This is a genomic window from Mesorhizobium sp. M0195 (genome assembly GCF_040322115.1).
GTDB lineage: Bacteria > Pseudomonadota > Alphaproteobacteria > Rhizobiales > Rhizobiaceae > Mesorhizobium.
This window is the reverse complement of record NZ_JAMYSV010000015.1, coordinates 1-56,457: the sequence shown is the minus strand read 5'-3', so window position 1 is coordinate 56,457 and position 56,457 is coordinate 1. Positions and strand designations below refer to the sequence as shown.

58 protein-coding genes, 1 tRNA gene and 1 pseudogene (1 of these 60 only partly in view) are annotated in these 56,457 nt (G+C 61.7%); 47 read left to right on the top strand and 13 right to left on the bottom strand.

What is annotated here, in order from left to right; all coding sequences use genetic code 11:
* The 14 genes from NKJ12_RS24180 to glpK form a co-directional block, all read left to right on the top strand.
* Positions 1–412, top strand: the 3' portion of a protein-coding gene (locus NKJ12_RS24180) for a circularly permuted type 2 ATP-grasp protein (RefSeq protein WP_352478961.1). It extends 1,001 nt beyond the left edge of the window; the window shows 412 of its 1,413 coding nt (coding positions 1,002–1,413); its start codon lies off the left edge, out of view; its stop codon occupies positions 410–412.
* Between the two features lie 157 nt (positions 413–569).
* Positions 570–1,511, top strand: a complete 942-nt coding sequence (locus NKJ12_RS24175; RefSeq protein WP_023674885.1) for an alpha-E domain-containing protein — start codon at positions 570–572, stop codon at positions 1,509–1,511.
* Between the two features lie 61 nt (positions 1,512–1,572).
* Complete coding sequence (locus NKJ12_RS24170) at positions 1,573–2,367, top strand: transglutaminase family protein (RefSeq protein ID WP_352705490.1); 795 nt, start codon at positions 1,573–1,575, stop codon at positions 2,365–2,367.
* Positions 2,368–2,398: 31 nt separating this feature from the next.
* Positions 2,399–3,130: a proteasome-type protease gene (locus NKJ12_RS24165; protein WP_254817354.1), complete on the top strand. Its 732-nt coding sequence runs from the start codon at positions 2,399–2,401 to the stop codon at positions 3,128–3,130.
* Positions 3,131–3,188: 58 nt separating this feature from the next.
* Positions 3,189–4,601 (top strand): pyridoxal phosphate-dependent decarboxylase family protein, encoded by a 1,413-nt coding sequence (locus tag NKJ12_RS24160; RefSeq protein WP_352705488.1) that lies wholly within the window; start codon positions 3,189–3,191, stop codon positions 4,599–4,601.
* Positions 4,602–4,711: 110 nt separating this feature from the next.
* Entirely contained in the window at positions 4,712–5,479 is a 768-nt protein-coding gene (locus NKJ12_RS24155) for a DeoR/GlpR family DNA-binding transcription regulator (RefSeq protein WP_352478957.1), read from the top strand.
* 125 nt (positions 5,480–5,604) lie between these two features.
* Positions 5,605–7,131, top strand: a complete 1,527-nt coding sequence (gene glpD, locus NKJ12_RS24150) for a glycerol-3-phosphate dehydrogenase (RefSeq protein WP_352645606.1) — start codon at positions 5,605–5,607, stop codon at positions 7,129–7,131.
* Positions 7,132–7,170: 39 nt separating this feature from the next.
* Positions 7,171–8,250: an ABC transporter ATP-binding protein gene (locus NKJ12_RS24145; protein ID WP_254817350.1), complete on the top strand. Its 1,080-nt coding sequence runs from the start codon at positions 7,171–7,173 to the stop codon at positions 8,248–8,250.
* Between the two features lie 9 nt (positions 8,251–8,259).
* The gene (locus tag NKJ12_RS24140) at positions 8,260–9,327 is read left to right on the top strand and encodes an ABC transporter ATP-binding protein (protein ID WP_352705486.1); all 1,068 of its coding nucleotides are present in this window, start codon (positions 8,260–8,262) and stop codon (positions 9,325–9,327) included.
* A 1-nt stretch (position 9,328) separates the two neighbouring features.
* Positions 9,329–10,195, top strand: a complete 867-nt coding sequence (locus tag NKJ12_RS24135) for a carbohydrate ABC transporter permease (RefSeq protein ID WP_023674893.1) — start codon at positions 9,329–9,331, stop codon at positions 10,193–10,195.
* A 1-nt stretch (position 10,196) separates the two neighbouring features.
* Entirely contained in the window at positions 10,197–11,111 is a 915-nt protein-coding gene (locus NKJ12_RS24130; protein ID WP_352478954.1) for a carbohydrate ABC transporter permease, read from the top strand.
* A 173-nt stretch (positions 11,112–11,284) separates the two neighbouring features.
* Positions 11,285–11,551 carry a DUF2160 domain-containing protein gene (locus NKJ12_RS24125; RefSeq protein ID WP_352705560.1) on the top strand — a complete coding sequence of 89 codons (267 nt, stop codon included), beginning with the start codon at positions 11,285–11,287 and terminating at the stop codon, positions 11,549–11,551.
* Positions 11,552–11,629: 78 nt separating this feature from the next.
* On the top strand, positions 11,630–13,357 hold the full coding sequence (locus NKJ12_RS24120) for an ABC transporter substrate-binding protein (protein ID WP_352705484.1): 1,728 nt from the start codon (positions 11,630–11,632) through the stop codon (positions 13,355–13,357).
* Positions 13,358–13,502: 145 nt separating this feature from the next.
* Complete coding sequence (gene glpK / locus NKJ12_RS24115) at positions 13,503–14,996, top strand: glycerol kinase GlpK (RefSeq protein ID WP_352705482.1); 1,494 nt, start codon at positions 13,503–13,505, stop codon at positions 14,994–14,996.
* A 75-nt stretch (positions 14,997–15,071) separates the two neighbouring features.
* Here the strand turns inward: glpK and NKJ12_RS24110 are convergent, their stop codons facing one another.
* Entirely contained in the window at positions 15,072–15,551 is a 480-nt protein-coding gene (locus NKJ12_RS24110) for a BA14K family protein (RefSeq protein WP_254817344.1), read from the bottom strand.
* A gap of 308 nt (positions 15,552–15,859) precedes the next feature.
* On the opposite strand from NKJ12_RS24110, the gene NKJ12_RS24105 reads away from it, so the two are divergent.
* A tRNA-Lys gene (locus tag NKJ12_RS24105) sits at positions 15,860–15,935 on the top strand.
* A gap of 88 nt (positions 15,936–16,023) precedes the next feature.
* Here NKJ12_RS24105 and NKJ12_RS24100 read toward each other — a convergent pair.
* From NKJ12_RS24100 to NKJ12_RS24080, 5 genes are read right to left on the bottom strand one after another with little or no spacing between them, the layout of a single operon-like run.
* Positions 16,024–16,419 carry a hypothetical protein gene (locus NKJ12_RS24100; RefSeq protein WP_352705559.1) on the bottom strand — a complete coding sequence of 132 codons (396 nt, stop codon included), beginning with the start codon at positions 16,417–16,419 and terminating at the stop codon, positions 16,024–16,026.
* Between the two features lie 46 nt (positions 16,420–16,465).
* Positions 16,466–17,590: a DNA-processing protein DprA gene (gene dprA, locus NKJ12_RS24095; protein WP_352705480.1), complete on the bottom strand. Its 1,125-nt coding sequence runs from the start codon at positions 17,588–17,590 to the stop codon at positions 16,466–16,468.
* Entirely contained in the window at positions 17,587–18,174 is a 588-nt protein-coding gene (plsY, locus tag NKJ12_RS24090; protein ID WP_254817341.1) for a glycerol-3-phosphate 1-O-acyltransferase PlsY, read from the bottom strand. Before plsY ends, dprA begins: the two co-directional genes overlap by 4 nt.
* Before the next feature lie 57 nt (positions 18,175–18,231).
* Entirely contained in the window at positions 18,232–19,518 is a 1,287-nt protein-coding gene (locus tag NKJ12_RS24085) for a dihydroorotase (RefSeq protein ID WP_352705478.1), read from the bottom strand.
* On the bottom strand, positions 19,515–20,480 hold the full coding sequence (locus tag NKJ12_RS24080; RefSeq protein ID WP_352705477.1) for an aspartate carbamoyltransferase catalytic subunit: 966 nt from the start codon (positions 20,478–20,480) through the stop codon (positions 19,515–19,517). The genes NKJ12_RS24085 and NKJ12_RS24080 overlap by 4 nt, the downstream gene beginning before the upstream one ends.
* Before the next feature lie 155 nt (positions 20,481–20,635).
* Here NKJ12_RS24080 and NKJ12_RS24075 point away from each other — a divergent pair, with 155 nt between their 5' ends.
* The 3 genes from NKJ12_RS24075 (at position 20,636) to NKJ12_RS24065 (ending at position 23,289) form a co-directional block, all read left to right on the top strand.
* Positions 20,636–22,264 (top strand): DNA alkylation response protein, encoded by a 1,629-nt coding sequence (locus NKJ12_RS24075; protein ID WP_352705476.1) that lies wholly within the window; start codon positions 20,636–20,638, stop codon positions 22,262–22,264.
* Positions 22,265–22,423: 159 nt separating this feature from the next.
* Complete coding sequence (locus tag NKJ12_RS24070) at positions 22,424–22,978, top strand: hypothetical protein (protein ID WP_352705474.1); 555 nt, start codon at positions 22,424–22,426, stop codon at positions 22,976–22,978.
* The gene (locus NKJ12_RS24065; RefSeq protein ID WP_352478942.1) at positions 22,978–23,289 is read left to right on the top strand and encodes a DUF6105 family protein; all 312 of its coding nucleotides are present in this window, start codon (positions 22,978–22,980) and stop codon (positions 23,287–23,289) included. The genes NKJ12_RS24070 and NKJ12_RS24065 overlap by 1 nt, the downstream gene beginning before the upstream one ends.
* Here NKJ12_RS24065 and ruvX read toward each other — a convergent pair.
* On the bottom strand, positions 23,256–23,741 hold the full coding sequence (gene ruvX / locus NKJ12_RS24060; RefSeq protein ID WP_352478941.1) for a Holliday junction resolvase RuvX: 486 nt from the start codon (positions 23,739–23,741) through the stop codon (positions 23,256–23,258). The genes NKJ12_RS24065 and ruvX overlap by 34 nt on opposite strands.
* 116 nt (positions 23,742–23,857) lie before the next feature.
* On the opposite strand from ruvX, the gene NKJ12_RS24055 reads away from it, so the two are divergent.
* The 6 genes from NKJ12_RS24055 (at position 23,858) to NKJ12_RS24030 (ending at position 28,223) form a co-directional block, all read left to right on the top strand.
* Positions 23,858–24,565 (top strand): metal-dependent hydrolase, encoded by a 708-nt coding sequence (locus NKJ12_RS24055; RefSeq protein WP_352705472.1) that lies wholly within the window; start codon positions 23,858–23,860, stop codon positions 24,563–24,565.
* 23 nt (positions 24,566–24,588) lie between these two features.
* Positions 24,589–25,005 (top strand): hypothetical protein, encoded by a 417-nt coding sequence (locus tag NKJ12_RS24050; RefSeq protein WP_352705470.1) that lies wholly within the window; start codon positions 24,589–24,591, stop codon positions 25,003–25,005.
* 76 nt (positions 25,006–25,081) lie between these two features.
* Positions 25,082–25,369, top strand: coding sequence for an Asp-tRNA(Asn)/Glu-tRNA(Gln) amidotransferase subunit GatC (gatC, locus tag NKJ12_RS24045; protein WP_023674910.1), 288 nt, complete (start codon positions 25,082–25,084; stop codon positions 25,367–25,369).
* A gap of 7 nt (positions 25,370–25,376) precedes the next feature.
* On the top strand, positions 25,377–25,835 hold the full coding sequence (locus NKJ12_RS24040) for a GNAT family N-acetyltransferase (RefSeq protein WP_352705468.1): 459 nt from the start codon (positions 25,377–25,379) through the stop codon (positions 25,833–25,835).
* On the top strand, positions 25,835–27,400 hold the full coding sequence (locus NKJ12_RS24035; protein WP_352705466.1) for an amidase: 1,566 nt from the start codon (positions 25,835–25,837) through the stop codon (positions 27,398–27,400). The genes NKJ12_RS24040 and NKJ12_RS24035 overlap by 1 nt, the downstream gene beginning before the upstream one ends.
* Positions 27,401–27,428: 28 nt before the next feature.
* Positions 27,429–28,223 (top strand): YdcF family protein, encoded by a 795-nt coding sequence (locus tag NKJ12_RS24030; protein WP_352705464.1) that lies wholly within the window; start codon positions 27,429–27,431, stop codon positions 28,221–28,223.
* On the opposite strand, the gene NKJ12_RS24025 is transcribed toward NKJ12_RS24030, so the two are convergent.
* Positions 28,172–28,915, bottom strand: coding sequence for a DUF599 domain-containing protein (locus tag NKJ12_RS24025; RefSeq protein WP_352705462.1), 744 nt, complete (start codon positions 28,913–28,915; stop codon positions 28,172–28,174). The genes NKJ12_RS24030 and NKJ12_RS24025 overlap by 52 nt on opposite strands.
* Positions 28,916–29,085: 170 nt before the next feature.
* Here NKJ12_RS24025 and NKJ12_RS24020 point away from each other — a divergent pair, with 170 nt between their 5' ends.
* The 4 genes from NKJ12_RS24020 (at position 29,086) to NKJ12_RS24005 (ending at position 32,565) form a co-directional block, all read left to right on the top strand.
* A complete protein-coding gene (locus NKJ12_RS24020) occupies positions 29,086–30,489 on the top strand; it encodes an L-serine ammonia-lyase (RefSeq protein WP_352705460.1) in 1,404 nt (467 codons plus the stop codon).
* Between the two features lie 85 nt (positions 30,490–30,574).
* The gene (locus NKJ12_RS24015) at positions 30,575–31,012 is read left to right on the top strand and encodes a DUF1489 family protein (RefSeq protein ID WP_352705458.1); all 438 of its coding nucleotides are present in this window, start codon (positions 30,575–30,577) and stop codon (positions 31,010–31,012) included.
* A 123-nt stretch (positions 31,013–31,135) separates the two neighbouring features.
* The gene (locus tag NKJ12_RS24010; protein ID WP_352705457.1) at positions 31,136–31,867 is read left to right on the top strand and encodes a vWA domain-containing protein; all 732 of its coding nucleotides are present in this window, start codon (positions 31,136–31,138) and stop codon (positions 31,865–31,867) included.
* On the top strand, positions 31,867–32,565 hold the full coding sequence (locus NKJ12_RS24005; protein WP_352705455.1) for a DnaJ domain-containing protein: 699 nt from the start codon (positions 31,867–31,869) through the stop codon (positions 32,563–32,565). The genes NKJ12_RS24010 and NKJ12_RS24005 overlap by 1 nt, the downstream gene beginning before the upstream one ends.
* 48 nt (positions 32,566–32,613) lie before the next feature.
* Here NKJ12_RS24005 and NKJ12_RS24000 read toward each other — a convergent pair whose 3' ends face one another.
* A complete protein-coding gene (locus NKJ12_RS24000; RefSeq protein WP_352705453.1) occupies positions 32,614–34,002 on the bottom strand; it encodes an SPOR domain-containing protein in 1,389 nt (462 codons plus the stop codon).
* Between the two features lie 300 nt (positions 34,003–34,302).
* Between NKJ12_RS24000 and NKJ12_RS23995 the strand changes: the two genes are divergently transcribed.
* The 3 genes from NKJ12_RS23995 to clpA all read left to right on the top strand — a co-directional run bounded on the left by NKJ12_RS23995 (position 34,303) and on the right by clpA (position 37,702).
* Positions 34,303–34,632 (top strand): phasin family protein, encoded by a 330-nt coding sequence (locus NKJ12_RS23995; RefSeq protein WP_023674920.1) that lies wholly within the window; start codon positions 34,303–34,305, stop codon positions 34,630–34,632.
* A gap of 274 nt (positions 34,633–34,906) precedes the next feature.
* Complete coding sequence (gene clpS, locus NKJ12_RS23990; protein WP_023717744.1) at positions 34,907–35,233, top strand: ATP-dependent Clp protease adapter ClpS; 327 nt, start codon at positions 34,907–34,909, stop codon at positions 35,231–35,233.
* 6 nt (positions 35,234–35,239) lie between these two features.
* Positions 35,240–37,702, top strand: a complete 2,463-nt coding sequence (gene clpA / locus NKJ12_RS23985) for an ATP-dependent Clp protease ATP-binding subunit ClpA (RefSeq protein ID WP_352705451.1) — start codon at positions 35,240–35,242, stop codon at positions 37,700–37,702.
* A gap of 94 nt (positions 37,703–37,796) precedes the next feature.
* On the opposite strand, the gene NKJ12_RS23980 is transcribed toward clpA, so the two are convergent.
* The 4 genes from NKJ12_RS23980 to NKJ12_RS23965 all read right to left on the bottom strand — a co-directional run bounded on the left by NKJ12_RS23980 (position 37,797) and on the right by NKJ12_RS23965 (position 40,810).
* Positions 37,797–38,228: an HIT family protein gene (locus NKJ12_RS23980; RefSeq protein ID WP_352705449.1), complete on the bottom strand. Its 432-nt coding sequence runs from the start codon at positions 38,226–38,228 to the stop codon at positions 37,797–37,799.
* Between the two features lie 119 nt (positions 38,229–38,347).
* On the bottom strand, positions 38,348–39,562 hold the full coding sequence (locus tag NKJ12_RS23975) for a GNAT family N-acetyltransferase (protein ID WP_352705447.1): 1,215 nt from the start codon (positions 39,560–39,562) through the stop codon (positions 38,348–38,350).
* Positions 39,563–39,602: 40 nt separating this feature from the next.
* The gene (locus NKJ12_RS23970; RefSeq protein ID WP_352508481.1) at positions 39,603–40,331 is read right to left on the bottom strand and encodes a glycerophosphodiester phosphodiesterase; all 729 of its coding nucleotides are present in this window, start codon (positions 40,329–40,331) and stop codon (positions 39,603–39,605) included.
* Positions 40,332–40,345: 14 nt separating this feature from the next.
* A complete protein-coding gene (locus NKJ12_RS23965) occupies positions 40,346–40,810 on the bottom strand; it encodes a RidA family protein (RefSeq protein WP_352508482.1) in 465 nt (154 codons plus the stop codon).
* A 138-nt stretch (positions 40,811–40,948) separates the two neighbouring features.
* Here NKJ12_RS23965 and NKJ12_RS23960 point away from each other — a divergent pair, with 138 nt between their 5' ends.
* The 16 genes and pseudogenes from NKJ12_RS23960 to NKJ12_RS23885 all read left to right on the top strand — a co-directional run.
* Positions 40,949–41,776: a cell envelope integrity EipB family protein gene (locus NKJ12_RS23960; protein WP_023674927.1), complete on the top strand. Its 828-nt coding sequence runs from the start codon at positions 40,949–40,951 to the stop codon at positions 41,774–41,776.
* A gap of 134 nt (positions 41,777–41,910) precedes the next feature.
* A complete protein-coding gene (locus NKJ12_RS23955) occupies positions 41,911–43,209 on the top strand; it encodes a lysophospholipid acyltransferase family protein (RefSeq protein ID WP_352688317.1) in 1,299 nt (432 codons plus the stop codon).
* Between the two features lie 43 nt (positions 43,210–43,252).
* A complete protein-coding gene (locus NKJ12_RS23950; protein ID WP_352508484.1) occupies positions 43,253–43,531 on the top strand; it encodes a DUF4031 domain-containing protein in 279 nt (92 codons plus the stop codon).
* A gap of 204 nt (positions 43,532–43,735) precedes the next feature.
* Positions 43,736–44,533: a 30S ribosomal protein S2 gene (gene rpsB / locus NKJ12_RS23945; protein WP_254817316.1), complete on the top strand. Its 798-nt coding sequence runs from the start codon at positions 43,736–43,738 to the stop codon at positions 44,531–44,533.
* A gap of 119 nt (positions 44,534–44,652) precedes the next feature.
* On the top strand, positions 44,653–45,576 hold the full coding sequence (tsf, locus tag NKJ12_RS23940; protein WP_352471655.1) for a translation elongation factor Ts: 924 nt from the start codon (positions 44,653–44,655) through the stop codon (positions 45,574–45,576).
* Positions 45,577–45,985: 409 nt separating this feature from the next.
* Complete coding sequence (pyrH, locus tag NKJ12_RS23935) at positions 45,986–46,708, top strand: UMP kinase (RefSeq protein ID WP_023674934.1); 723 nt, start codon at positions 45,986–45,988, stop codon at positions 46,706–46,708.
* 96 nt (positions 46,709–46,804) lie between these two features.
* Positions 46,805–47,359, top strand: coding sequence for a ribosome recycling factor (frr, locus tag NKJ12_RS23930; protein ID WP_352508485.1), 555 nt, complete (start codon positions 46,805–46,807; stop codon positions 47,357–47,359).
* 32 nt (positions 47,360–47,391) lie between these two features.
* A complete protein-coding gene (locus tag NKJ12_RS23925) occupies positions 47,392–48,114 on the top strand; it encodes an isoprenyl transferase (RefSeq protein WP_352508486.1) in 723 nt (240 codons plus the stop codon).
* Between the two features lie 3 nt (positions 48,115–48,117).
* Entirely contained in the window at positions 48,118–48,951 is an 834-nt protein-coding gene (locus NKJ12_RS23920) for a phosphatidate cytidylyltransferase (protein WP_352508488.1), read from the top strand.
* A 104-nt stretch (positions 48,952–49,055) separates the two neighbouring features.
* On the top strand, positions 49,056–50,198 hold the full coding sequence (gene rseP, locus NKJ12_RS23915; RefSeq protein ID WP_352705445.1) for an RIP metalloprotease RseP: 1,143 nt from the start codon (positions 49,056–49,058) through the stop codon (positions 50,196–50,198).
* 217 nt (positions 50,199–50,415) lie between these two features.
* On the top strand, positions 50,416–52,767 hold the full coding sequence (gene bamA, locus NKJ12_RS23910; protein WP_352508490.1) for an outer membrane protein assembly factor BamA: 2,352 nt from the start codon (positions 50,416–50,418) through the stop codon (positions 52,765–52,767).
* Between the two features lie 180 nt (positions 52,768–52,947).
* Positions 52,948–54,006, top strand: coding sequence for a UDP-3-O-(3-hydroxymyristoyl)glucosamine N-acyltransferase (gene lpxD, locus NKJ12_RS23905; RefSeq protein WP_352688320.1), 1,059 nt, complete (start codon positions 52,948–52,950; stop codon positions 54,004–54,006).
* A complete protein-coding gene (gene fabZ, locus NKJ12_RS23900; protein ID WP_023674942.1) occupies positions 53,999–54,463 on the top strand; it encodes a 3-hydroxyacyl-ACP dehydratase FabZ in 465 nt (154 codons plus the stop codon). The genes lpxD and fabZ overlap by 8 nt, the downstream gene beginning before the upstream one ends.
* A 13-nt stretch (positions 54,464–54,476) precedes the next feature.
* Complete coding sequence (gene lpxA / locus NKJ12_RS23895; protein WP_352478915.1) at positions 54,477–55,310, top strand: acyl-ACP--UDP-N-acetylglucosamine O-acyltransferase; 834 nt, start codon at positions 54,477–54,479, stop codon at positions 55,308–55,310.
* 6 nt (positions 55,311–55,316) lie between these two features.
* Positions 55,317–56,219 carry an LpxI family protein gene (locus NKJ12_RS23890; protein ID WP_502896085.1) on the top strand — a complete coding sequence of 301 codons (903 nt, stop codon included), beginning with the start codon at positions 55,317–55,319 and terminating at the stop codon, positions 56,217–56,219.
* Positions 56,209–56,457: pseudogene (locus tag NKJ12_RS23885) on the top strand (lipid-A-disaccharide synthase); the annotation flags it as partial. The gene NKJ12_RS23890 and the pseudogene NKJ12_RS23885, both read left to right, overlap by 11 nt.

Below are 56,457 nucleotides of genomic sequence, written 5' to 3'. Positions count from 1 at the left end.
GGCGATGCTCGGCAACATCCCGACCTGGCGCTGCTCGGAGCCGGACAGCCTGAAATACGTGCTCGAGCACATTGATGAACTGGTCATCAAGGAGGTCCACGGGTCCGGCGGTTACGGCATGCTGGTCGGTCCGGCGGCGACCAAGAAGGAATGCGAGGATTTTTCGAAAAAGCTCGCGGCAAAACCATCGAACTACATTGCTCAGCCGACGCTGGCGCTGTCGACCTGTCCGATCCTGACGGACAAGGGGCTGGCGCCGCGCCATGTCGATCTGCGCCCCTATGTGCTGGTTTCCGACCGTATCCAGATCGTGCCCGGCGGGCTGACCCGAGTAGCGCTCAAGGAAGGCTCGCTGGTCGTCAATTCCTCGCAAGGCGGGGGCACAAAGGATACGTGGGTGTTGGATGATTAGAGTGGAAGTAGTGAATAGTGAATAGTGAATAGATAAGGATATATGTTGTTGATGTTGGTGAAATGCCCTGAAGTGAAGCACGCGGCATCGTGGCCTAAAGTCTGGATAGTCACCATTCACCGTCCACCATCCACCATTCGCCACAGGACCGCCTGACATGCTTCTCGGTCGCACCGCCAACGGGCTCTATTGGATGAACCGCTATATCGAGCGGGCGGAAAACATGGCGCGGCTGGTGGACGCCGGCTTGCGCATGGCGCTAACCCGTACTCAGAACGCTTCGGAGGAGTGGAATTCGGTGCTGCTCAGCGCCGGTTCGGACGCCAGCTTCACGCAGAAATATTCCGACTACACCGCCGCCAATGTCGCCGACTATCTGCTGCGCGACACATCGAACCCGTCGAGCACGATGTCGTCTATCGAAACGGCCCGTAACAATGCTCGCATGGTGCGTACCGCGTTGACGCGTGAAACCTGGGAAAGCATCAACGAAGCCTGGATGTCGCTGAAGCGGATGCTAGCCAAGCCGATCGACGAGCGCGACCTGCCCAACGCGCTCGACGCAATCAAACGCGAGACGGCGCTGATCCGCGGCTCGTTCTACGGCACGATGCTGCGCAATGAGATTTTCGATTTTTCGCAGCTCGGCACTTATGTCGAACGCGCCGACAACACTGCCCGCATCCTGGACGTGAAGTACTACGTGCTGTTACCGTCGATTTCCTGGGTCGGCTCGACGCTCGACAACTACCAGTGGGAATCGATCCTCCGCTCGGTATCGGCGCACCGCTCCTACCGCTGGGTCTATGACGCCGATTACAAGCCGAGCAACATCGCCGACTATCTGATCCTCAATGTCCGCATGCCGCGCTCGCTGACCTTTTGCTACCGCTTCCTGACGGAGCATCTCAAATTCCTGGGTGACGACTATGGTGAGCGCCACGCCTGCCATGCGACGGCTGCCAAGACCCAGGCCATGCTTACGGCCGGCTCGATCAAGGATATTTTCGACGCTGGCCTGCATGAATTCCTGGCCAATTTCATCCGCGACAACACCAGACTCGGCGACGAGATCGCGCAGGATTACAGGTTCTATTGAGCATGACCCCAAAAAGCGGAGACCGGTTTTCGGAAAAGCTCATGCTCCAGGGACGAGTGCGATGCGGCTGAAGATCACCCACCGGACCGAATACCGCTACGATGCGCCGGTGCATTATTTGTTGCAGCGTTTGCGGCTGCTCCCGGTGAACGGGCGCACCCAGACGGTACTGTCCTGGGCGCTGAAGATCGAAGGCGCACGCGAGGAAGTGCGCTTCACCGACCATTTCGGCAATGATACCCGGCTGTTGAGCGTCGAGGGTGAGCGCGACTTCATCACCGTTGAAGCAGCCGGCGAAGTGGTGACGCGCGACACCGCCGGCGTCTGCGGGCCGCACCAGGGTTTCGTGCCGCTCTGGCTGTTCGGCCACGAAACGCCGCTGACGACGATCGGCAGCGGCATTCGCGAGCTTGCTGCCTCGGCCGGCAAGGGCACCGACATCGAAAGGCTGCACCGGTTGATGGCGATGATCGGCGAGCGCGTCGCTTATACGCCGGGCACCACCAACGCGACGACGCCGGCCGAAGAGGCCCTGGCGCTCAAGACCGGCGTTTGCCAGGACCACAGCCACATCTTCGTTGCGGCGGCGCGCGCCATGGATTTTCCCGCGCGCTATGTCAGTGGCTATCTGATGATGAATGCAGCGATCGAGCAGGCGGCAAGCCACGCCTGGGCCGAGGCGCATGTCTCGGGCCTCGGCTGGGTCGCCTTCGACGTCGCCAACGGCATTTCTCCCGACGAGCGTTATGTAAAGGTGGCGACTGGCCGCGATTATCGCGACGCCACACCGGTATCGGGAATTCGGCTGGGACAGGCGGAAGAACAGCTTGCCGTCACCGTCACCGTGGAGCAGTAATCTCCGCCAAGATTGTTGCCAAAGAGATTCGATGACCTATTGCGTCGGGCTGAAGATCGATCGCGGGCTCGTGTTCATGTCGGACACGCGCACCAACGCCGGCATGGATTCGATCTCGACCTTCAGGAAGATGCATGTCTGGGAAGAGCCGGGCGAGCGCGTCATCGTTTTGATGTCGGCCGGCAATCTGGCGACGACGCAGGCCGTAGTCAGCCTGCTCGACGAACGCACCAAGGCAGTGGCGGAGCGCCGTGCCACGCTGCTCGAAACGCCTTCCATGTACCAGACAGTGCGGCTGGTCGGAGACACCGTCAAGGAGGTCATCGCCAGTTCGTCGCCGGCGGGCGAAAAGGCGGATTCCTATTTCAACGCCTCCTTCATCCTCGGCGGTCAGATCAAGGGCAGCGCGCCGCGCCTGTTCATGATCTATCCGGAAGGCAATTTCATCGAATCCACCGACGACACGCCGTTCTTCCAGATAGGTGAGACCAAATACGGCAAGCCGATCATCATCCGCGCTTATGAAAGGACGATGAGTTTCGCCGAGACGGTGAAGTTGCTGCTTGTGTCGTTCGACTCGACGCTGAAGTCGAACCTGTCGGTCGGCCTGCCGCTCGACCTGCTGTTCTATGAAAAGGACACCTTCAAGGTTGGCCTCAAAAAGCGAATAACCCAGGATGATCAATATTATCGCACGATCTCGGATAGCTGGTCGAACGCGCTGAAGACTGCCTTTGCCAGCTTGCCTGATTTTCCCGAATGAAAACCTTCGTTTTTCGTGCTCTTTGATGGCGGCTCGACGAGGCGCTACGGAGGCGAAGATGAATAGCAACGAATTCCGCGAATGGTCGCTGCGAGCGGCCGAATGGGGCGCCGACTACAGAGACAGCCTTCGCGAAAGACCGGTGCGGCCGTTTGTCGAGCCGGGCGAAATCTTCAAAAGCATCGATGTTGCGCCGCCGGAAAACGGCGAAACGATGCAGGCAATCTTCGCCGATTTCGAGCAAAAGATTCTGCCGGGCATGACGCACTGGCAGCATCCGCGTTTCTTCGCCTATTTCCCGGCCAATGCGGCACCGGCCTCGGTCGTGGCCGAGTATCTGGTTTCCGCCATGGCCGCGCAATGCATGCTTTGGCAGACCTCGCCGGCGGCAACCGAACTCGAGACGCGTGTCGTCGACTGGATGCGGCAGGCGCTTGGTCTGCCGGAGGGATTTTCCGGCGTCATGCAGGATTCGGCTTCATCGGCGACGCTTGCCGCCGTGCTGACCATTCGCGAGCGCGCGCTCGACTGGCAAGGTAACAAGAACGGCTTGCAAGGCCAGCCGGTCGTGCGAGTCTATTCTTCCGGCCAAGTCCATACTTCCATCGACCGGGCGATCTGGGTGTCGGGCATCGGCGAGGCGAACCTCGTGCGCATTCCGGTCGCCGGACGCTTCCGCGCCATGCAGACGGCGGCTCTGGAAGCAGCGATCGTCACCGACCGCGAAAACGGCATGCTGCCGGCGGGGATCATCGCCAGCGTCGGTGGCACAAGTACCGGCGGCACCGACGATGTGGCGGCTGTTGCCGCGGTAGCTAAGCGGCACGGGCTCTACCTGCATGTCGATGCCGCATGGGCTGGCTCCGCCATGATCTGCCCCGAGTTCCGGCATTTCTGGGCAGGCGCCGAACATGCGGATTCCATTGTCTTCAACCCGCATAAATGGCTGGGCGCACAGTTCGATTGCTCGATGCAGTTCATCCGTCAGCCGGAAGACCTCGTGCGCACGCTGGCGATCAAGCCCGAATTCCTCAAGACGCATGGCCGCGACGGAGTCATCAACTACTCCGAATGGTCGGTGCCGCTTGGCCGGAGGTTCCGCGCGCTGAAACTTTGGTTCCTGCTGCGTGCACATGGCTTGGAAAATCTGCGGACCATGGTCCGCAACCATGTCGCCTGGAGCGAGAGCCTCGCCGCAAGGCTGGCAAAGGAACCGGATTTCGAGATCGTCACGGAGCCGATGCTGTCGCTGTTCTCGTTCCGGCATCTCGCGGCTGCGGGCGCCGACTCTGACGAGCACAATTTGCGGTTGGTCAGCGCGATCAACGATGACGGCCGCATCTATCTGACGCAAACCCGGGTGGACGGGAAGGTGGCGATCCGCTTTCAGGTCGGACAATTCGAAACGACTGCGGCGGATGTCGATACTGCTTTCGAGGTCATTACTGAAATTGCGCGTGGCCTGGGTTGACCGGCATCATCGAGGTTGCGCCGGGGCTCTTCTTGCAGTCACCTGATCTTCCTGTTCATGGCTTTCGTTTTCCGTTATAGACAAGTAAAACGAAAACGAGAGGTTGCTAGATGTATCTGTCGCCGCGTCATTCCGAAATCATCCAGATGGCCAAGGACCATGGCCGCGTACTGGTCGAGGAGTTGGCGACGCATTTCAACGTGACGCCGCAGACGATCCGCAAGGATCTCAACGATCTCTGCGACCAGCGGCTTTTGTCTCGCATTCATGGCGGGGCATTGTTCCCGTCCGGCATCGAGAACATGGAGTATGAGGCTCGGCGCAAGATCGCCGCCGAGGAGAAGGAGGCGATCGGCCGCGCAGCAGCCCGGCTGATCCCCGACAACGCGTCTCTTTTCATCAATATCGGGACAACGACGGAAGCTGTCAGCAAGTCGCTGCTCGATCACAGCGGCTTGATGGTCATCACCAATAACATCAATGTTGCCAATAGGATGCGCGTTTATCCTTCGATCGAGGTGGTGATCGCCGGCGGTGTCGTACGCGGTTCCGACGGCGGTGTGGTCGGCGAGGCAGCGGTCGATTTCATCCGGCAGTTCAAGGTCGATTTTGCGGTGATCGGCGCCTCGGCCATCGATCATGACGGCGCACTGCTCGACTTTGATTTTCGCGAGGTGAAGGTCGCTCAGGCGATCATCGCCAACGCGCGGCATGTGATCCTCGTGTCGGACCAGACCAAATTCGAGCGCACCGCGCCCGTCCGCATCGGCCATCTGTCGCAGGTAAACACCTTTATCACCGATCGTTGCGACATCCCATCGGTGCGTAGGATCTGCCAGGAGGCAGAAGTTCAGCTGATCGAAACGTCGCTCTCCTAGAGATGCCGTTGCGGCATCTGTCGCCAATGATATTTCGTTTGACATTCGTTATCATTTCGAAATAATCCCCGTACGGTTTCGCAAGAACCCAAAAATGCCGCAATGCGAAATCGAGGGAGGACTCTTTGGGCGCATCACCGATCCATGACATTTTCGTCATCGGTGGCGGCATCAATGGCTGCGGTATCGCCCGCGATGCCGTTGGGCGGGGGTTTTCGGTATTTCTTGCCGAGATGAACGATCTGGCCAGCGGAACCTCTTCCGGTTCGACCAAACTGATCCATGGCGGCTTGCGCTATCTCGAATTCTACGAGTTTCGCCTGGTGCGCGAAGCGCTGATGGAACGCGAGGTCCTGTGGAGGAACGCGCCGCATATCATCTGGCCGATGCGCTTCGTGCTGCCATACGCCAAGGGGCTGCGTCCGGCCTGGCTGATCCGGCTCGGGCTTTTCCTCTACGACCATATTGGCGGGCGCAAATTGCTTCCGCCGACGAAAACGCTGGACATGGCCAAGGATCCCGCCGGCAAACCGCTGAAGCCGCTGTTTCGAAAGGCGTTCGAATATTCGGACGGTTGGGTCAACGATGCCCGGCTGGTTGTGTTGAACGCCCGCGACGCTGCCGAGCGCGGCGCAACCATTCGAACCCGAACAAAGGTCGTCAGCGCACGCCGCGAAGGCAATCTCTGGACGGTCAGGCTTGAAAACGTGCGGACCGGCGATACCGAGGAGGTCAAGGCGCGGCTGCTGGTCAATGCCGCCGGCCCGTGGGTCGATCAGGTGCTGTCGGCCACCGTCGGCTTGAACGACGTGCACAATGTCCGCCTCGTGCAAGGCAGCCACATCGTCGTTGGCAAGAAATTCGACGACCCACGCGCCTATTTCTTTCAGAACAAGGACGGGCGCATCATTTTCGCCATCCCCTATGAAGACGAGTTCACGCTCATCGGCACCACCGACCGGGACTATCCCGGCGATCCGCACGACGTCAGGATCAGTGATGCCGAGATCGACTATCTCTGCGCTGCGGCAAGCGAATATTTCGCGCAGCCGGTCAAGCCGTCGGATATCGTTTGGACCTATTCCGCGGTGCGCCCGCTCTACGACGATGGCGCCTCAAAGGCGCAGGAAGCCACCCGCGACTATGTGCTGAAGGCCGATGGAGGCGAGGGTGCCGCCCCGATCGTCAATGCCTTTGGCGGCAAGATCACCACCTACCGCCGATTGTCGGAATCGATGCTGGAGAAGATCGAGGGTTTTCTCGGCAAGCGCGGTAAGCCATGGACGGCAAACGCGCCGCTGCCCGGCGGTGACTTTCCCGTCACCGGCTTCGATACCGAGGTGGCGAAACTGAAAACGGCGTACCCGTTCCTCGACGCCCGGCTGGCCCGCCGGTTGACCCGGCTCTACGGCACCCGCGCAAGGAAGCTGCTAGGCCTCGCCAAGTCGAACGTCGATCTTGGCCGCAACTTCGGCGCCGATCTGTACGAAGCCGAAGTGCGCTACCTCGCCGAAAACGAATGGGCGATGACTGCCGAGGATGTATTGTGGCGCCGGACCAAGCGCGGCCTGCGTCTCAGCCGTGAGCAGGCCGCAGTGCTCGACGAGTTCATGCGCGGAATAAGCCGGCAGCACGTGGCGGCTGCCGAATAGGGACGGCCGACTGATGCAGAAAGCCTGGGAGGAGGCATCATGCTTGAACTGAGAAACGTGACGAAGACGGTGGGTGCGGCGGAACATATCCGCGATGTCTCGCTGACGCTTCAGCACGGCTCGCTCAACGTCCTGCTCGGGCCGACGCTCTCCGGCAAGACCAGCCTGATGCGGTTGATGGCGGGCCTCGACGTACCGACCTCGGGCTCGGTCTGGTTCGATGGCAAGGATGTCACCGGCATGCCGGTGCAAAAGCGCAACGTCGCCATGGTCTACCAGCAATTCATCAATTATCCGGCGATGACGGTCTACGAAAACATCGCCTCACCGCTGCGGGTAGCTGGCACGGATCAGGCAACCATCGACAGGGAGGTGCGCAATGCCGCCGCCCTTCTCAAGCTCACGCCCTATCTCGACCGGACGCCTCTCAGTCTGTCGGGCGGCCAGCAGCAGCGCACCGCGCTGGCCCGCGCCATCGTCAAGAATGCCAGCCTCGTGCTGCTCGACGAGCCGCTCGCCAATCTCGACTACAAGCTGCGTGAAGAATTACGCGCGGAACTGCCGAAAGTCTTCGCGGCCGCCGGCACAATCTTTGTTTATGCCACGACCGAGCCGCACGAGGCCTTGCTGCTCGGCGGCAACACGGCAACGCTTTCCGAGGGCAGCATCACCCAGTTCGGGCCGACCATCGAAGTGTTCCGCAAACCGGTCGATCTGGTGACGGCGAGGACCTTCGCCGATCCGCCGCTCAACACCATTGTGCTTGCCAAGAAGGGCCTGGATTTCCTGCTCGAGGGCGGTGTGAAATTGCCAGTGCCGGCCGAACTCTTCGGCATTGCCGATGCGATCTATACGATCGGCTTCCAGCCGCATCATCTGTCCCTCGATCGGCCCAACGCCGCCGCAGTGCCGGTGCGCGCAAAGGTGACGATCACTGAGATCACCGGATCGGAAAGCTTCATCCATCTCGATTTTGCCGATGCGCGCTGGGTCATGCTGACCCACGGCATTCGCGACTTCGAGCCGGACGAGGAGGTCGAGGTGTTTATCGACCCGCGCCACATCATGGTCTTCGACGAGCACGGCCGCGCCGTGGCCGCGCCGAAGCTGGCGGCTTAGGAGGAAGCGATGGCGCGCATCGATGTCAATCATATCCGCCACTCCTATCTGCAGAACCCGCGCACGGATGCCGATTTCGCGTTGAAGGAAGTGCACCACACCTTCGAGGATGGCGGCGCTTATGCGCTGCTCGGCCCGTCCGGCTGCGGCAAGACTACGTTGCTCAACATCATTTCGGGATTGCTGCATCCCTCGCACGGCCAGTTGCTGTTCAACAGCAGGAACGTGACCAATCTGTCGACCCAAGAGCGCAACATCGCCCAGGTCTTCCAGTTCCCGGTGATCTACGACACGATGACGGTCTACGACAATCTGGCGTTCCCGCTGCGCAATCGCGGCGTGCCGGAAGCCGACGTCGACCGTAAGGTGCGCGAAACGCTGGAGATGATCGGGCTGGCCGATATGGCCAAACGAAAGGCGCGCGGACTGACCGCTGACCAGAAGCAGAAAATTTCGCTCGGACGCGGGCTGGTGCGCTCCGACGTAAATGCCATCCTGTTCGACGAGCCTTTGACCGTCATCGACCCGCATATGAAATGGATGCTGCGCTCCCAGTTGAAGCAGCTTCACCGCCGCTTCGGCTACACCATGGTCTATGTCACGCACGACCAGACCGAGGCCTTGACCTTCGCCGACAGGGTGGTCGTCATGTATGACGGCGAAATCGTGCAGATCGGCACACCGGCAGAACTGTTTGAGCGCCCGCGCCACACCTTTGTTGGCTATTTCATCGGCTCGCCCGGCATGAACGTCATGCCGGTGGCGATCGACGGCAAGACTGCGCGGCTGGGCTCGCAGCAGATCGAACTGCCGGGCGTGCCTAAGGCCGGTGGCGGCGCCATCGAGCTCGGCATCCGTCCCGAATATGTGCGCCTGGGCAGCCAGGGCATGGCCGTCCGGATCAGCAAGGTCGAGGACGTCGGCCGCCACAAGGTGGTCCGTGCCAATCTCGAAGGGCGCGAGATCGCCGCCGTCATCGGCGAGGACGAGACGGTTCCGGCTGATCCGAAGGTGCGGTTCGACCCAGCCGGTATCAACATCTATGCCGATTCCTGGCGCGTCGAGATGGGGGCCTGAAGTGGAAAAGACCTGGAACAATAGAGCCTGGTTCCTGGTGCTGCCGGTGCTGCTGCTGGTGGCGTTCTCGGCGGTCATACCACTGATGACGGTCGTCAATTATTCGGTGCAGGACACTTTCGGCAATAACGTCTTCTTCTGGGCCGGCACGGAATGGTTCGAGGAACTGCTTTCCTCGAGCCGCTTCTGGCAGGCGATGATCCGCAACCTTGTCTTCTCCTTTATCATCCTCGCGATCGAAGTGCCGCTCGGCATCTTCATTGCGCTCAATATGCCGAAGAAGGGTTGGGGCGTGCCTGTGTGCCTTGTTTTGATGGCGTTGCCGCTGCTGATCCCGTGGAACGTCGTCGGCACCATCTGGCAGGTGTTCGGGCGCAACGACATTGGCCTGCTCGGCTATTACGTCAACGCGCTCGGCATCGACTATAATTATGTGCAAGACCCATATGACGCCTGGGTCACGGTCATCATCATGGACGTCTGGCATTGGACAAGCCTCGTCGTCCTGCTCTGCTATGCCGGCCTGGTCTCGATCCCGGATGCCTTTTATCAGGCAGCCAAGATCGACGGTGCCTCGCGCTGGGCGGTGTTCCGCTACATCCAACTGCCGAAGATGAACCGCGTGCTGCTGATCGCCGTGCTGCTGCGCTTCATGGATAGCTTCATGATCTACACGGAGCCGTTCGTGGTCACCGGTGGCGGCCCCGGCAACTCGACGACCTTTCTTTCGATTGATCTCGTCAAGACCGCGCTCGGCCAGTTCGACCTCGGCCCGGCGGCGGCGATGTCGCTGGTCTACTTCCTTATCGTCCTGCTGTTGTCGTGGGTGTTCTACACCGTGATGACCAATTACGACGCGGAGCGTTGAGATGAGCCGCACCGAAGAGAGAGCCGATAGGGTGAGCGAGACGACAGCTTCGGAAGGGCTCGCCAGCACGCTGCGACAGGACGAGATCGCACGGCTGATGCGCCGTCGCGGCGAGGAGTCGCGCTGGTGGTGGATCGTGCCGACGCTCTACATCGTCGTTCTGCTTTTGCCGATCTACTGGCTCATCAATATGAGCTTCAAGACCAATGGCGAGATCGTCTCGTCGCTGACTCTCTACCCGCACGCGCCGACATTGGCGAATTACCGCACCATCTTCACCGACGCGTCCTGGTATTCGGGCTACATCAACTCGATCACCTATGTGGTTATGAACATGGTGATTTCGGTGGCTGCGGCACTGCCTGCTGCCTATGCTTTTTCGCGCTATCGCTTCCTCGGCGACAAGCATCTGTTCTTCTGGCTGCTGACCAACCGCATGGCGCCGCCGGCGGTGTTCGCGCTGCCATTCTTCCAGCTTTATTCGGCCTTCGGCCTTATCGACACCCATATCGCCGTGGCTCTGGCGCATTGCCTGTTCAACGTGCCGCTGGCGGTGTGGATCCTCGAAGGCTTCATGTCGGGCGTGCCCAAGGAGATCGACGAGACCGCCTATATCGACGGCTATTCGTTCCCGCGCTTCTTCATCAAGATCTTCATGCCGCTGATTGCGAGCGGCATCGGCGTGGCGTGCTTCTTCTGCTTCATGTTCTCGTGGGTGGAGCTCTTGATCGCCCGTACGCTGACGACCACGGATGCCAAGCCGATCGCCGCGACCATGACCCGCACCGTTTCGGCCGCCGGTATGGATTGGGGGCTGCTCGCCGCCGCCGGCGTGCTGACGCTGATTCCGGGCGCGCTCGTCATCTGGTTTGTGCGCAACTACATCGCCAAGGGCTTTGCCCTGGGGAGGGTATGATGGAGCAGGTCGACAGAAGCCCATGGTGGTGGGCCGTGCTGTTTCTTGCCCTGGTCGTCGTGGCCTGGGTGGCACTTCAAATCGATTTCGTGGCGATAACGGTGGGCTTCAGCGACCCGGCCAATATCCGCCTGTGGGGATTTAACCTCTCGTCCAACCTCGATTTTTCGTGGATGGCCTGGACGTGGCCGACCGCGGCCTTCTTTGGAACCATCTTTCTGCTGCTTTGCGGCATGGCGGTGTGGGAATACGTCTCGCGGGGCGGCAATCCGCGCGTCGGCGTGCTGCGCTTCGAAACGACGCGTGGCGACCGCCTGTTCCTGTCGCTGCTTGGCAGCGCCTTTATCCATCTCGCTTGGCTGGGTCTAGTCGGACCCAATCTGTGGTGGGCTCTCGCTCTCTCCGTGGTCTTCGCCGTCGGCGTGTTCCGCTACGTATAGAGGGGGAAACTGTTGGAACGGCGGCGTGCCGGCCGCCGATCCAGATCGCACTTTGAACTTTAACAGTGGAGGAAATACATGCGACGGCAATTCTTGACATCAACAACTGCGCTTGTCCTGTTGCTAGGGGCAAGCAATGCCTATGCCGGAATGGACGAGGCCAAGGCCTTCCTGGACAAGGAAATTGGCGACCTCTCGACGCTCGACCGCGCCGGCCAGGAAGCCGAAATGCAATGGTTCATCGATGCCGCGAAACCTTTCGCCGGCATGGATATCAAGGTGGTCTCCGAAACCATCGCCACGCATCAGTATGAATCGCAGGTGCTGGCGCCAGCCTTTACGGCCATCACCGGCATCAAGGTCACGCATGACGTCATCCAGGAAGGCGACGTCGTCGAGAAGATCCAGACCCAGATGCAGACCGGCCAGAACCTCTATGACGGCTGGGTCAACGATTCCGATCTGATCGGCACGCACTGGCGCTACCAGCAGGTGCGCAACCTGACCGACTGGATGGCAGGCGACGGCAAGGATGTCACCAACCCGAATCTCGACCTGAAGGATTTCATCGGCACCTCGTTCACCACCGCGCCCGACAAGAAGCTCTACCAGCTTCCCGACCAGCAGTTCGCGAACCTCTACTGGTTCCGTTACGACTGGTTCAATGACGAGAAGAACAAGGCGGACTTCAAGGCCAAATACGGCTACGACCTCGGCGTGCCGGTGAACTGGTCGGCCTATGAGGACATTGCAGCGTTCTTCACCGGGCGTGAGATCGACGGCAAGAAGGTCTACGGCCATATGGACTATGGCAAGAAGGACCCGTCGCTCGGCTGGCGGTTCACCGACGCATGGCTGTCGATGGCCGGCAATGGCGACAAGGGCATTCCGAACGGTCTGCCCGTCGACGAATGGGGCATCAAGGTCGACGAGAATTCGCGACCGGTCGGTTCCTGCACGGCGCGCGGCGGCGACACCAATGGTCCGGCTTCCGTCTATGCCATCCAGAAGTACCTCGATTGGCTGAAGGCCTATGCACCGGCGGAAGCCCAGGGCATGACCTTCTCCGAGTCAGGGCCGGTGCCGGCGCAGGGCGCGGTTGCCCAGCAGATCTTCTGGTATACCGCCTTCACCGCCAGCATGGTCGACGCCAGCGCCAAGGCGGTGCTGAACGACGACGGCACGCCGAAGTGGCGCATGGCGCCGTCGCCGCATGGCGTCTATTGGAAGGACGGTATGAAGCTCGGCTATCAGGACGTCGGTTCCTGGACGCTGATGAAGTCGACGCCGACCGACCGCGCCAAGGCCGCCTGGCTCTACGCGCAGTTCGTCACCTCGAAGACGGTCGACGTGAAGAAGAGCCATGTCGGCCTGACCTTCATCCGCGAGAGCACGATCCACGACAAGAGCTTCACCGAACGTGCGCCAAAGCTCGGCGGCTTGATCGAGTTCTACCGCTCGCCGGCACGCGTCCAGTGGTCCCCGACCGGCACCAACGTGCCGGATTATCCGAAGCTGGCACAGCTCTGGTGGCAGGCGATCGGCGATGCTTCGTCGGGCGCCAAGAGCGCGCAAGAAGCGATGGACTCGCTCTGTGCCGAGCAGGAAAAGGTGATGAGCCGCATCGAGAAGTCGGGCGTCCAGGGCGATATCGGCCCGAAGATGGCCGAAGAGCATGACCTCGCCTACTGGAACGCCGATGCGGTCAAGAAGGGCAATCTCGCTCCTCAGCTCAAGATCGAGAACGAGAAGGAAAAACCGGTCACCATCAACTATGACGAGCTGGTGAAGAGCTGGCAGCAATAGGGCTGTTTGATGCGGGCGTTCGCGCCCGCATCGCCATACTCAGGGGAGGCGGCATGTTGCCGTCTCCCCTGTTTGCGTGAACGGCTCCGCGCCATCGGGCGCCGAGACATCGCAGCATCTTGAATTCGCTTCGACGGGAGAGAGAATGACCGGATACATCCTTGCAATCGACCAGGGAACGACATCGAGCCGGGCGATCCTGTTCGACGACAAGATGAAGGTCGTCGGCAGCGGGCAAAAGGAATTCACCCAGTATTATCCGGCCTCCGGCTGGGTCGAGCATGATCCCGAGGAAATCTGGTCAAGCGTCGTGGAAACGGTGAGGGCCGCGCTGAAGACAGCCGGCCGCAACGCAGCGGACGTCGCCGCGATCGGTATCACCAACCAGCGCGAAACCGTCGTCATCTGGGACAAGGAGACCGGCGAGCCGATCCACAACGCGATTGTCTGGCAGGACCGCCGCACCGCGCCGTTATGCCAGAAACTGAAGAAGCTGGGGCTGGAGAAGAAATTCACGAAAAAGACCGGCCTGCTGCTCGATCCCTATTTCTCCGGCACCAAGATTGCTTGGATGCTGGACAAGGTGAAGGGCGCCAGAAAACGCGCCGAGAAGGGCGAACTGCTGGCCGGCACCATCGACAGTTTTCTGATTTGGCGCCTGACTGGCGGCAAGGTCCACGCCACTGACGCCACCAATGCCTCGCGCACGCTGGTCTACAACATCGAACAAAACGCCTGGGATGACGAGTTGCTGGCCATTCTTGGTATACCTGCAAGAATGATGCCGCAGGTGAAAGACTGTGCCGATGATTTTGGAATCACCGACAAAAGTCTGTTCGGCACAGAGATCAGAATCCTCGGTGTGGCCGGCGACCAGCATGCGGCGGCGATCGGCCAGGCCTGTTTCGAGCCAGGCATGATGAAATCGACCTACGGCACCGGTTGCTTCGCGCTGCTCAACACCGGCAGCGATCTGGTGCGTTCGAAGAACCGGCTTTTGACCACCATCGCCTACAGGCTGAGCGGCAAGACCACCTATGCACTGGAGGGCTCGATCTTTATCGCCGGCGCCGCCGTGCAGTGGCTGCGGGACGGCATCAAGGTGATCGGCAAGGCCGAGCAGAGCGGCAAATTGGCGGCGGAGGCCGATCCGACGCAGAACGTCTATCTGGTGCCGGCTTTCGTCGGGCTCGGCGCACCGCACTGGGATGCCGAGGCGCGGGGCGCCATCTTCGGGCTGACCCGCAATTCGGGGCCGGCGGAATTTGCCCGCGCGGCGCTGGAATCCGTTGCGTTCCAAACGCGCGATCTGCTCGACGCTATGCGCAAGGACTGGAAGGGCGCTTCGGCCAAGACTGTGCTCAGGGTCGATGGCGGCATGGTGGCGTCGGACTGGACCATGCAGCGGCTGGCCGACATTCTCGATGCGCCGGTCGACCGGCCGACAATTCTCGAGACGACCGCGCTTGGTGCGGCATGGCTGGCCGGCTCGAAGGCCGGTGTCTGGCCGAAGGCGCGGGAATTCGCCAGGAGTTGGGCGCTCGAGCGCCGGTTCAAGCCGGAGATGGATGCTTCGACACGTGCCGCCAAGCTGGCAGGTTGGCGCCACGCTGTGCGCAGGACGCTAAGCGTGCAATAAGCAGGGATGGCACCGGCTTCGCACCCATGAAACCCGCGCCGTTGCGGGCGCGGGCTTACAGTCTCTAATCACGACTCAGTAAGGCGACCGGCACTGCCGGCGCGGACCGTAATTGGGCTGGTAGGTGTTGTCAGAGGCACGATAGCTCCGATAATGGTCATAGCACCACTGCACATGGGCATCGCCGCGATAGACACGATTCTGGTTGTTGATGATAGCGCCGGTAATCAGCGCACCGGTGGCGAAAGCGGCCAGCGGGAACCAGTAGTCGCCATGGCGGCGATAGCCGCGACGATATTCGCGATAGCCGCGATGGCCACGCCAATACATGCCGTCGTCACGCGCAAAACTGCGCCGGGAGAAATCGCGACGCGAGAAATCGCGATTGAAATTCCGGTGCCTCCGCCACGGCTCGTACTGGACGGTCTGGACATTCGAGGTGAGCCCTTGGGCAGGGGGCGCATAGCTGGGCTGAGCGTTGACTGGCACGATCTCCGCGGCAGCGAATGAGATCGAAAGGGTGGTCGCCAGCAGGCCCGACATGATCCTATTCATGATCTTCTCCTTGAAACGCGTGTCCCTTGTCGCGGAAAAACGGGCAGGCTGCGCAAATTGTTCCGCTAAGAATCCCAAGTTGCTGATCTGCAAAGGTTCTCTCGATTCGCTGCTTGCGCTTGTCTCGCCAAGCGCGAGCTTCGGACTTGCGCGAGACGGAGGCAATTCCGTCAACGCCGAAGCGCACCGCACGGCATGATGACGCGGCAGGAAGGCACGGTCCGGGAGCCGTCTTTTTCCGGTTGACCGGCAGAGGCACTCTCCCTATGTTCCGCGCAATTTCGAGGGCGGCCTTTCTGAGCCCGCGGGAGCGCGTAGCTCAGCCGGTAGAGCAACTGACTTTTAATCAGTAGGTCATGGGTTCGAATCCCATCGCGCTCACCAAATCCAGAGTGGTACGGCCCGGAGACATGGGTAACAGTTTGTACCTACGACATGGGTGACAGCCTCGTGCCGAACGCATGCAGTGGCGTTAGCCGCCCGCGCCATCGTCCATCATCGTGCCGGTGAGCGCCTCATAGGCTCTGCTGCACACCTGAGAACCCGGACAATCCTTCACGATAAGTACTGGCGCCACGGTAAGAACCGCCGCGGCAAGGATTTGCAGGAAAAGACCGACGGCGCTTACCTTCCTGCCGAACGCGCCGGCCAGGAAAAAGTAGAGACCCTGGGCCATGCAGGCTGCCGTCAGAATGCCCAGAAGCGTGCTGGTCGCTCTTGCGAAGGGCGTTATGTAGCCGTCGGGAAAACCCGACATGCCGAGATCCATCGACCATTGCAGCGCCAGCATGACACTCAGCGCTGACCAGACAAGGGCCGTCATACGAGTGAACAGCATCTGCTTTGGTTTGTTGCTCGGATCGGCCATCGCGATCACGTCGGAATTGCTTGCCGGGACATGCGCAAGTTCTGGGTCAAATCAGTGAGACGTTGCCTCCGGCATGGCGTTCGAGCCGGGCGGCGAGGTCGAGCTCCAGCAGCACCATGAACACTTGGGCGGGATGCAGGCCGGTGTGGCGGATGATCTCGTCCACTGATACCGGCGTCGGGCCGAGCGCTTCGACGACGCGGTCGCGATCGTCTTCGCGCGGCGGCGGTGTTGCCGAAAAGTCGGGCGGCTCTTCAAGCGGCGATGTCCTTGGCGACCAGCCGCCGACCAGCGGCGCTATGGCACCGGTGATATCGGCGGCCTCGGTCACAAGGGTGGCGCCGTCCTTGAGCAGGCCATTGGCGCCGGCGGCGCGCGGATCGAGCGGTGAACCGGGAACGGCGAAAACCAGCCGCCCCATCTCGCCGGCGAGGCGGGCGCTGATCAGCGAGCCGGAGCGCTGTGCGGCCTCGACCACTACCAATCCCAATGCAGCACCGGCGACGAGCCGGTTGCGGCGCGGAAAGTCCTGTGCGCGCGGCTGCCAGCCGAACGGCATTTCGGAAATGATGGCGCCGCCACCCTCGGCGATCTCGTCGCACAGGCCGGCATTTTCGGGCGGGTAGGGCAAATCGAGGCCGCCGGCGAGCACGCCGATCGTGCCGGTCGAAAGGCTGCCCTGGTGAGCGGCCGTATCGATGCCGCGCGCCAGGCCGGAAACAATGCCATAGCCGTCGCGGCCGAGATCCGCCGCCAGCATCCGCGCCATCTTGATGCCTGCCAGCGATGCGTTGCGAGCGCCGACGATAGCGACCGCTGGCAAGCGGAACACCGCGCTGTTGCCCCTGACCGCGAGCAGCGGCGGCGGATGATCCATGCTTTTCATCAGCGGCGGATAATCCGCCTCGCCGATGCCGACGAAGCGGGCGCCGGCCCGCCGGGCCGTCTCCAGCTCCGCCTCGACCTCGGCAATGGACGGGATGCGGACGATTTTTTTGGCGCCACCCGAAATCATCAGCTCGGGCAGCATCGATAATGCTGCTTCGGCCGAACCGAACCGGTTGATCAGGTCGCGAAAGGAAGCCGGGCCGACATTCGGCGTGCGGATCAGACGAAGCCAGCTCAGCCGCTGCCGGTCGCTGAGGCGCGGCCCGGAGTCGGGCTCGCTCACTCCTTGGCCCCGATCTTACCCTCGGTGCCGGCAAGCAGCCGCGCAATGTTGGCGCGGTGCTTTACGATGACGATGAGGCTCATCGCCGCGAAAAGCCCGGCAATCTGCTGGGTGCTCAGGAAATACAGGGCAACGGGCACGACGACCGCTGCCGTCAGTGCCGCAAGCGAGGAGAAGCGGAACAGGAAGGCCACCGCCAGCCAGACGACGGCGAAGATCAGCGCCACTTGCCAGGCAAGGCCGATCAGCACGCCAAGGTAAGTGGCGACACCCTTGCCCCCCTTGAAGCCGAGCCAGACCGGAAAAAGATGACCTGAAAACGCGCCGAATCCGGCCCAAAGTCCGAGCTCGGGCGCAAAGCGGCCTGCGATCAACACCGCCGCGGTGCCCTTCAGCGCATCGAGCAGCAGCGTGGCCGCGGCCAAGCCCTTGTTGCCGGTGCGCAGCACATTGGTGGCGCCGATGTTGCCGGAGCCGATGTTGCGCACGTCGCCGAGGCCGGCGGCACGGGTGATCAGCAGGCCAAACGGGATCGAGCCGAGAAGATAGCCGAACACCAATGCCAAGACGGGACTGTAAACCATTGTTCCCCCGAACTTTCCTTGGCTGAGCGAATTTGAAGACGTGACACCCGCTTCGTCCTAGGCCGAAAACACTGTGCGACCCGCCACCATCGTTTGCAAGACCTTGCCTTGCAGTCGCGCGCCTTCGAAACAGGTGTTTTTCGAGCGTGAGCGGATGCCGCTCTCGCTAACGATCCATGGCTCGTCCAGATCGACGAGCGCAAGGTCGGCCAATGCCCCCGGTTTCAGCGTGCCGCCGGGCAGGCTGAACAATCTTGCCGGCGCGGTCGACAGCGTCTCGATCAGCCGCAGCAGCATCACGTCGCCATTGTGATAGAGCCGCAACGCTGCGCCCAGCAGCGTTTCCAGCCCGATGGCGCCGGCCGCAGCATCGGCAAAGGGCAGGCGCTTGGTGTCGACGTCCTGCGGGTCGTGCGAGGAGACGATGAGGTCGATGGTGCCGTCCTTGATCGCTTCGATCATCGCCAGCCGGTCTTCCTCGGCGCGCAGCGGCGGCGTCAGCCGGAAGAAGGTGCGGTACTCGCCGACATCGTTCTCGTTGAGCGACAGATTGTGGATCGACACGCCGGATGTGACATTGGCGCCTTCGGCCTTGGCTCGCGTCACAGCAGCCGCCGCCATCGCCGTCGAGATCTTGGCCGCGTGATAGGCGCCGCCGGTCAGCCGCGCCAGCGCCAGATCGCGCTCCAGCGGGATGGATTCGGCCTCGCGCGGAATACCGGCAAGGCCGAGCCAACTTGCATATAGGCCTTCATTCATCACGCCTGACGAGGCGAGATCGGCATCCTGGGTTTCGTGGGCGATCACGCCACCGAAATCGCGCGCATAGGTCAGCGCCCGGCGCATCACCAGCGCGCTGGATATGATGTGGCGACCGTCAGTGAAGGCGACCGCGCCGGCTTCGAGGAGCAGGCCGAACTCGGTCATCTCACGGCCTTCGAGACCCTTGGTGATCGCCGCTGCCGGAAAGATGTTGACGATGGCTGTATCCTTGGCGGTGCGCAGCACAAACTCGACCAATGCGACATTGTCGATCACCGGGTCGGTATCGGGCATCATCACAATCGAGGTGACGCCGCCGGCCGCTGCCGCCACGCTGGCCGAGGCGATGGTCTCCCGGTGTTCGCCGCCCGGTTCGCCGATGAAGACACGCGCATCGATCAGGCCGGGGATGATCGCCTTGCCGGCGCACTCGATGATCGTGGCGGCTTCGGGCGCGCCCTGGTTCAAGGCCGCCTTGCCAGCGGCAACAATTTTGCGCCCTTCGACGATGACGGTGCCGATCTCATCGATGCCGCGCGATGGGTCGACGATGCGGGCGCGGCTGAAGACCGTTATGCTCATCGGCCCCGACCCTCGTGGTTTCGACGCGGGTCGAGCAGCGCTTCCATCACCGCCATGCGTACGGCGACGCCCATCTCAACCTGTTCCTGGATGACGCTTTGCGGGCCGTCGGCGATCTCCGAGGCGATCTCTACGCCGCGGTTCATCGGGCCGGGATGCATAACCAGCGCACCGTCCTTGGCCGCCTTCAGCTTCTCGGCGTCGAGGCCGAAATAGCGGAAATATTCGCGCACCGACGGTACGAAAGCGCCTTCCATGCGTTCGCGCTGCAGGCGCAGCATCATTACCACGTCGGCGTCCTTCAGACCCTCGGCCATGGAACGGGTGACGATGACGCCCATCTTCGCGATGCCGGTGGGCAAAAGCGTCGAAGGGGCGACGACCCTGACCTGGGCACCAAGCGCGTTGAGCAGGATGATATTGGAGCGGGCCACGCGCGAATGCAGGATGTCGCCGCAGATCGCCACGATCAGCTTCGACAGCGGACCCTTGGCGCGGCGGATGGTCAGTGCGTCGAGCAGTGCCTGGGTAGGATGCTCATGGGCGCCGTCGCCGGCATTGACCACCGAGCAGCCGACTTTTTGGGCAAGAAGTGCTGCCGCGCCGGCCGATTGATGGCGGATGATCAATATGTCGGGACGCATGGCATTCAGCGTCATCGCAGTATCGATCAGCGTCTCGCCCTTTTTCACCGAAGAGCTCGCTACGGACATGTTCATGACGTCGGCGCCGAGCCGTTTGCCGGCCAGCTCGAACGACGATTGCGTACGGGTCGAGGCTTCGTAGAACAGATTGATCTGGGTGCGGCCGCGCAGCGTCGATGTCTTCTTGTCCGATTGCCGCGAGATGGCAACGGCCTGGTCCGCCCGGTCGAGCAGAAGCTCGATGTCGGCGGGGGAAAGATCGCGGATGCCCAGAAGATGGCGGTGGGGATAAAGTGGCAGGGACGATGCGTCGGTCATCTCAAGTCGCTGCTATAGGGGGGAGGCTCCGCGGCTGCAAGCATCGGCTTGGGATTGGATCGGTTCTCCCCGGTATTTTCGTCGCGCGCCGCTAGCCATAGGCTATAAACCGCCTTGGCTTTGGATTCGCAGCCTTCAGGTGATAAGGACGAAGCGTGACTGACGACGTGACCAACCAGCCGCCGCCGCTGGCCGGCGGCAACGCCTGGCGGGGCGATCCGTTGCTGATCCAGCTTGCCGAGCGCTTTTCCGATCCGGTGCGTAAGGACCTCGACGGGCTTGGCCGTTTCGTTCTGACACATGAGGCGCAGGAGCTGGCTCGTCTTGCCAATGTCGAGACGCCGAAGCTCAGGACCCATGATCGCCAGGGCCGGCGCATCGACCAGGTCGAGTTCCATCCCGCCTATCACGCGCTCATGCGCCGCTCTGTTGCCAACGGGCTGCATTCGTCGGTCTGGGAGAATGGCGACGCCGAGATCGGCCGTCGCCACCAGGTGCGCGCCGCGCGCTTTTATCTCACGGCTGAGCTCGAGACCGGGCATCTCTGCCCGATCACCATGACCAGCGCTTCGCTGGCAGCGCTGATGGCCAGCCCGAAGCTGTTTCGCGAATGGGCGCCGCGGGTGACGACGCGCAAGTACGATCAAAGCCAAAAGCCGCCGGTCGAAAAAGCAGGGCTGACACTCGGCATGGGCATGACCGAGAAGCAAGGCGGCACCGATGTCCGCTCCAACGTCACCAAGGCGGAGCGCGCCGGCAGCGGGTTTTATCGCCTGACCGGCCACAAATGGTTCATGTCGGCGCCGATGTCGGATGCCTTCCTGGTGCTCGGACAGGTGGCGGAGGGACTGTCGTGCTTTCTCGTGCCCCGCTTGCTCGGCGACGGATCCGGTAACGGCTTCCGTTTTCAACGGCTGAAGGACAAGCTCGGCAACCGCTCCAATGCCTCGTCGGAGGTGGAATTCGTCAATGCCATCGGCGAGATGGTCGGCGAGTCCGGCGCCGGCGTAAAGACGATCATGGATATGGTGACCCTGACGCGGCTCGACTGCGCCGTCGCCTCTTCGGCGATCATGCGGGCCGGACTGGCCGAGGCTGTCCACCACACGCGCCACCGCAAGGTGTTTGGAACAAATCTGATCGAGCAGCCGCTGATGCAGCGTGTGCTGGCCGATATGGCGCTCGACGTTGCCGCCGCTACCGCGCTGTCGTTCCGGCTGGCGCGCTCCTTCGACGAGGCGGCCGGCGACCGCGGCGAGGCGGCCTTCGCCCGCGCCATGACGCCTGTCGTCAAATACTGGGTCTGCAAGATTGCGCCGCCGCTGCTCTATGAAGCGATGGAGTGCCTCGGCGGCAATGGCTATGTCGAGGAGGGGCCGCTCGCCCGCTACTATCGCGAAGCTCCGGTCAACGCGATCTGGGAAGGTTCAGGCAACGTCATGGCGCTCGACGTGTTGCGCGTGCTCGGCCGCGCGCCAGGCCTGTTCGACGACGTGCTGGCCGGCATCGACCGTGATCTAGGCGCCGGCGGACGCGGCACCGTCGGCGTGCTCAAGGCGGCAATGCAGGTCGCTGCAACCGACGAGGGCTCGGCGCGGCTCTTGACCGAGCAATTGGCATTGTCGGCGGCGGCGGCAGAGCTTCGCAGGCTGGGGGCAGGGCGGATCGCCGACGCCTTCGTCGAAACGCGCCTCGCCGGCCAGTGGCGCAATACCTATGGCATGATCGATTCGCGCCATGATGCCCGCATGATCATCGATACGCTCTACCCGCCGATCAACTAGGTGCCGTTGCCAAATTCGCTGCCGCTCTCGCGCCCCTGTGGATGGCCGTTAACCTTAACGAATGGTTTCCATTGCGGCGGCCGGTGGCAAAGCCCAATGTTATGGTTAAGGCAAGGACTGTTCAGCTTGAGCGGCTTTGCCCTGCGAAGCGGGAGCGTCATGCGGCATATTCTGAGCTCTTTTCTGGCATTGCATTGGGCGGCCGTTTTCGCCCTGCTGGCGTTCATCTGCATCGACGGGAATCGAGGCGTGGCGACGGCCCTTGGCGTACTGGGCGTTCCCGTCCAGAACACTCGATTTGCCGATCTCGAAAACGCCGTCGTCGTGGCACCGCTCGCCGTGGCACTGCTTGTCGTCGCGGTGTTGTTCTGCTGGGCCTTTGTTGAAGCACTGACCAGCCACGCGACCAACCCGGAACCTGCCGACAGCGTCGTGCGGATCGCCTTCATCTCCGCCTTGGGCGTGCTGTCGCTGATAGTCATCGGCGGCGCCGCGCAAGGCATCAATGGGCTGTTCATGGTTGTCGCGGTGCAATTGGCGGCACTTCTGGCGTCCTATGTCGCGATGCTCGCCGAGAGGCGGTCGGCCGTTGCCGCGGCAGTTCCAGGGACCGGGGACATCCGAGCGGCCGCGCATGTCATGGCCAAGGCAGCGGCGCATAATTCCTCGCTTGCCCGCATTTCCGGCCGGCTGGATTCGAGGGACGACCGCTGATGCGCACCTTGTTCGCGCTTTGGGCGGCTCCGCTCCTCTTGTTTTGGGGCTGGTTCTTTCTGTCGCTCAACGACATCAATTTCGGCTACGTCATGCTGAGCCGTCAATTGCACGATCTCGTCTTCCAGCTCTATGGACAGATGCTCGGCGTCGATCCGGCACTCATTCCGGGCATGGTGGCGAAAGCTTGCGTGTTCGATGGGCTGCTGCTGACGGGGTTCTGGGCATTTCGCCGCCGCAAGGCGATTGGTGGCTGGATCACGGCGATGCGCAACCGTTATTTCGACCAGGCATCGACGCCGAGCACCTGAAGCCGGTCGAGAACGCCTTGGAGGATAAAAGCGGCCGCCGCAGAATCGATCTTGCCGGCGCGTTTCTTGCGGGAAAAATCCATCTCGATCAGCGTCCGCTCGGCCGCCACCGTCGACAGCCTTTCGTCCCAAAAGACGAAGGGCAGATCGGTCAATCCAGCCATATTGCGCACGAAAGCGCGAGATTTTTGGGCGCGCGCGCCTTCCGAGCCGTCCATATTGATGGGGAGGCCGATCACTACGGCGCCGGCATTTTCCTTCTGTAGCAGAGCGAGCAGCACTGCGGCATCGAGGGAGAATTTCCTGCGCATGATGACAGAGCGCGGGTGGGCGAAGGACAAGCCGCGATCGGAAACCGCCACGCCGATCGTCTTGTCGCCGAGGTCGAGACCGGCCAGGGTCTTGCCGCCGCCGAGCCGGGCCGGCAACTCCTCGATGGTGATGATGCCCAATGGCTTTTCCTTTGACCGCGACGCCGCACGTCCTATACGCGCAAAGCGTGCGCGGCACTTTAATTTCGCCGTCGGCGTTCTATCCTCTACCGAAGCAAAAATCGAGGAAAGCATTGATGAAACTGACCTGGTACGGACATTCGGCATTCCGAATCGACATCGAAGGCGCGAAAATCCTCATCGACCCCTATCTGGTCGGTAATCCGTCGTGGACGGGTGGGTGGGAAGGGCCGGCCGAAGGGGTCACGCACGTGTTGCTCACCCATGGCCACAGCGACCACATCAGCGGCGCCATCGAAGTGCTCAAGAAGAGCGGCGCGATGGTGGTCGCCAATTTCGAGATTTGCATGTACCTGGTCGGCAAGGGCGTCGGTAACAAGCAGATCAATCCCGGCAATATCGGCGGTACGGTCGATTGCGGCGGCTTCACCACCACCTTCGTTCAGGCTCTGCATTCATCGTCGTTTCCGGGCGAGGGCGGCGAGAATACCTATCTCGGCAATCCGGGCGGGCTTGTCCTGCACTTCCCCGAGGACAAGACCCTTTATCACATGGGCGACACCGACATCTTTTCCGACATGGCCCTGATCAACGAGTTGCATGAACCGAAGATCGGCATCGTGCCGATCGGCGATCGCTTCACCATGGGCGGCGCGGTGGCAGCCCTTGCCTGCCAGCGTTTCTTCAAGTTCGAGACGGTCGTTCCCGCTCATTTCGGCACATTTCCGATGATAGATCAGACCGCCGATAAGTTTGTGGCCGGGCTGGACGGATCGGGTGTGAAAGTGGCGTTGCCGAAGATCGGCGAGACGATTACGCTGTAGCGACAGCGAACCGGAATGACGACATGGATCTGAGAAATTCTCTTTGCATTTCCATGCTGGTTGCCGCGTCGCCGGCGCTGGCCGCCGGGGATTTCATCAACGGGGTCTATCTGCAATCGGAGGATCTCTGCGCGCAGACCAAAAAGGATACGCTGCAGACGGTGATCGAGGGCGGCAATATCGTGCTGTCGGCAAATGGGGTGGAAAGCATCGAATATAATTGTGAATTCCTGCAGATCACCAAAGCGACACGCTCACCAAGCTGGGCGGTGACCGCTATATGCCAGGAGCCGGGCTACGTCTTTCCCGATGTTCTCTCACTGACACAGATGAGCCCGAAGCAGATCGACCTGGTATCGGTTCGGCCTGCCGCCGACGAAGGCGAGCAGAGCGGTAACGGCGGCAGTTATTTCCTCTGCGACGGCGTCACGATGCCATAGGGCAGTTGTCGGCACGATGCATGTTGCGCGGCACGCGTTGCGCCGCTATAGCGCTGGTTTTCCCCGAGGCACAAACATGTCCGTTGATATAAAAACCGTGAAGCGCGTCGCGCACCTTGCCCGTATTGCGGTGAGCGAGGAGGATGCAGAGCGTATGACCGGCGAATTGAACGCCATTTTGGGCTTTGTCGAGCAGTTGAATGAGGTCGATGTTTCCGGCGTCGAGCCGATGACCTCGGTCACGCCGATGGCAATGAAAAAGCGCCAGGATGTCGTCACCGACGGCGGCAAGGCAGCTGACATCGTCGCCAACGCGCCAGCGACCGAAGAGAATTTCTTCCTTGTGCCGAAGGTCGTGGAGTAGCAGGCCGATGGCAATCGACATCGCCGCTGAGACGCCGCTGCAGGACGATGTGCGTGGGCTGGTCGAAGAGCTGAACGCCACATTGCTGGAGCTGACGCCGCCGGACCATTGCTATCATTTGACCGTCGAGCAGATGGCGGATCGCGGCACGACCGTTTTCATCGCCCGCGATAACGGCCTTGCCATCGCTTGCGGCGCACTGAAGCGCCACGATGCTGTGGTCGGCGAGGTCAAGCGGATGTATACGCGACCTTCGCATCGCGGCCGCAAGATCGGCGCGAAGATTGTCGAGCGTATCGAGGCGCTGGCGCGCCAAGAAGGGCTTAAGCGTCTGGTGCTGGAGACGGGCGACCGTCATCCCGCCGCCTGGACCGTCTACGAACGCGCCGGCTTTTCGCGCTGCGGCCCGGTACTGGATTATCCCGATTCCGAGTGGTCGGTGTTTTACGAAAAGAGCCTTGCCTGATGACCGACCTGACCCAGCTGACGATTTCGCAGGCCCGCACCAAACTGCGCTCCAGGGAGATCACTGCCACCGAAATCACCGAGGCCTATCTATCGGCGATCGAGCGAGCCAATCCGGCGCTCAATGCCTATGTCGTGGTCACCGACGACAAGGCGCGCGACATGGCCAAGGCCTCCGACGCGAAATTGGCCAAGGGCGAGGGCGGGTCGCTCGAGGGTATCCCGCTCGGCATCAAGGATTTGTTCGGCACCGAAGGCGTCCACACCCAGGCCTGCAGCCATGTGCTGGACGGCTTCAAGCCGCGCTACGAATCGACGGTCACCGCCAATCTGTGGGCGGATGGCGCCGTCATGCTCGGCAAGCTCAACATGGACGAGTTCGCCATGGGCTCGTCCAACGAGACCTCGTATTATGGGCCGGTCATCAATCCGTGGCGGCGTTCGCGCCTCGACACGGTGGTGATGCCGACGACACACCAGGGCGAGGGTGGCTTCGTTTCGGCGGGCGGCACCAGGACCGCGCGCACGTTGGACAATGCCCAACTGGTGCCGGGCGGTTCGTCCGGTGGATCGGCATCAGCTGTCTCGGCCTTCCTGTGCGCAGGCGCCACCGCCACCGACACCGGCGGTTCGATTCGCCAGCCCGCCGCCTTCACTGGCACAGTCGGCATCAAGCCGACCTATGGCCGCTGCTCGCGCTGGGGGATCGTAGCGTTCGCCTCGTCGCTCGACCAGGCCGGGCCGATCGCGCGCGACGTCCGCGATGCCGCGATCCTGTTGAAGTCGATGGCTTCGGTCGACCCGAAGGACACGACGTCCGTCGACCTGCCGGTGCCGGACTACGAGGCGGCGATCGGCCGCCCGATCAAGGGCATGAAGGTCGGCATCCCCAAGGAATATAGAGTCGACGGCATGCCCGCGGAGATCGAGGCGCTGTGGCAGAAAGGCATTGCCTGGCTGCGGGATGCCGGCGCCGAGATCGTCGATATCTCGCTGCCGCACACCAAATACGCGCTGCCGGCCTATTACATCGTGGCGCCGGCCGAAGCCTCGTCCAACCTCGCCCGTTACGACGGGGTCCGCTATGGGTTGCGCGTGCCCGGCAGGGACATTGTCGACATGTATGAAAAGACCCGCGCTGCCGGCTTCGGGCGCGAGGTCAAGCGCCGCATCATGATCGGCACCTATGTGCTTTCCGCCGGCTACTACGATGCCTACTATCTGCAGGCGCAGAAGGTTCGAACCCTGATCAAGCGCGACTTCGAAAATGTGTTTGCCGCAGGCGTCGACGTCATCCTGACGCCGGCAACGCCTTCCGCCGCGTTCGGCATCGCCGACGAGGACATGGCCGCCGACCCGGTCAAGATGTATCTCAACGACATTTTTACGGTGACAGTGAACATGGCCGGACTGCCCGGCATAGCGGTTCCGGCTGGGCTCGACGCCAAGGGGCTGCCGCTCGGCCTGCAGCTGATCGGCCGGCCCTTCGACGAGGAAACGCTGTTCCAGACCGCCCATGTCATCGAACAGGCGGCCGGCACATTTCAGCCGGAAAAATGGTGGTAGGATCGTTTCTCATCTGAGGGGGTGAGGGATGTTCTTCTATGTCTCCAAGATTCTCTGGTTCTTCGTTCAGCCGTTGAATCTCGCGATCTTCCTGCTGCTGGCGGGGCTGGTCGCGGCGATGTTCGGCCGGCGGCGATTGGCGGCCGTCGGCAGCACTCTTGCCTTCCTCATCCTTGTTGTTGCGACATGGAGCCCGCTCGGCCCCATGATGCTAAATCCGCTGGAGGAGCGCTTCCCCAGGCCGCCGCTGCCGGAAAAGGTTGACGGTATCATAGTGCTTGGCGGCAGTCTGGATGGCGCCGTCAATCTGGTGCGTGGCGGCTATGAAATGAACTCCAGTGGCGACCGGATGGTCGAGGCGGCCGTGCTGGCGCGGCGGTTTCCGACAGCGAAAGTCGTTATCTCCGGTGGCAGCATCGAAACCTTCCGCGGCGGCGAAGGCGATGCAGATACCGCACCCCGTCTTTTTGCCGCTTTCGGCGTGGCGGCCGATCGGCTGATCCTCGAGAACAAATCCCGCAGCACCTACGAGAACGCTGTCTTTACCAGGGAACTGGTGACGCCGAAACCGGGCGAAACCTGGTTGCTGGTGACCTCGGCCTTCCATATGCCACGCGCCAAGGCGCTGTTCGACAAAGCCGGCTTTTCGACCGTTCCGTGGCCGGTCGACTATCGCACTTCCGGCAAGGAAAGCATCGGCACCTTGCCTTATCCCGGCGACTGGCTGGAGGTCACCACTGTTGCGATCCGCGAATGGATAGGGCTCACCGCCTATTGGCTGTCGGGCCGCATCGATCGGCCTTTCCCCGGACCGGGCGGCTGACCGAGCACCGCCTGCCGCGCCGCCGAGAAAAACTGGCGGCGCACCAGCACCGCCAGGAGCAGCAGCGTCGACAGGACGAACACCGCGGGATCGACGAACCAGCCAAGATAGCCAATCGAGAAGAACACGCCGCGCAGGCCCGAATTGAAATGCTTTCCGGCCAACATGTTCATGCGCGCGGCACGCCACACCGCCGTTTCGGTGACCGGATTGCGCGACGCCTCGCCATGCGGAATCGGCACGGCGCCGATCAGGATCGAGCAATAGTTGAACAGCCGGTAAGCCCAGCCGAACTTGAAGAAGGAAAAGGCCAGGATCAGCACCAGCCCGAACACCTTCGTCTGGAAGGCCGCGCGTGAGGACGTGGCGCCAAACGGCAGGTCGCTGAGCACGGTCAGAACCTGATCGGAGGCGCCGAGCAGGGCAAAACAGCCGCCGATCGCAATCAGCGAACTGGAGGCAAAGAAGGCGGTCCCCTGTTGCAGCCCGCTCATGATAGCGGTGTCGACGATGCGGATCTCGCGTTCGGCCATGGTCCGCATCCAGGCCTCGCGCTGCGCGTTCATAGCCCTCGTCAGCGACATGCGGCTGACCAGCATTCCGTCGGCGGCGAGCGTATGCAGCACCCACGCGGCAAGGAAGAACCCCAGCGCCGCAAGGTCGGCCATCGATAGATGAAAGGAATCGCTCATGCGTTGCTTTTACCACAGGCGGAGGGGACGCTTCGATGGCCGAAGCTGGAATGTCGCTGCCGGAGCAAACAAGGTCGGCAGGCGCTGTGCCGCGATCTTCAAAACAGCGGAAAACATCACGAGAATTCCTATATGTAGACCTCAACAAGGTCCCAGGAGAAAACGCCCACGTGTTCCTTTCGGTTTTCGACCTGTTCAAGATCGGCATCGGCCCATCGAGTTCGCACACGATGGGGCCGATGACCGCTGCGCGGCGGTTTCTCGACGAGATTGCGGGAGACGACTGGCCGCGCCCGGCCGGCGCCAAGGTCGACCGGATCGCGGCCAGCCTGCATGGCTCGCTCGCCTATACCGGCATCGGCCATGGCTCCGATCGTGCCGTGGTGCTCGGCCTCGCCGGCCAGACGCCGCAGACGGTGGATCCCGACCAGGCGGACGGCATCGTCGCTCGCATCGCCGCCGAGAAGCGGATCTCGCCGCCCGGCCATCCGTCCTATCGTTTTGACCCGGCAATGGACCTGGTGCTGGATCGCAAGATGCCGCTGCCGGGTCACGCCAATGGCATGGCCTTCTCTGCCTATGATGCCGCCGACCGGTTGCTGCTGAGGCGCGTCTATTATTCGATCGGCGGCGGCTTCGTGATGTCCGAGGAGGAACTGCAGCGGATGAAAGCAAGGGGCTCGGCGACAACCGAAGGCAAGAAGGTTCCGTATCCGTTCAAGAACGCCGTCGAAATGCTGTCCATGGCAGCGAAAAGCGGGCTTTCCATTGCCGAGATGAAGCGCGTCAACGAGGAGACGCAGATGTCGCGCGACGAGCTCGACGCCGGCCTCGACGGCATCTGGAGCGCCATGAAGGGCTGCATCGAGCGCGGCCTGTCGCAAGACGGCATCATGCCGGGCGGACTCAAGGTGCGCCGCCGTGCCCGGATGCTGCACGACAAGCTGCAGGAGCAATGGCAGCAGAACCGGCCCAACCCGCTGCTCGCCAACGACTGGCTGTCGATCTATGCGATGGCGGTCAATGAGGAGAACGCCGCCGGCGGCCGTGTCGTCACCGCGCCAACCAATGGGGCGGCTGGCACTCTGCCCGCAGTGCTGCGCTACTGGTTGCATTTCCATCCAGAAGCCGACCAGCCCAGCATTCGCGATTTCCTGCTGACGGCGGCGGCCGTCGGCGGCATCATCAAAACCAATGCTTCGATCTCGGGGGCGGAAGTCGGCTGCCAGGGCGAGGTCGGTTCGGCTTCGGCAATGGCTGCGGCGGGATTATGCGCCGTCATGGGTGGCACGCCCGAGCAGGTCGAGAACGCTGCCGAGATCGCGTTGGAACATCATCTCGGCATGACCTGCGATCCAGTCGGCGGGCTGGTGCAGGTGCCGTGTATCGAACGCAACGCGCTTGGTGCCGTCAAGGCGGTGACCGCCGCTTCGCTGGCCATCAAGGGCGACGGCGTTCATTTCGTGCCGCTCGATGCCGCGATCGAGACGATGCGCCAGACCGGCCTCGACATGAACGAAAAGTACAAGGAAACCAGCCTTGGCGGATTGGCAGTCAATGTCGTGGAGTGCTGAGCGCCAATTTGGCGGCCTGGACCACCACTGTGGAGAAGTCGATCAGGCCGTTGACGCGTTCGCGTGCTGGACTAAACCTTAAACGATGTCTCTCAATCTCATAAAGCTTTGCGTCGGCTGTGACAGCGTCGAGGATCTGGAAGAGTGGATTGCCTTCCGTCTCGACGAGCGGCGCCGCGCCGGCGAACCGGCCGAGCACTACCACACCACCCGCATGGTGCCGACACGCGGCGTCGAGATTACCGACGGCGGCTCGCTCTACTGGGTGATCAAGGGCAATGTCCAATGCCGCCAGCTGATCACCGAAATCCGGCCCTTCACCGATGACGAGGGCATCGGCCGTTGCCATCTGATCCTCGATCCCGAGGTCGTGCGCACTGACTGGCAACCGCGCCGTGCATTCCAGGGATGGCGCTACCTAAAGCAGGCGGACGCGCCGGCCGATCTCGGCAAGGGCAAAGCCGGGCTGATCGAGATGCCGCCGAAGCTCAGGCGAGAGCTTGCCGATCTCGGCCTGCTCTGACGCCGGGAAACCGCAACGCCAAGACCACCAGCCGAAGTGCTTGTACGCAATTGCCATCATCGGTCCTCCAGGTTGTCTCATCCGGGCTTGCAAGCCGGGGAACAACGCCACATCTTGAATGTCATGAGCGACAAGAAGCAGCCCGTGCCTGCAAGGGCCAATCCTGCACCGGTCGAGTCTCAATCGAGCACCGGCGAGATCGACGCGTTTCTCCGTCAGGCAAGGACGCTCGCTGCATCCGCCACCGGTTCAGGCAGGCTGATCCTGTCCCTCGACGCGACGATGAGCCGCCAGCCGACCTGGGATCTCGCCTGTGCGTTGCAGGCCGAGATGTTCGACGCCGTCGGCAAGGCTGGGGCGCTCAAGGTTCAACTTGTCTATTTTCGCGGCCTTGGTGAGTGCCGCTCCTCCGCATTCGTTACCGATACCGAAGCTCTGAAACAGCTGATGACGCGCATCGACTGCCGCAGCGGCCATACCCAGATACGCAAGGTGCTAGCCCATGCGCTGAAACAGACGGCGGCGGCCAAGGTCAACGCGCTGGTCTACATCGGCGACGCGATGGAAGAAAACATAGATGATCTGGCCGAAAAAGCCGGCAGCCTCGGTCTGCACGGCGTTCCTGTCTTCGTCTTTCAGGAGGGCGATGATGCCGCCGCGGAAAAGGCGTTCAAGGAAATTGCGCGGCTGTCGAAAGGGGCCTGGTTCCGCTTCGATCGGCGGGCTGCCGCAACCTTGGCCGGCCTGCTTTCGTCTGTCGCCGTGTTTGCCACCGGCGGGCTGAAAGCACTGGAGGCTCGGGGCAGACCGGAAGACCAGCTGATGATCGAGCATATGCGGGGCGGCGGAAACTGATGGGCGCAATTATCGCTTTTGTAGCGCTGCTTCTAGTGCTTCTCGGCATGCTCACCATCTTCCTGCGTGCCGATGCGGCGAAGCTTGCAGGCGGCATGAGAACGCTTGGACCTGTACTGCTCGGGCTGGTCGGCGTCGCCGTGCTGCTGGTCGGGCGCGAGGGCATCGGCGGCTTGATCCTGTCGGTTGCGCTCGCCTGGTACGGCTCCATGCGCATGAATCGGCCGGCGGCAAAACTGGCACAAGGCAAGCGTTCGACAGTTCGTACCGCGGCGCTTGAGATGGAACTCGATCACGATACCGGCGGCCTCGAAGGCCTCGTGCTGGCCGGGCGCCATGAAGGCAAGATGCTTGGCTCGATGGGGCGTGCCGAATTGCAGCAACTCTATCGCGAACTCTCCGGCGATCCGGAGAGCCGTCAATTGCTAGAGACGTATCTTGACGGCAGATTTCCCATCTGGCGCAAAGACGCTGATGCGAATGACGGCGAAGGGCTGGGTGTTGCGCCAGGTTCTGGCGCCATGACTAAGGAGGAGGCCTACAAGATCCTTGGTCTTGAAGCGGGGGCTGCCGCGGCGGATGTCCGCAAGGCGCACCGCCGCCTGATGCAGCGCCTGCACCCCGATATCGGTGGCACGTCTTTCCTGGCGGCGCGGATCAATGAAGCCAAGGACGTCTTGCTCTCCAATCACAACTAGTCTCCTTCGACGCAGAACTTTCGGGAAAGATATCGTTTCGCGCGCCGCTTACTGCTGGACGGCGTAGCACTCGATCTTCTTCTTTTTCAAAGCGTTGCAGGCCTTCCAGGCAGCGGTCTTCGAACCGAAACCACCGAACCGGGCGCGGTAGTAGGTGACGCCGTCCTTGTCGAAGGCGACGGTGAAACCGGAGGCATCGGCCAGAACGGAGGGTGCCTGCTTCGTCGCCTTGTCGAGGAAAGCCTTCGCTTCGGCCTGTTTTGGCGACGAGGCGACCTGTATTGCCCAGCCGGATGGCACCGAGGCCGTGCTGACCGGATCGACCTCTGCCGCCGGTTCGGCATAGGCTGCGGCGACCCGGGCTGTCGCCACGTCGTCCACGGTCGCCGCGGCCGTCGTCTTGACCCTCTTGGCCTGAACGACCGGAGTGGTTTCTTCAACGACGGGCGCATTTTCCTCGACAAGGGAGGCAACGGCATCGTCGTTCGGCTTACTGTCCGGTGTCGGCGCGTCATGGTTCGGTAGAAATACCTTGGCCAAGGCTGAAATCGGATTGCCACCGCCAGCCTTGGCAATCAGCACGCCGCCGCCGCTCGACGAGGCCTTCGGCATGTAGGCAGTGATCAACCCGGCCATCTGGCTGTCGCGGCTGCCGCCGGATCTGCCGCCCATGACCACCGCTACGATCCGCCGATCGCCATCCGAGACCGAGGAGACCAGATTGTAACCGGAGGCGCGGGTGTAACCGGTCTTGATGCCGTCGACGCCCTTGATGCGTCCGAGCAGACGGTTATGGCCGTTGATGCGCTGCCGCCCATAAAGAAAGGAGCGCTGCGAGAAATAGCCGTAATATTGCGGAAAATGCTCTCTCAGGGCGATGCCGAGCATCGCCATGTCGCGCGCGGTTGTGAACTGGCCGGGATCAGGCAAGCCGTTGGCGTTGCGGAAAACGGTTCCCCTCATGCCCAGCGCCCGCGCCTTGGCGGTCATCATGCGGGCGAAATTGGCTTCATTGCCGCCGAGCATCTCGCCAAGCGCCGTTGCGGAATCGTTTGCCGATTTGGTCACCATCGACAGGATCGCGGTCTCGACCGTGACCGAGCTGCCGCGCTTGACGCCTAGCTTCGTCGGCGGCTCGGCAGCGGCATTGGCCGAGAACACGACCGGGGAATTCTTGTTGATCCTGCCCTTCGCCAATGCCTCGAACGTCAGATAAAGCGTCATCATCTTGGTAAGCGAGGCTGGATAGCGCCGGCCATCGGCATCCGACGAATAAAGCACCTTGCCGGTCTTGGCATCGATGACGATGGCCGCCGACTTGGCCGCCATGGATGAAGCCGCGTCCGCGACGACGAAGCTCAGCGCCATGGCGAGGATCATGATCGTTTTGAGGGGGGACGCGGATTTGGAAACGAAGCCCGACAACGCCTTACGCACTGATAGTTCCTTTGAATTTCCGTTGCCTTAGAGGCGGCAAAGGGGTCCTGCCTCACCTTCGGCCACGCTAACGCGGGCAGCGTTACCAATCCGTTTATGGTAACCGCCGCGTTCACCATTTTCTGCGGGATTGAGCTTCTCTTTATTCGAATCTTAGCGATTGCCGGCAGCTCACGATGCGCATTGCCGCGGGAATCTTGACTTTTTGTGCACTGCACAATATATTTACACGCATTGCACAACGCGGCCCGGACAAGGCGCGTCTATCGTCCAAGGCAACCGTTCAAGGGAAAGCGTGAAATGACCCAGACCTATGAAGATTTCAGCAAATACGGCAAGGAATTTGCGGACACCGGATTGAAGAGCTTCGCCTCGCTGTCCAAGGGTGCACAGGCTATCGCCGCCGAGGCGGGCGAGTACACCAAGAAAAGCTTCGAAGCCGGTAGCGCCGCTGTCGAGAAGCTCTTTTCCGCCAAGTCGCTGGACAAGGCGATCGAGATCCAGTCCGACTATGCCAAGCAGTCCTATGAGAGCTTCGTCACCGAGGCCACCAAGCTTGGCGATCTCTATGCCGAACTCGCCAAGGAAGCTTACAAGCCGTTCGAATCGATCGTCGCCAAGGCGAAGTAAATTCGACGAACATTCCGAGCCGGCCCCTGGGCTTGCAAAGACAAACCCGGTCGCGAACGCACGGCCGGGTTTTTTCATGCCAGCTCGAAATCGGGGGCCTACGGTCTTCACGATTTGAAAAATCGGGCAAGTTTGGCCACCTAGCCATATTGTCAGCTAAACAGAAGGGCTTAAAATCGTCCATCGAACACCTACATGTCGAGCATGCATGAGGATTCGAAAGAGGCAGGACTACGTGACTACAGGTTTGACTGCCACGAGCTACGTGGTGCGAATGCAGAACGGCAGCAACGGCAATGAGGCCGGTCGCGGCACGGCCGTCATCACGCGCACAAAAACCAAGACCAAGAAGCCCAGTCTGTATCGGGTCCTCATTCTTAACGACGACTACACACCCATGGAATTCGTGGTCCACGTGCTGGAGCGCTTTTTCCAGAAGGACCGCGAAGCCGCCACACGCATAATGCTTCATGTTCACAATCATGGGGTGGGCGAGTGCGGGGTCTATACATTCGAGGTGGCCGAGACCAAAGTGTCTCAGGTCATGGATTTCGCCCGACAGAATCAGCATCCGCTGCAATGCGTGATGGAGAAGAAGTGAGGTAACATGCCGGCTTTCTCCCAAGGCCTGGAAAAGGCGCTTCACCAAGCGCTGACGCTCGCCAATGAGCGGCACCATGAATATGCAACCCTTGAACATTTGCTGCTCGCTCTGATCGACGACACCGAGGCGGCGGCCGTCATGCGTGCCTGCAACGTCGATCTCGACGAGTTGAAGCATACGGTTCTCACCTATATCGACACCGAGCTCGACAATCTCGTCACCGGCTACGATGAAGATTCCAAGCCGACTGCCGGTTTCCAGCGCGTCATCCAGCGCGCGGTGATCCATGTGCAGTCGTCAGGCCGCGAAGAAGTGTCCGGCGCCAACGTGCTCGTCGCCATCTTCGCTGAGCGTGAGAGCCACGCCGCTTACTTCCTGCAGGAACAGCAGATGACCCGCTACGACGCGGTCAACTACATCTCGCATGGCATCGCCAAGCGGCCCGGCGCTTCCGAGACGCGTACCCCGCGCGGCGCCGACGACGAGCAAGGCAGCCAGAGCGGAGCCGAGCCGCAAGAGGAAGGCGGCAAGAAGAAGCAGCAGCAGGACGCGCTGACTGCCTATTGCGTCAACCTGAACAACAAGGCCAAGGCCGGCAAGATCGATCCATTGATCGGTCGCGAGAGCGAGATCAACCGGACCATCCAGGTGCTGTGCCGCCGCTCCAAGAACAACCCGCTCTATGTCGGTGATCCCGGCGTCGGCAAGACGGCTATCGCCGAAGGCCTCGCCAAGCGCATCGTCGAGGGCGACGTTCCCGAAGTGTTGCACAATGCCACCATCTTCGCGCTCGACATGGGCACGCTGCTGGCCGGCACCCGCTATCGCGGCGATTTCGAGGAGCGGCTGAAGCAGGTCGTCAAGGAGCTCGAGGATTATCCCGGCGCCGTGCTGTTCATCGATGAAATCCACACCGTGATCGGGGCAGGGGCCACCTCCGGCGGCGCCATGGATGCATCGAACCTGTTAAAACCCGCACTGTCGTCCGGCGCCATCCGCTGCATCGGCTCGACCACCTACAAGGAATTCCGCCAGTTCTTCGAGAAGGACCGCGCGCTGGTGCGGCGCTTCCAGAAGATCGACGTCAACGAGCCGACGGTCGAGGACGCCATCGAGATCATGAAGGGCCTCAAGCCTTATTTCGAAGAGTTCCACAAGGTCCGCTACACGAGCGAGGCGATCAAGGCTTCGGTCGAACTCTCGGCGCGTTACATCAACGACCGCAAGCTGCCGGACAAGGCGATCGACGTGATCGACGAGACAGGTGCCTCGCAAATGCTGGTGCCGGAAGCCAAGCGCAAGAAGACCATCGGCATCAAGGAGATCGAAGCGACGATCGCCACGATGGCGCGCATCCCGCCGAAGACGGTTTCCGCCGACGACGAGAAGGTGCTGCAAGGCCTCGATATCGAGTTGAAGCGTGTCGTTTACGGCCAGGACACCGCGATCACAGCGCTGACCTCGGCCATCAAGCTGGCGCGGGCCGGCCTGCGGGAACCGGAAAAGCCGATCGGCTCGTACCTGTTCTCGGGCCCGACCGGTGTCGGCAAGACGGAAGTGGCCAAGCAGCTCGCCGCCTCGCTCGGCGTGGAGCTGATCCGCTTCGACATGTCGGAATATATGGAACGCCACACCGTTTCGCGGTTGATCGGCGCGCCTCCAGGCTATGTCGGCTTCGACCAGGGCGGCCTTCTGACCGACGGCGTCGACCAGCATCCGCATTGCGTGCTGTTGCTGGACGAAGTCGAGAAGGCGCATCCGGACCTGTTCAACATCCTGTTGCAGGTCATGGACCACGGCAAGCTGACCGACCATAACGGCAAGCAGATCGACTTCCGCAATGTCATCCTGATCATGACCACCAATGCGGGCGCATCCGATGCGCAGCGCGCGGCGATCGGTTTCGGTTCGACCAAGCGCGAAGGCGACGATGTCGAGGCGATCAACCGGCTGTTCACGCCGGAGTTCCGCAACCGTCTCGATGCGATCATTCCGTTCGGCTCGCTGCCGGTGCCGGTCATCCATCAGGTGGTGCAGAAGTTCGTCATGCAGCTGGAAGCGCAGCTTTCCGAGCGTGGCGTGACCTTCGACTTGTCGCAGGATGCAATCGCATGGCTGGCCGACAAGGGCTATGACGAGCGCATGGGCGCCCGGCCGCTTGGCCGTGTCATCCAGGAGCACATCAAGAAGCCGCTAGCCGACGAGGTGCTGTTCGGCAAGCTCAAGAAGGGCGGCACGGTGCGTGTCACCGTCGAGAAGAAGGAAACCGGCGAGACCGGCCTGAAGCTCGAATCGCTCGCCGACGAGGCGCCGGTGAAGCCGAAGAAGGAAGAGCCGGACGACGTGCCGAAGGCCAAGAAGGCGAAGAAGCCCGCCGCGAAAAAGGCGTTGGCGCAGAAGCCGGAACCGAAAGGTAAGGACGGCGGCAAGCGCAGTCTCGTGCCGCAACTGCCGCGTAAGAACTGACGAACCAGCCAGTAAAAAAGCCCCGGAAACGGGGCTTTTTTTGTGACACCCTCCGGTTAAGCACCCGGCGCCCGCCGGAGCGGTTTGCGCCGGTTCAGCTTGCCAGCGCCATCCGTATCTTGCCGGCGTTCTGGGCCAGGACTTCAGGCTTTTCCATCTGTCCGCTGTGCGGTTTCAGGGGAACGCCCTCGAAGCGCGGAATGACATGGACGTGAAGGTGAAAGACAGTCTGCCCCGAAGCTGGTTCGTTGAACTGCATAACCGTGACGCCATCGGCATCGAAGGCCTTCTTTACGGCCCGCGCAACTTTCTGGACGTGAGCGAAGAGCGGGCCAAGCACCGCCGGATCCGCGTCAAGCAGGTTGCGCGACGGCGCTTTCGGCACCACCAGCGTGTGCCCCTGTCCTTGCGGCATCACATCCATGAAGACAATGACCGCTTCATCCTCGTAGACGCGGTGCGAAGGGATTTCTCCGCGCAGGATTTTGGCGAAGATGTTGCTGCTGTCGTAGGTTGCTTCGGCCATGGCGCGCGCTCCGGTTCTTGGGTCGCTGTCTCGTGTAGCGAAGCTGTTCCGAGCGGGCAAGACGATCGATCGACATCGGCCGTGCGGGCCCGCGCGGCTGAGCGATTGGGCTCGCTACCCTACTCCGCCATGTCCTTGCGGAACGGGGTGTGCTCTTCCAGATATTCGCTCATCCGCTCGACTTCGCGCCGCTCGCGCTGGAGGTAGTCGGCCACTGCATTGCGCAGACCTGGATGGGCGATATAGTGCGCCGAATGCATTGTCACGGGCCGGTAGCCGCGCGCCAGCTTGTGCTCGCCCTGCGCACCGGCTTCAACCACCTTCAGCTTGCGCGAGATGGCGAAATCGATTGCCTGATGGTAGCAGACCTCGAAATGGAGGAATGGGTGGTCCTCGATGCAGCCCCAATTGCGGCCGTAGAGCGCGTCTGAGCCGATGAAGTTGATGGCGCCCGCTATGTAGCGCCCGTTGCGTTTGGCCATAACCAGCAGGATGTCGTCGGCCATGCGCTCGCCGATTAGCGAGAAGAAATCGCGGTTGAGGTAGGGCCGGCCCCACTTCCTGCTGCCGGTATCCATGTAGAACGCGAAAAAGTCGTCCCAGGCCTTTTCGGTCAGATCCTTGCCGGTCAGCCAGTCGATCGAGATGCCGTCGGCGAGCGCCTCGCGCCGCTCTTTCTTCATTGCCTTGCGCTTGCGCGACGCTAACGTCGCGAGAAAATCGTCATAGCTCGAAAAACCTTCGTTGAAGAAGTGAAACTGCTGGTCGGTGCGATGCAGGAAACCGGCCGCCGCCAATATCTGGACATCGTCCTCCGGCGCGAAGGTGACATGGGCGGAAGACACGCCGAGCTTATCCGTCACCGCCTTCAGGCCGGCCGCAAGACCGACCTTGACGGTGGGACCGTCCTCGCCCTTGCCGACCAGCAGGCGAGGGCCGGTGACGGGCGTGAACGGCACCGCGCATTGCAGCTTCGGGTAGTAGCGCCCGCCGGCACGTTCGAATGCGTCCGACCAGCCATGGTCGAATACATATTCGCCTTGGCTGTGCGACTTCAGATAGCAGGGGACCGCCCCGAGCAGCTTGCCTCGGGCGGTTTCCAGCCTCAGGTGATGGCCTTGCCAGCCGGTGCGCCGAACAGCGCAGCCGGAATCTTCCAGAGCGCTCAAAAAAGCAAATGAAACGAGTGGGTTGTAGCCGTTTTCTGCATCGCCGCGTGTAGTGCCGCCGAGGCTGTCCCATTCAGCGCTGGTAAAGGCCCCGATGCCCGCTGCGATGCGGATCGACAGCTCCGCGTTCGCCGTTTGTCTTTCGCAGTCGTCCCCTTGATCCATGAGGCTTACTTAAGCTCGCTGCGGACCCATACAAGCCCGCTCAAGCAAGCCGTACCAGATCTGGCTCGAATCCTTCGAACGTCATCTGGTCGGCATATTTGAAGGTCAGGTCGACGGCAGGCCGGTCGTGCACGGTCCAGGTGATCACCGGCATGCCGAGTTTTTCTCGCACGAAGGAGACGAACCGGTTCGGCAGATCGCCGGCGGCGTAGGAGGTGAAGGCGATGTCATGCGCCAGCATGGCGAAATGCGCCTCGATCAGGTGGTTGTCGTTGCCGTAGGCGGTCAACCCGCCGGGTATGCCGGGAGCATATTTCGGGAACTCTCGGATCAGCCAATGGTCGAACGACATGATCGCAGTCTTGCCCTTGTATTGCTTGAGCATCTTACCGACGCTTTCGACCAGGCCGTCGTCGTGCCCGGCAGCTCCTTTCAGTTCGACAACCATCGGCACACGGCCGTCGACCAGATCAAGCGCCTGCTGCAGCGTCGGCAAATGGTCGGCGGTGCCGCCGACCTTCAGCGCGGTGATTTCGGCAGCCGTACGCTGCCAGACGAAGCCGTTTTCGCCGGTCAGCCGCCGCAGATCGCCATCGTGGATGATGACGGGGACGCCGTCGGAAGACAGGTGCACGTCGCATTCAATCGCGTAGCCACGCTCGGCCGCCGCGGCGAAGGCGGAAAGGGTGTTCTCCCAGCGCGTCTTGTTCATGTCGTGGAGGCCGCGATGGGCGACGGGCCGGGCGGTCAGCCAGGAAAGATCGGTCATGGTTGCAGTCCCGGTCATTCGACTTCGAAGATCGCTTCGATTTCCACTGCGGCATTAAGCGGCAGGGAGGCGGTGCCGACGGCGGAGCGAGCGTGCGTGCCGCGATCGCCGAGCACCGCGGCGAGAAAATCCGAGGCACCGTTGGCAACCAGATGCTGTTCGACAAAGTCCGGTGCCGAGGCGACGAAGACGGTGATCTTCACCAAGCGACGGATTTTCTCGAGATCGCCAAGTGCTGCCTGGGCTTGCGCCAATATGTTGATCGCACAGTATTTTGCGGCTTCCTTGCCGGTCGCGGTGTCGACATCGCTGCCAAGCAGTCCGCTCGCCTGGAGCTTGCCGTCCTTGAGCGGCAACTGCCCGGCGGTGAACAGCAGATTGCCGGTCCTGCAATAGGGCACGTAATTGGCGGCGGGCGCGGCGGCGGCCGGCAGCGTCACGCCGAGATCGCTTAGCCGCTTTTCGATTGTTTCGCTCATGCTATTTCCCTATTGCTTGAAGGTGCCGCGCAGGCCGGGCCGAAATTGCTATTTTTGCCTCGCTTCCGCCACGACTTTTTTTAAGCTGGACCATCTTTCCATGCGGCCTGCCATTAGCCGCGATGATCGGAGCACCCCATGCGCGCAACGCGCCTCGCATTCAACGCCGTTCTCTTGACAGCGGCTTCCTGGGCGGCTCCCGCTTTTGCGGTGCCGGCGCTGCAGGCGCATCGCGCGGTTTACGACATTTCACTCGACAAAGCCTCCGACCGCTCCGGCATCACCGGCATCACTGGCCGCATGGTCTACGAGTTCAACGGCTCCCCTTGCGAGGGCTATACGGTAAAGTTCCGTTTGGTGACCCAGATCGTAACCAGCGACAACACCAGGCTGACAGACCAGCAGATGACCACCTTTGAGGACGCCGAGGGCAAGACCTTCTCCTTCGTGAACAAATCCTTTGTTGACCAGAACCTCGACAAGGAGGTCAAGGGTACCGCAACGAAGGAGGCCAACGGTCTCAAGGTCGATATCGACAAGCCCGAGAAGAACAGCCTGGAACTCGCGCCGACCCAGTTCCCGACCCAGCAAATGGTCGAAATGATCGGCAAGGCGGAAAAGGGCGAGCGCTTCTACGAAACCAACCTGTTCGACGGCTCTGAGGATGCCAACAAGGTGGTGACCACCACCGTCGTCGTCGGCAAGCAAGCCGATGCCGACAACGCCGATCCGGAAGCGCCGGCGCTGGCCAAGCTCGCCACCGACAAATACTGGCCGGTCGATATCGCCTATTTCGATGATGCCGACAAAGGCGGCGAGGAGGTGCCGGAATACCGGATCAGCTTCAAGCTGCACAAGAACGGCATCACGCGCGATCTCGTCATGGACTATGGCGAGTTCTCGATGACCGGCAAACTGGTCAATCTGTCGCTGTTCGATCAGCCAAAGACCTGCCCGTCGAAATAGGCTCGAACCAACGACAAGCCGCCGGCCGCTATCCGGGATAGTAGCGCTTGATCTTGCGGGCGTGTCGTATCGACTTGAGCATGCCGCAATTGCCCATCATCGCCTAACGACGGTAAGCGCCGTGGGGGAGCAGGTTGAGCAGGATCGACGTTTTTGTGGCGCCGCGGCCCAATGCGACGCTGATCAAGGCCATGACGTTCGTCAACCGAATTGTCATGCTGCACGGCATTCCAGGCTTTCGCGACCTGTTGCCGTTCAACCGTCTGGCCGGTTTGCGCGGCGTCGCCAATGTCCGCCACATCTATTTTCCAGAGGATGACCGGCAAAGGCTGAAGGCTTGTTGCGGTGCGGGCAAGGCGACGTTCATCACGCCCAACCATCCCGAATTCTTTACCGACTGGATGATCGACAAGGAGGTCGTCTCGCGGGTAAGCCCGCTGACGGCATCCTGGGCCACGCACGGCGTCGTCAACGGGCTTGGCCGGCTAATGCAGAAATTCTGGTTGGCCAACAATCTGATCGCGCAAATCCCGGGCAACAGCGCGGCCGCCAAGGAACATTCGGTGGCCTGGGCGCTGAAGGGGCACGGCGTGCTCCTGCATCCCGAAGGCGGTGTCGGCTGGCATGCCAACATCGTTGCCCCGCTGCTGCCAGGTGCGGTCGAAATGCGGTTCGAGGCGCTGAAGCGCGGCCGCCTGACGGATCCGGATTTCAAGGTTTGGATCGCGCCCGTGATCTGGAAGCTTGCTTTCACGGGGAATGTCGAGGCACCGCTGGCAAAGGAATGTGCCTATGTCGAGCACAGCCTGAAGATCGAACGCCGTGCCGCCGATTCGCTGCCGGAGCGCATCCATCATATCTATGCGACGTTGCTGTCGCGCGATGAGGCTGCATATGGCCTGCGGTCCGATGAGCGGGTTTCGTATGACGCACGTCAAAAAGACCTGCTCGCGGAACTCGGCCGTCGCCTTGCTGAACTTGTCTCGGTCGACGCCGACACGCTCGACACTGCCGAGCTTTTGCGGCGCTCGCGGCGCTGGCTGCGGGAGAACATAGACGGCGCCGAAAACCAGGCGCAGGTCCGAACGCTGGCAGATACGATCCAGCGACTGCAGCGTGTCGGGCCGTGGGCCTCAGCCAATCCGCGCATCACGCAGGAGGAGATCGCCGAACATTTGAAGCGGATCCGCAACGACTATTGCAAAGGTACGCTGCGCGATACGATCAACCGTTTCGTGCCGCAGCCGGCAGGCCCACGCCGCGCCTATGTCCGGGTACCGGAGCCGCTTGGCTTGCACGCCTATCAAGGCTCCGTAGAGGAGGCACTCGCCGAACTGCACGACCGGATGCAGGAGACCGTCACCAGGACGATGACGCAACTCGAGGCCGGCGGCGCCTTCATTTTCTGTGCCAATCCCTTCTATCATCGTTAGCGGCGTGTTGGTCGGCGCAAGATGAAGGAGTGCGGCAAACCTCATGGCGGTCTATGTCGATGCGGCGATCTGGAAATGGGTCGGCCACCGCTGGTGTCATCTGCTGGCAGACGATACCGACGAGCTGCATCGCTTCGCCGCGCAGCTCGGCGTCAAGCGCTCGTCCTATCAAGGGCCACCCAAGACATCGGCGCCGCATTATGACATAACCGGGCTGGAGCGTGACCGCGCAGTGCGGTTAGGCGCCATCGAATGCACCCGCGAGGAGATCGTCGCTGTTTTCCGGCGTGTGCGGGTGCCGAAGGGGAAGATGCGACAATGACACCGGTGCGCTGATCGCCGCACGCTGAGCCGCAAGACGCCACACCGCTTGCGTTTGTCGCGCTTCCCCTCTATATGCGCGCTCATTCCACACACGGACTTTGGTGTCTGCCCGGGAGAAATCCGGCTGAAACCTCCGGTGGCGTTTGAGGACAAAGTCCAAAAATGCCTGTGTCCGTGGAGGCTAACCGGAAAGGAAATAAGAATGGCTCTGCCTGATTTCAGCATGCGCCAGCTATTGGAAGCTGGCATTCACTTCGGCCACCAGACCCACCGCTGGAATCCGAAAATGGCGCCCTATATCTACGGCGCCCGCAACAACATCCACATCATCGACCTCTCGCAGACGGTGCCCCTGCTGCACCAGGCGCTGAAGCAGGTTTCCGACACTGTTGCCAAGGGCGGCCGCGTGCTGTTCGTCGGCACCAAGCGCCAGGCCTCCGACATTGTCGCCGATGCCGCGCAGCGCTCGGCCCAGTACTATGTCAATTCGCGCTGGCTCGGCGGCATGCTGACCAACTGGAAGACGATCTCGAATTCCATCCAGCGCCTGCGCAAGCTCGACGAGATGCTGGCCGGCGAGGCTCAGGGCCTGACCAAGAAGGAGCGCCTCAACCTCGATCGCGAGCGTGAAAAGCTCGACAAGGCGCTGGGCGGCATCAAGGATATGGGTTCGACGCCCGATTTGATGTTCGTGATCGACACCAACAAGGAAGCGATCGCCATTCTCGAGGCCAAGCGTCTCGGCATCCCGGTCGTTGCCATCATCGATTCCAACTGCGACCCGGACAAGATCGACTTCCCGATCCCCGGCAATGACGACGCGGCCCGCGCCATCCAGCTGTATTGCGATCTGATCGCCAAGGCAGCTATCGACGGCATCGCCCGTCAGCAGGGCGCGCTCGGTGTCGATATCGGCGCATCGGTCGAGGCTCCGGTCGAGCCGGCGCTCGAGCAGACCCCGGCCGCCGAGAGCCCGGCAGCCCAGACCCCGGAAGCATAGTAGCGAAGGCCGGCTGCGGCCTTCATCTTTCCAATATGTTGGCGCGGTAAGCGCTACCGGCACCAGGCGCATCATCGAAAATCGATGGTGCGTCAGTGCATTTAGACAAAGAGGCGACAATGAGCATTTCGGCTGCACAGGTCAAAGAACTCCGCGACTTGACCGGCGCGGGCATGATGGACTGCAAGGCGGCGTTGAACGAGACCAACGGCAATATGGAAGAAGCCATCGACTGGCTGCGCAAGAAGGGCATTTCCAAGGCCGACAAGAAGGCTGGCCGTACCGCTGCCGAAGGCCTGATCGGCGTCGATTCGGGCGTCCGCGAGGCAGCGATCGTCGAGGTCAATTCCGAGACGGACTTCGTTGCCCGCAATGCTGCGTTCCAAGAGATCGTCGCCAATGTCGCGAAGGTCGCGCTTGCCTATGGCGGCAAGACCGAAGCCGTTGCCGCCGCTCCCTATCCGGGCTCGGGCAAGTCGGTCGCCGAGACCATCAAGGACGCCGTCGGCACCATCGGCGAGAATCTGGGCTTCCGCCGCTCGGCCAAGCTCACCGTCGAGCACGGCGCTGTCGCAACCTACGTTCACAATGCGGTCGCCGACGGCCTTGGCAAGCTCGGCGTGCTGGTGGCCATCGAGACGACAGGCAACGCGCATGCCGCGAACGCCTTCGCCCGTCAGGTTGCCATGCATGTCGCTGCCACCAATCCGATGGCCTTGACCACTGAAGAGCTCGATCCGGCCGCGGTGGAGCGCGAGAAGGCGATCTTCGCCGACCAGGCACGCCAGTCCGGCAAGCCAGAAGCGATTATCGAGAAGATGGTCGAGGGCCGTTTGCGCAAGTTCTACGAAGAGGTCGTGCTGCTCAAGCAGGCTTTCGTGCTCAATCCCGACATCACCGTCGAGAAGGCGCTGAAGGATGCCGAAAGCGAGATCGGCGCGCCAGCCAAAATCGCTGCCTACCTGCGCTTCGCGCTCGGTGAGGGCATCGAGAAGGAAGAGACCGATTTCGCGGCGGAAGTCGCGGCAGCGGTCAAGAAGTAAACTATTCGTTTAAAAGTCTTTTTCGGCCGGGTGTCCGCGAGGATGCCCGGCCGATTCTTGCGCGGCGTAGGATCAACTCAAGGACGACCTCGGCGCGCTCGATTTCGACATTGCGCAGGACCTTCGGGCACGGCTCGATGCGGTGAGCCGGTCTTTCACACCCTTTTTCGTATTCGTTCTTCGGCTCGGAAATACAGGATGGCCTTACCGGAGGTCAGACAGTCGGTGACAAGCCGGCTGGCAACATGCCGAACCCGTTCATGCAAGGTGCTTTTGCCGTGTAAGCTGAAGCTGGAAGAGAGTTTTCGGGCTCGGGCGCCGCGTGACATCGTGGCGCCCTTCGTGTATCGGAACGCCCAGTGTTTCGGGGCGCACCGAAACGCGTCACACGCACGATGACGAGGACCAGATGACGGTGAAGCCCCTCTACCGACGTGTCTTGCTGAAAGCATCGGGCGAAGCGTTAATGGGCGAGCAGCATTTCGGCATCGACGTATCGGTGGTCGACCGCATCGCCGCCGACATCGCCGAGGCCCGCGCATTGGGCATCGAAGTCGGTGTCGTCATAGGGGGCGGCAACATCTTCCGTGGCGTCGCAGTCGCGTCAAAAGGCGGAGACCGCGTCACCGGCGACCATATGGGCATGCTTGCCACCGTCATCAATTCGCTGGCGCTGCGCACCTCGCTCAACAAGATCGGCGTCGACGCCGTGGTGCTGTCGGCGATCGCCATGCCCGAGCTTTGCGAAAGTTTTTCGCAGCGTCAGGCGACCGCCTACATGAACCAGGGCAAGGTCGTTATCTTCGCCGGCGGCACCGGCAATCCGTTCTTCACCACCGATTCGGCTGCAGCCCTTCGCGCCGCCGAGATCGGAGCCGATGCTCTGTTCAAGGGCACCCAGGTCGATGGTGTCTATTCGGCTGATCCCAAGAAGGACCCGCACGCGACACGTTTCGAGCGGATCAGCCATGACGAAGTCATCAAACGCGGGCTTTCGATCATGGATACGGCGGCGATTGCACTTGCGCGCGAAAACAACATTCCGATAATCGTCTATTCGATCCACGAGAAGGGTGGTTTCGGCGATATCCTGAGGGGTGGCGGCCGTTGCACGGTCGTCGCAGACGATTGACCGGACCATGAACCCGAAAGGGATCGGTTGCGGATGAGGCTCGAACAGGGCTTACCCTAAGCAGTGAACCCGGGTTAACGGGTCGAGGAGACGATGATGAATGGCGAATACGACGATCTCAAACGGCGCATGGACGGGGCGATCGCCGCGTTCAAGCATGATCTGGCTTCGCTGCGCACCGGCCGCGCGTCGAGCAACCTGCTCGATGCCGTCCAGGTGCAGGCCTATGGCACCACCATGCCGATCAACCAGGTGGCAACAGTGTCGGTTCCGGAACCGCGCATGATTTCGGTTTCGGTCTGGGACAAGTCGATGGTCAGCGCGGTCGACCGTGCCATCCGTGAAGCCAATCTCGGGTTCAATCCTATCGTCGACGGTACCAATCTCAGGATTCCGCTGCCCGAGCTCAACGAACAGCGCCGCAAGGAGCTGGTGAAGATCTCGCACGGTTATGCCGAGAATGCCCGTGTCGCCGCACGACACGTTCGCCGGGACGGCATGGACTTTCTGAAAAAGGCGGAAAAGGACGGCGACATCAGTGAGGACGACCATCGCAAACGGGCCGACCAGGTTCAGAAACTGACCGACGAGACAATCAGCACCATCGACCACCTGCTTTCCGACAAGGAAGCGGAAATCATGCAGGTCTAGGGTCTGGCCACGGCTGGCCCGGAAGTGAGAACATGGCAACGCCCGCGCATGTCGCGATCATCATGGACGGAAACGGACGCTGGGCCAAGGCGCGCGGCTTGCCTCGGCTGGCTGGTCACCGCGCCGGCGTTGAGGCGCTGCGCAAGACAGTGCGCGCCGCCCCCGGCCTCGGCATCTCCTTCCTGACCGTCTACGCTTTTTCGTCGGAAAACTGGTCACGACCGAAATCTGAAGTCAGCGACCTCATGGGCCTGCTGAAGCTTTTCATCCGACGTGACCTCGCCGAGCTGCACCAGAGTGGGGTGCGGATCAGGGTCATCGGTGACAGGGCAGGGCTGCAGCCCGACATAAGGGGCCTGCTTGAGGAAGCCGAAACGCTCACTCTCCGCAACGAAGCGCTGACGCTGGTCATTGCCTTCAATTACGGCGGGCGCGACGAGATCGTGCGCACCGCGCGCAAGCTCGCAGCTGCGGTGGCGCGCGGTGAGATCGACAGCGAGGCGATCACGGCCGAGTCCTTTGCCAGCTCGCTCGATACAGAGGGCATTCCGGATCCGGAACTGGTCATCCGCACCAGCGGCGAGCTTCGGTTGTCGAATTTCCTGTTATGGCAGGCTGCCTATAGTGAACTCGTTTTTCTGCCTTGCTATTGGCCCGACTTCAGTCGCGAGCACCTGTCCGATGCACTGCGCGATTTCGCCGGCCGCGAGCGCCGCTTCGGCGGACTTGCCGCCCAAGATGTCGCCTCAGGCTGAGGAATGAGCAACCTCCAACTCCGGGTCATTTCGGCCGTCGTGCTTGCCATCGTGACGCTTGGCCTGACCTGGCTCGGCGGACTGCCCTTCCGGTTGCTTTGCGCTGCCATGGCGGCGGTGATCTTCTACGAGTGGACGCGGATGAGCCGCCCCGTTGCCCCGGCAGGTGCTAGTCCTATGGCAGGTCTCGGCTTTCTGCCCGAGGCGCTGATCGTGGTCTTTATTGGTGCCCTCGTCGCCGGCCTGCCTGCGTCTTTGCTGCTGCCGCTCGTGGCGGCTCTGGTTGCTGTCACTGCCATCGCGGCGTCGATGCGAAAGGCAGGACCGTGGGAAGCATCCGGCCTTGCCTATGCGGCCGTATCGGGCTTATCGCTGGCCTTCTTGCGTGATGGCGACCATTCAGGGCTGCTGGCCATTCTGTTCCTATTCGCCGTGGTTTGGGCGACCGATATTTTTGCTTATTTCGTCGGCCGCTCCGTCGGTGGCCCAAGGCTGGCGCCGTCGATCTCGCCGGGCAAGACGCGGAGCGGGGCGCTCGGTGGGGTGGTCGGCGGCGTAGTGGCCGGTCTGCTTCTGGCCGCAGTAGCCGGAACGGGCAACCTCGCCGTGCTTGGCGTGGTCGCACTGGTGCTTTCGATCGTCGCGCAGGCCGGCGACCTGTTCGAATCATGGGTCAAGCGACGCCACGGCCGTAAAGATTCCGGCACGCTGATACCCGGCCATGGCGGCATCATGGATCGGGTCGATGGGCTTGTCGCGGCGGCTTTCGCCCTATACGTCATCGGCTGGATTTCCGCGACCGCCGACCATCCGGCACAGGGGCTGTTTCCGGTTTGAACGGCATCGTCGGTGGGCCGGCGCGGGGCTGCGTCATGGATTCGCCTGGATTGATGTCACAGTCGCGGCGTGATCTGCGCCGTGGATGAATTTGAGGGCATGAATTGAACGAGATTCTTCACGCGGTTTTCAGCACGGACGGCCTTGTCCTCGGTACGCTGGTGCCTTTCCTGTTCGTGCTGACCGTGGTCGTGTTCGTCCACGAAATGGGCCATTACCTCGTCGGCCGCTGGTGCGGTATCGGCGCAAAAGCCTTTTCGATCGGTTTCGGCCCAGAGATCATCGGCTTCAACGACAGCCGCGGCACCCGCTGGAAGCTTTGCGCCATACCGCTCGGCGGCTACGTCAAGTTCGTCGGCGATATGAACGCGACGTCGAGCCAGCCCAGCTCGGAGGAGGTCGAGGCGCTGAGCGACGACGAACGCAAGATTGCCTTCCACACGCAGCCGATCTGGAAGCGGGCGGCGACCGTCGTGGCGGGGCCGCTGTTCAACTTCCTGCTGACGATCGCCGTCTTTGCCGTGCTGTTTTCCATATATGGTCGGCCGGTATACGAGCCGATGGTGGCTGAAGTCACCGAAGGCAGTCCGGCAGCGGCGGCCGGCATCATGCCCGGTGACCGATTCGTCAGCGTCGACGGCAGCAAGGTCGAGACCTTTGCCGACGTCCAGCGTCTGGTTTCGGGCCGCGCCGGCGACAGCATCACCTTCGTTATGTTACGCGGCGGCAAGGAAATCACCGTCACGGCGACGCCGCGTTTGATGGAACAACAAGACGCATTGGGCAACAAAGCCCAGGTGGCCGTGATCGGCGTCATCAACAACAAGGAACTCGGCCAGCCGCGGCTGATCACCTACAGCCCGGCCGGGGCAGTCGGGGCGGCCATCCAGGAAACCGGCCACGTCATCCAGCGCACCGGCCAGTTCCTGCAGCGTTTCGTTGTTGGCCGCGAGGACAAGTGCCAGCTGGGCGGGCCCATCAAGATCGCCAAGATGTCGGGCCAGGCGGCAAAGCTCGGCTTCGAATTGCTCGTCCAGCTTGTTGCATATCTGTCAGTCGGGATAGGAATTCTCAATCTTCTGCCGATTCCCCCCCTCGACGGAGGGCATCTTCTGTTCTACGGCGTGGAAGCTGTCATCCGACGGCCGGTGTCCGAACGGATGATGGAAATGGCTTATCGGAGCGGCCTCATCCTGGTGCTCGGCTTCATGGGTTTTGTTTTCTGGAACGATCTGTTTGGGTGCTGAAATCATGAAGAAATTTGGCTTCAGCGCGACCAATGTTGAGACGCCGTTTACCATGCGTGGGGATATGCGTGACGCGAAAGCCACGCCACAGGGTTAAGTAAATACAAATTAACCAGAAGCCTTGCGTGTAGGGAAAATCCGGTTAATACGGTAGGGGAAATTACCGCACGTCCGGTTTTCTCGCCGTGGGGACTTCGAGAAAAGGTACAAAAGCCCGATGAAGGCAGCATCCAAGTTTCTGAGCGCCGCGTCCGCGGTGGCTATGTCCGCTGCTCTGGTTGTACCAGGCGCGCTCGCAGTGCAGTTCGTTGCCACATCGGCCGCCGAGGCGGCTGTCGTCTCCAGAGTCGAAGTCACCGGCAATCAGCGTGTCGACGCGGACACCATCCGCAATTACGTGACAATCAAGCCCGGCAAGGCGTTTTCCAGCTCCGACATCGACGATGCGGTCAAGGCGCTGTTTGGCACCGGGCTGTTTTCGGACGTGCAGATCAACCAGGTCGGATCGACGCTGGTCATCAAGGTTTCCGAATACCAGGTCGTCAACCAGGTGCTGTTCCAGGGCAACAAGAAGCTCAAGGACAACGCGCTTGCAGCCGCGGTGCAATTGAAGCCGCGCGGCACCTTCTCGCAACAACAGCTCGACGCCGATGTCGAGGCGGTCAAGGCCGCCTACCGGCGTATCGGCCGCGACGATGCCGCCGTGACCACCCAGATCATGGATCTCGGCGACAACCGGGTAAACGTGGTCTTCAACATCAACGAAGGCGGCCGCACCCAGATTGCGGCGATCAATTTCGTCGGCAACAGCGCCTATTCGAGCCGCCGTCTGTCGGACATCATCTCCACCAAGCGCTCGTCCTTCCTGTCGTTCGTGCTGCGCGACGATGTTTATGACGAGGACAAGCTGCGCGCCGACCAGGAGCTGCTGCGCCGCTTCTATTATAATCACGGCTATGCCGACTTCCAGGTCGTCTCGGCTGTCGGCGAACTCGACGACACAACCAACAAATACACCGTTACCATCACGGTGCAGGAGGGCGAGCGGTATACGTTCGGGGACGTCAGCGTCGAAAGCACGATCCCCGAGGTCGACAGCAAGTCGCTTGAATCGGTGGTCGAGACCCACAAGGGCGATGTCTATAACGCCAAGGATGTCGAGGACACGATCATCGCGCTGACCGAAAAGGTCGCCGGTTCTGGTTATGCCTTTGCCCAGGTGACGCCGCGCGGTGACCGCAACTTCGAAAACCACACCATCTCTGTCGTTTATACGATCGACCAGGGCACCAAGGCCTATATCGAGCGCATCGAGATCCGCGGCAACGATCGGACGCGCGACTACGTCATTCGCCGCGAGTTCGATGTCAGCGAAGGCGACGCTTTCAATCAGGTTCTCATCCAGCGCGCGAAGAGGCGGCTGGAAGCACTCGATTATTTTGAGAAAGTCGAGATTTCCACCGTTCCGGGCTCTGAGCCTGATCAAGTCGTGCTGGTGGTCGACGTGGTCGAGAAATCGACCGGTGAGTTCTCGGTCGGTGCCGGTTATTCGACTGGTGGCGAGACGGCTGGTCCGTCCGTAGAAGGTTCAATCAGTGAGCGGAACTTCCTCGGCCGCGGCCAATTCATCAAGGTGGCGGCTGGCGGCGGCAAGAACTCGCGCGATTACAGCTTCTCGTTTACCGAACCGTACTTCCTTGGTCGCCGTATCGCTGCCGGATTCGACATCTACAAGCAGACTCGAAACTATGACCATTACGATAGCGACACGACGGGCGCGACAGTGCGCTTCGGCCTGCCGATTACCGACAACATCTCGACGCAGCTCGCGTATAATATCGCTCAGGAGAAGTATGAGTTCGACGAGGACTGCGACCCTGCCACCTGCGATGTCTCCCAGGCGATTATAAACGGTGTCGAAGAGAGTCCGTGGCTCAAATCGTCGGTTAGTCTCGGCCTAGTTTACAATACCATTGACGACATGAAGAATCCCCATGAAGGCATTTTTGCCAACGTCGGCACGGAAGTGGCTGGCGTGGGCGGCGACGCCAAGTTCATCAAGGTGACAGCGCGCGGCAGCATTTATCAGACGTTGTCCGAACAATTGGATCTGGTAGGCCTCATTTCTGGCGGTGCCGGCCATGTCCAGGGATATGGCAGCGGCGACCTGCGTGTCTTCGACCATTTCCAGAGCAGCGATCGAATGATCCGCGGTTTCGAATATGGCGGCATCGGTCCGGTTGCCTCGGACAACAGCAATGACCATCTCGGCGGCACCACTTACTTCAATGCCTCGGCGGAAGCGCAGTTCCCGCTGCCGGTCATCCCGGAAAGCTTCGGTTTGCGCGGCGCGGTATTCGCCGATGCGGCAACGCTCTACGGCAGCAAGATTGCCTCCAACCTCGTCAATCAGTCGACGACCGGCATGGAATGGCGCGCTTCTGTCGGCGTCGGTCTGATGTGGGCATCGCCTTTCGGCCCCATCCGCATCGACTATGCGATCCCGGTCAAGAAGGAAAAGACCGACGACGTGCAGGAATTCAACTTCGGCATATCGACCCGCTTCTAATGTGCGGGTAACGATGCTTCCGGCTCGTTTGGATCCGGATGTCAGTGATCCGACACTACAGCGCAGTGCGTCCTATCGGACGCTCAAAGAACGTTGTAGCAATTTGATTTTGCGCATGATCCTTTCCGAGGATCGATTTCCGATTTCGGGGTCATGCGCTAGCTGGATATTGCTTCTGGAATGACCGATCCGGTGTTCTTCGCGCCCTCACGCCGGTATACGGCCGGCGAAGTCGCGAATCTGACCGGCTCGATGCTTGTCGATTCCGCTCTCTCCGATGTTTCGATCGACGTTCTGGCTCCCGCCAACGAAGGCGGCGAGAACGCCCTTGTCTTCGTCGATGGCAGGCGCAATTTCGCCCTGATGCAGTCACTGCGGGCGGCAGCGGTTCTCTGCCCTGCCGAATTTGCCGCCAAGGCGCCAGCGGGCATCGCGGTTCTGGTGCATCCGCGCCCGCAGCAGGCTTTCGCAATGGTCGGGCGCCTGCTTTTCCCGGCGGCTGCGACGCCTGGACCGATGACCGGCGAAACCGGTATCTCGCCGCACGCCCATATCGATGCGACCGCCCATGTCGAGCCCGGTGCGATCATCGAAGCGGGCGCGGTCATCGGACCGCGCGCTGCCATCGGCAGCGGAACCGTCATTGCCCCTCATGCGGTTATCGGTCCTTCCTCGCAGATTGGCCGCGACGGCTATGTCGGTCCAGGTGCCAGCGTGCAATATGCATTGATCGGCAATCGCGTTATCATTCATGGCGGCGCCAGGATCGGCCAGGATGGCTTCGGCTTTGTGGCCGGCGCAAAGGGTCCTGAGCGGGTTCCGCAGATCGGCCGCGTCATCATCCAGGACGACGTCGAGATCGGGTCGAATACGACCGTCGATCGCGGCGCCATGTCCGACACGATCATCGGCCAGGGCACCAAGATCGACAATCTGGTGCAGATCGCGCACAACGTTCGCATCGGCCGCAATTGCATAATAGCCGGGCTTTCGGGTATTTCCGGTTCAGTGACGATAGGCGACAACGTCACCATGGGTGGCGGCGTCGGCCTTGCGGATCATTTGACCATCGGGTCCGGCGCCAAGCTTGCGGCAAGAAGCGGGTTTATGAGCAATGTGCCTGCCGGTGAGATTTGGGGAGGATATCCGGCGCAGCCGATGGCGGAAGCCATGCGCGAGATAGCGGCCTTGCGCAGACTTGCACGGACGCGCAGACAGGGTGAGGGGGGAAATGGCTGACATCGCAGCGGCGACGCTCGAAGCGGTTGACATAATGCGGCTGATGAAGCTCCTGCCGCACCGCTATCCGTTCTTGATGATCGACCGTATCGTCGACATAGATGGCGACGAATCCGCAATCGGCATCAAGAACGTCACCATAAACGAGCCGCATTTCCAAGGTCATTTCCCTGACCAGCCGGTCATGCCCGGCGTGCTGATCATCGAGGCGATGGCGCAGACGGCCGGCGCCATCTGCATCCGCAGCCTTGGTACGGAAAAGCCGTCGCTGGTTTATTTCCTGACCATCGACAATGCCAAGTTCCGCAAGCCGGTCGTTCCAGGCGACCAGTTGAAAATTCATGTGAAGAAAATCAAGAAACGCGGCAATCTTCTCAAATTCGCTTGCGAGGCCCTCGTCGATGGCGCCAAGGCGGCGGAAGCCGAGATCTCGGCGATGATGGTCGCAAGCGGCTGACAAACGAATGCTAATGAAAATCCAGACAGTCATCCATCCATCGTCGGTCATCGAGGCAGGCGCCCAAATCGGCGAAGGCGCCCGCATCGGGCCCTTCTGTCACGTCGGCCCCGATGCCGTGATCGGCGACCGCGTCGAGCTGGTCAGCCATGTCTCGGTGATTGGCGCGACCACCATCGGTGCATCGACCAAGGTTTATCCGATGGCGATACTGGGCGGACCACCGCAGAACACCAAGCACAAGGGCGGCCGTACCACGCTGGTGATCGGCGAGAACTGCACGATCCGCGAAGGCGTCACCATGCATGTCGGCACCGATTCCAGCCGCGGCGAGACGACGATCGGCGACAACGGCAATTTCCTTGCCTATGCCCACATTGCCCATGACTGCGTGGTCGGCAAGAACGCCACCTTCGCCAATCAAGCGACGTTAGGCGGGCATTGCGAAGTCGGTGACAATGTCTACATCGGCGGCCTGACCGCGGTTCATCAGTTTGTCCGCATCGGCGATAACGCGTTTCTCGGTGGCTGCTCGGCGATCGTCGGCGACGTCATTCCCTACGCCATCGCCGTTGGCAACCGTGCCAGCCTTCGCGGCCTCAACATCATTGGGCTGAAGCGCGCCGGCCTGCCACGTTCGGAGATCCATTTGCTGCGCAAAGCCTATAAGACGATCTTCGATCGCTCCCGGACCGTCGGCGAAAACATCGAATTCGCCAAGGCGGAGTTCGCCTCGTCGCCGACTGCCATGAAGATTGTCGATTTCATCGCCGGTCGCGGCAAGCGGCACTATGCCGTGCCGTCGCTCAAGGGTGGCGACGGCGACGATACCGATGATGAAGACTGAGAGCAGATGACGAAGATTGAGGCTGCCGGAAAGGGCCTTGATCTCGCGCCAGATGCCAAGGTCGGCATCATCGCCGGCGGCGGCAGCCTCCCGGTCGAAATTGCCCGAGCGCTCGCCCGGCAAGGCAAATTGCCCTTCATCGTGATGGCGGCGGGCGAGGTCGATCGCATAGCCGATTTCGAGCCATATGAGCAGGTGGTCTTGAGGCTGGAAGACGTCGGCTCGCTGGTGCCGATCCTCAAGCGGCATCACGTTACGCATCTGGTGACCGCGGGTCATATCACGCGCCGCCCCAGGCTGAGCGCCATGCGCCTCAATTTGGGCCTGCTCGCCTGGCTGCCCAGCCTCTTCGTCGGTGTAACCCGGGGAGACGATACGGTGCTGAAATTGTTCGTGCGCAGGATCGAGCGCAGCGGCATCAAAGTCGTCGGCGCTCACGAGATCGTGCCGGAGCTGGTCGCAGCCGAAGGCCTGCTGACCAAGGCGGCGCCACGCAAAGCCGACTGGCGCGACATCGAGGCAGCGCACGCGGCGGCAAAAGCCATCGGCGCGCTGGATATCGGCCAAGCGGCTGTTGCGGTCGGCGGCCGCGCCATTGCGCTGGAAGGCGTCGAAGGGACTGACGGGCTGCTCGAGCGGACAAGGGAGTTGCGCGGGCACGGCAGGCTGGCGGGCCGGACGCGCGGTGTCCTGGTCAAATGCGCCAAGCCCGGTCAGGAACTGCGTGCCGATCTGCCCTCCATTGGCCCGCTGACTGTCGAGGCGGCGCATGCCGCCGGACTGGCCGGCATTGCCGTAGAAGCCGGCCGCTCGCTGGTGCTCGAAGGTCCCGCCACCATCGGGCGTGCCAATGCGCTCGGCCTGTTCGTGATCGGGCTGCCTGCTGCGGAGCCGGCGCATGGCGAATGAGCGGCCGTTGAAGATAGCCATCGTCGCCGGCGAGGAGTCCGGTGACCTGCTTGGCGCCGATCTTGTGCAGGCGTTAAAGCGCATGACCGGGCGCGACGTTCGGCTTGTCGGCATCGGCGGCCGCCATTTGCAGGCACTCGGCCTGGCGCCATTGTTCGACGGCAGCGAGATCGCGCTGATGGGGCTTAGCGCTATCCTGCGCGACCTGCCGCGCCTGATGCGGCGGATCGGCCAGACG

Coding starts and splice junctions, on each gene's coding strand:
- NKJ12_RS24175 (WP_023674885.1), top strand. CDS start 570: ATGCTTCTCGGTCGCACCGCCAACGGGCTCTATTGGATGAACCGCTAT.
- NKJ12_RS24170 (WP_352705490.1), top strand. CDS start 1,573: ATGCGGCTGAAGATCACCCACCGGACCGAATACCGCTACGATGCGCCG.
- NKJ12_RS24165 (WP_254817354.1), top strand. CDS start 2,399: ATGACCTATTGCGTCGGGCTGAAGATCGATCGCGGGCTCGTGTTCATG.
- NKJ12_RS24160 (WP_352705488.1), top strand. CDS start 3,189: ATGAATAGCAACGAATTCCGCGAATGGTCGCTGCGAGCGGCCGAATGG.
- NKJ12_RS24155 (WP_352478957.1), top strand. CDS start 4,712: ATGTATCTGTCGCCGCGTCATTCCGAAATCATCCAGATGGCCAAGGAC.
- NKJ12_RS24145 (WP_254817350.1), top strand. CDS start 7,171: ATGCTTGAACTGAGAAACGTGACGAAGACGGTGGGTGCGGCGGAACAT.
- NKJ12_RS24140 (WP_352705486.1), top strand. CDS start 8,260: ATGGCGCGCATCGATGTCAATCATATCCGCCACTCCTATCTGCAGAAC.
- NKJ12_RS24130 (WP_352478954.1), top strand. CDS start 10,197: ATGAGCCGCACCGAAGAGAGAGCCGATAGGGTGAGCGAGACGACAGCT.
- NKJ12_RS24125 (WP_352705560.1), top strand. CDS start 11,285: ATGGCCTGGACGTGGCCGACCGCGGCCTTCTTTGGAACCATCTTTCTG.
- NKJ12_RS24120 (WP_352705484.1), top strand. CDS start 11,630: ATGCGACGGCAATTCTTGACATCAACAACTGCGCTTGTCCTGTTGCTA.
- glpK (WP_352705482.1), top strand. CDS start 13,503: ATGACCGGATACATCCTTGCAATCGACCAGGGAACGACATCGAGCCGG.
- NKJ12_RS24110 (WP_254817344.1), bottom strand. CDS start 15,551: ATGAATAGGATCATGTCGGGCCTGCTGGCGACCACCCTTTCGATCTCA.
- NKJ12_RS24100 (WP_352705559.1), bottom strand. CDS start 16,419: ATGGCCGATCCGAGCAACAAACCAAAGCAGATGCTGTTCACTCGTATG.
- plsY (WP_254817341.1), bottom strand. CDS start 18,174: ATGGTTTACAGTCCCGTCTTGGCATTGGTGTTCGGCTATCTTCTCGGC.
- NKJ12_RS24085 (WP_352705478.1), bottom strand. CDS start 19,518: ATGAGCATAACGGTCTTCAGCCGCGCCCGCATCGTCGACCCATCGCGC.
- NKJ12_RS24080 (WP_352705477.1), bottom strand. CDS start 20,480: ATGACCGACGCATCGTCCCTGCCACTTTATCCCCACCGCCATCTTCTG.
- NKJ12_RS24070 (WP_352705474.1), top strand. CDS start 22,424: ATGCGGCATATTCTGAGCTCTTTTCTGGCATTGCATTGGGCGGCCGTT.
- NKJ12_RS24065 (WP_352478942.1), top strand. CDS start 22,978: ATGCGCACCTTGTTCGCGCTTTGGGCGGCTCCGCTCCTCTTGTTTTGG.
- NKJ12_RS24055 (WP_352705472.1), top strand. CDS start 23,858: ATGAAACTGACCTGGTACGGACATTCGGCATTCCGAATCGACATCGAA.
- NKJ12_RS24050 (WP_352705470.1), top strand. CDS start 24,589: ATGGATCTGAGAAATTCTCTTTGCATTTCCATGCTGGTTGCCGCGTCG.
- gatC (WP_023674910.1), top strand. CDS start 25,082: ATGTCCGTTGATATAAAAACCGTGAAGCGCGTCGCGCACCTTGCCCGT.
- NKJ12_RS24040 (WP_352705468.1), top strand. CDS start 25,377: ATGGCAATCGACATCGCCGCTGAGACGCCGCTGCAGGACGATGTGCGT.
- NKJ12_RS24035 (WP_352705466.1), top strand. CDS start 25,835: ATGACCGACCTGACCCAGCTGACGATTTCGCAGGCCCGCACCAAACTG.
- NKJ12_RS24030 (WP_352705464.1), top strand. CDS start 27,429: ATGTTCTTCTATGTCTCCAAGATTCTCTGGTTCTTCGTTCAGCCGTTG.
- NKJ12_RS24025 (WP_352705462.1), bottom strand. CDS start 28,915: ATGAGCGATTCCTTTCATCTATCGATGGCCGACCTTGCGGCGCTGGGG.
- NKJ12_RS24015 (WP_352705458.1), top strand. CDS start 30,575: ATGTCTCTCAATCTCATAAAGCTTTGCGTCGGCTGTGACAGCGTCGAG.
- NKJ12_RS24010 (WP_352705457.1), top strand. CDS start 31,136: ATGAGCGACAAGAAGCAGCCCGTGCCTGCAAGGGCCAATCCTGCACCG.
- NKJ12_RS24005 (WP_352705455.1), top strand. CDS start 31,867: ATGGGCGCAATTATCGCTTTTGTAGCGCTGCTTCTAGTGCTTCTCGGC.
- NKJ12_RS23995 (WP_023674920.1), top strand. CDS start 34,303: ATGACCCAGACCTATGAAGATTTCAGCAAATACGGCAAGGAATTTGCG.
- clpS (WP_023717744.1), top strand. CDS start 34,907: ATGCAGAACGGCAGCAACGGCAATGAGGCCGGTCGCGGCACGGCCGTC.
- clpA (WP_352705451.1), top strand. CDS start 35,240: ATGCCGGCTTTCTCCCAAGGCCTGGAAAAGGCGCTTCACCAAGCGCTG.
- NKJ12_RS23980 (WP_352705449.1), bottom strand. CDS start 38,228: ATGGCCGAAGCAACCTACGACAGCAGCAACATCTTCGCCAAAATCCTG.
- NKJ12_RS23975 (WP_352705447.1), bottom strand. CDS start 39,562: ATGGATCAAGGGGACGACTGCGAAAGACAAACGGCGAACGCGGAGCTG.
- NKJ12_RS23970 (WP_352508481.1), bottom strand. CDS start 40,331: ATGACCGATCTTTCCTGGCTGACCGCCCGGCCCGTCGCCCATCGCGGC.
- NKJ12_RS23965 (WP_352508482.1), bottom strand. CDS start 40,810: ATGAGCGAAACAATCGAAAAGCGGCTAAGCGATCTCGGCGTGACGCTG.
- NKJ12_RS23960 (WP_023674927.1), top strand. CDS start 40,949: ATGCGCGCAACGCGCCTCGCATTCAACGCCGTTCTCTTGACAGCGGCT.
- NKJ12_RS23950 (WP_352508484.1), top strand. CDS start 43,253: ATGGCGGTCTATGTCGATGCGGCGATCTGGAAATGGGTCGGCCACCGC.
- rpsB (WP_254817316.1), top strand. CDS start 43,736: ATGGCTCTGCCTGATTTCAGCATGCGCCAGCTATTGGAAGCTGGCATT.
- tsf (WP_352471655.1), top strand. CDS start 44,653: ATGAGCATTTCGGCTGCACAGGTCAAAGAACTCCGCGACTTGACCGGC.
- pyrH (WP_023674934.1), top strand. CDS start 45,986: ATGACGGTGAAGCCCCTCTACCGACGTGTCTTGCTGAAAGCATCGGGC.
- frr (WP_352508485.1), top strand. CDS start 46,805: ATGAATGGCGAATACGACGATCTCAAACGGCGCATGGACGGGGCGATC.
- NKJ12_RS23925 (WP_352508486.1), top strand. CDS start 47,392: ATGGCAACGCCCGCGCATGTCGCGATCATCATGGACGGAAACGGACGC.
- NKJ12_RS23920 (WP_352508488.1), top strand. CDS start 48,118: ATGAGCAACCTCCAACTCCGGGTCATTTCGGCCGTCGTGCTTGCCATC.
- bamA (WP_352508490.1), top strand. CDS start 50,416: ATGAAGGCAGCATCCAAGTTTCTGAGCGCCGCGTCCGCGGTGGCTATG.
- lpxD (WP_352688320.1), top strand. CDS start 52,948: ATGACCGATCCGGTGTTCTTCGCGCCCTCACGCCGGTATACGGCCGGC.
- fabZ (WP_023674942.1), top strand. CDS start 53,999: ATGGCTGACATCGCAGCGGCGACGCTCGAAGCGGTTGACATAATGCGG.
- lpxA (WP_352478915.1), top strand. CDS start 54,477: ATGAAAATCCAGACAGTCATCCATCCATCGTCGGTCATCGAGGCAGGC.
- NKJ12_RS23890 (WP_502896085.1), top strand. CDS start 55,317: ATGACGAAGATTGAGGCTGCCGGAAAGGGCCTTGATCTCGCGCCAGAT.